This window comes from Flammeovirga sp. OC4, assembly GCF_000812565.1.
In the GTDB taxonomy this organism is placed as follows: Bacteria; Bacteroidota; Bacteroidia; order Cytophagales; family Flammeovirgaceae; genus Flammeovirga.
Window position 1 is genome coordinate 1 of sequence record NZ_JTAM01000004.1, and the last position, 57,671, is coordinate 57,671.

Below are 57,671 nucleotides of genomic sequence, written 5' to 3' on the forward strand. Positions count from 1 at the left end.
TTATTTTGTTTTATTTAGAAACTTAATTTTCATTGCTCCATTTTACTCTGACACAAAGAATTGTATCATCAAAAAAGTCTTCTTTTACATCATGTTTTTGTTGGCTTTCCGTTCAAAAGCGAGTGCAAAGGTAAGAGCTTGTTTTGAAAATGCAATACCTTATCCAATAAAATATCATCAACAAAAGTAAATACTATACTTTATCACTAATAATCAACATTTTAAAAAACAACTGGAAATTCATTTTTACTCTTGTTATTTCTTCATTCAATAAATAACTAAATTGAACTGTTTTTATAAATGATATTCTAAAGCATGAAAAAAGTCCTTTTTATCACTTATTATTTCCCTCCTTGTGGTGGAATTTCGATTATTAGACCTTTAAAATTAATCAAATATTTACGTTCGGTAGGATGGGAACCTGTATTAGTCACCCCAAAAGACGCCCATTACCCAACAATAGATAAAGGTTTGATCAACGATTTCCCTCAAGATATAGAAAGAATTGAAGTGCCAATTTGGGAGCCTTATAGCTTATACAAGAAATTTACGGCTCGACCTAAGGATGAAAATGTAATGAATGCGTTAGTGGTAAAAGATGAAAAAAGTAAAAGATGGAAAGATAGACTTTCTGTTTTTATTAGAAGTAACTTTTTTATACCTGATGCTCGTAAGTTCTGGGTTAAAAAAGCCGTCAATCAACTTTCAGAATATTTAGAGAATAATCATGTAGATGCTATTTTCACTGAAGGTCCTCCGCACTCAGTAACTTTAATTGGTGCTCGATTAAAAGAAAAATTTAATATACCTTGGCTTTCGGATTATCAAGATCCATGGACACAAATTGATTATTATAAAGAATTAATACTTACTCCTTGGGCAGATAAGTATCATCACAAATTAGAAAAGTTCTGTTTTGATCAAGCTGACGCCACTGTCATTGTCAGTAAAGCTTGGAAAAAAGACCTTGAAGATATTGGAGCGCACAACGTACATACGATTCCATGGGGATTTGACCCTAATGACTTTTCTGAAATTGAAAATATAGAAGCAAACAGTTCAAAGTTTGTCATTACCCACCTGGGATTAGCAGGACATGATAGGGTTCCAAATGAGCTAATGGAAGCTGTTGTTGAATTAGCAAAAGAATCAGAAGAATTCAAGGAAAAGTTCCAACTGCAATTTATTGGACAAATCGACAAAGAGATTTTAGATTGTTTTGAAGAGAACAAACCTCTAGGTGTATTCAAACATATTCCTCAGTTATCAAGAAACGAAGCTCTAAAGCATGGTAAGGAATCTTCTGTTCTATTATTACTATTAAATAAAGCGGATAATGCTTCGGGTAGAATACCTGGAAAACTATTTGAATACCTTGCTTTAGATCGAAATATTCTACTATTAGGCAATAAAAAAGGAAACTCAGCTGAAATTGTATTAGAAACAAATATGGGAACTTGTTTTGAATACAATGAAAAAGAAGAAACAAAGAAGTACTTGAAAGAAGCTTTTAATACTTGGACACAAGAAAGGAAGTTACCTTTGGATCGAAATGAAAAATATAAAAATTACACCTCAGAAAAATTAGTCGGTGACTTTGGGAGAATATTAGATGAAATATCTCAATCCTAAATAAATGATCGAATTCTTTTTTGATTGATTTCGAGTATATCCCACAAAAGTGGTTGGTTCTTTCTAAGCCTTCCACTTTTTTTATTTTCACCCCCTATTTCCTCATCAATAATACAACTTAAAAACACAAAAAGACAATACATCCTCCTCCTGTTTTGATGTTCTTTTTTTGTATATTTATAGACTTATATCAAAGAATTTTATGGATTTCAAATTAGTAGCAGATTTCACCCCTATGGGTGATCAACCGGAAGCCATCAGAAAACTATCTGAAGGAGTGGAGAATGGAGAAAAATCTCAAATTCTTCTTGGCGTTACAGGTTCAGGAAAGACTTTTAGCGTAGCTAATGTAATTAAAGAAACAGGGAGACCCACCCTGATTCTTTGCCATAACAAAACACTAGCAGCTCAATTGTATGGAGAATTCAAACAGTTTTTCCCGGAAAATGCTGTAGAATACTTTATCTCCTATTATGATTATTACCAGCCAGAAGCTTATATCCAAACCACTGATACATTTATCGAAAAGGACTTAATGATCAATGAGGAAATTGAGAAATTAAGACTTGCTTGTACTTCTGCATTGATGTCTGGAAGAAGAGACGTGATTGTCGTAGCTTCTGTATCTTGTATTTATGGTATTGGAAATCCTGAAGAATTTGAAAAAAGTGTTTTAAAGATTTCTGCAGGTGTTCAATATCCAAGACAGCAATTTTTAAGAGATTTAGTTGATATTCTCTATTCTAGAAATGAAGTTGAATTCAACCGTGGTAATTTCCGAGTCAAAGGTGATACTGTAGACATTTTCCCTGCTTATGCTGATTTTGCTTATAGAGTCATTTATTGGGATGATGAAATTGAAGAAATTCAGAGAATTGACCCTGAAACGGGACGAATGATTTCTAGGGAAACCAGTATTTCTCTTTTCCCTGCTAACTTATTCGTGACCGGAAAAGATGTAATTAATGATGCAATTATTGAAATCCAAGACGAATTAGTAGAACAAGTACAATTCTTTGAAAAAGATCACCGTTCTGCGGAAGCGAAAAGAATAAAGGAAAGAACCGAGTTTGACCTTGAAATGATCCGAGAATTAGGCTACTGTTCTGGTATTGAAAATTACTCAAGATATTTTGACAGAAGAAGAGCAGGGCAAAGACCTTTCTGTTTATTGGATTATTTCCCCGATGACTTCTTAATGGTAATTGATGAGAGTCATGTAACGCTTCCACAAATTAGAGCAATGTGGGGAGGTGATAGATCGAGGAAAGTTTCTTTAGTAGATAATGGTTTTAGATTACCCTCTGCTTTAGACAACAGACCGCTTACTTTTAATGAATTTGAAAATGTCACCAATCAAACGCTTTTTGTCAGTGCTACACCTGGTGATTATGAACTTTTACAAACGCAGGGTGAAATTACCGAACAGGTTATTCGCCCTACAGGTTTATTGGATCCAGAAATTGATGTTCGTCCAACTCTAAATCAAATTGATAATTTACTGGAGGAAGTTCAAGCTACTATTGATAAAGGTGAAAGAGTTTTGATTACCACTCTAACAAAAAGAATGGCGGAAGAACTGTCAAAATACCTTGATCAAATTGGCGTAAAATCAACTTACATTCACTCTGAAATCAAACCTTTGGATAGAGTTGAGATTTTAAGAGAACTACGTCTTGGGATTGTTGATGTATTAGTTGGGGTGAATTTACTAAGAGAAGGTCTTGATTTACCTGAGGTTTCTCTTGTCACAATTATGGATGCTGACAAGGAAGGTTTCTTAAGAAATGTCAGATCTTTAATTCAAACCATTGGTCGTGCAGCAAGAAATTCTAATGGACGAGTGATTATGTATGCAGATAAAATGACCGCATCAATGCAAAAAGCTATTGATGAGACAAAGAGAAGAAGACAAATTCAACATGAATATAATTTAGAGCACGGCATCACTCCTACTACAGTGAAGAAATCTCAGGATGCAATTTTAGAACAGACGCAAGTTGCTGATAGAAAAGCGATCGTCAAGAGCTACGAACTGGATGAAAGTGATACAGCAAAAGCAGCTGAGGCTATTTCGGAATATCAAACAAAAAATACTGATGATCTAGAAGCTAAGATTAAAGCGGTAAAACGTGATATGGAGAAAGCAGCGAAAGATCTTGATTTTGTAGAAGCAGCGAGATTGAGAGATATTATGTTTGAGATGGAAAAGTTGAAGAAGGAGTAGTCATAGTTTTATTACTTTCAAACGGTATTTCTACATATTTTCAAGATTACTCTTCCAAGCTACCGTCTTCTTCATTTTTGTCTTAACCCAAAAACGAGGCAAAAAAGTCAAGGCTTAGAAGTCAAAAGCTAAATTTCATTACTCTCGCTTAAATGATTTTAAACTCGCTTTGCTCAAACAAGAAAATCATTTTTAACGGCTCAATCCATGAAATTCTTAACGCTTTTCCCTTCAAGGCCAATAAAGAAAAAGCCATCCCATTGAAAAACGGGATGGCTTTTATATATAAAGAGGTCGTCAATTGCTTGACGACCTCCAAATATGTAAATCAGCTGACGCTGAAAATCGATTACTCGATGATTGTAGTTACTTGACCAGCACCTACTGTACGTCCACCTTCACGGATCGCGAAACGAAGACCTTCCTCCATTGCGATTTCTTTTTGAAGATCAACTGTGATAGTTACGTTATCACCTGGCATTACCATCTCAACACCGTCAGGTAAAGCGATAGTACCAGTTACGTCAGTTGTACGGAAGTAGAACTGAGGGTTGTAACCTTTAAAGAATGGAGTGTGACGACCACCTTCTTCTTTTGAAAGAACGTAGATCTCTGCTGTGAACTTCGAGTGTGGAGTTACAGAACCTGGCTTACAGATTACCATACCACGCTTGATTTGCTCTTTGTCGATACCTCTAAGAAGGATACCTACGTTATCACCAGCTTCACCTCTATCTAAGATCTTACGGAACATCTCAACACCAGTAATAGTTGATGTCATTTTGTCACCTAAACCTAAGATTTCAACAGCGTCACCTGTGTTAGCAACACCTTTCTCAATACGACCTGTAGCTACAGTACCACGACCTGTGATCGAGAATACGTCCTCTACTGGCATTAAGAAATCTTTCTCAACGTCACGAACTGGAAGTGGAATATGCTCATCTACATTTTCCATTAACTCCTCAACAGTTTTAACCCACTTGTCTTCACCGTTTAAAGCACCTAAAGCAGAACCTCTGATGATTGGAGCGTCGTCATATCCTTTGCTTTCTAATTCTTCAGCAACTTCCATTTCAACAAGCTCTAACATCTCCTCGTCGTCTACCATATCAGCTTTGTTTAAGAAAACAACGATTTTAGGTACACCAACCTGACGAGCTAAAAGGATGTGCTCTTTAGTTTGAGGCATAGCACCATCAGTAGCAGCTACTACTAAGATAGCACCGTCCATTTGTGCAGCACCAGTTACCATGTTTTTCACGTAATCGGCGTGACCTGGACAGTCAACGTGTGCATAGTGACGGTTCTCAGTTTGGTATTCAACGTGAGAAGTGTTGATCGTGATACCACGCTCTTTTTCTTCTGGTGCGTTGTCAATTTGAGAAAAGTCTCTTTGCTCAGCAAGACCTTTGTTTGCTAAAACTGATGAAATTGCCGCAGTTAAAGTAGTTTTACCGTGGTCAACGTGACCGATTGTACCAATGTTCAAATGGGGTTTCGAACGGTCAAATGTTTCCTTTGCCATCTTTCTTAAAAAGAATTATATACAATTAATAGATTTCAATCTTCAGATTTTAAAAAGTAAAATCGAGCTGCCGAGGAGATTTGAACTCCCGACCTCTTCCTTACCAAGGAAGTGCTCTACCCCTGAGCTACGGTAGCTTATCGCGGTAACCGCAATCTTCGAGGAAGATTTTCGATTTTCCTTTTATAGAGAATAGTTCATGATCTGAAGAAACATTCACTACACTCTTCTCAACAAATTGGTCTATATAAAAACAGCTTCATTTATTGATAGTGGGAGGGGCAGGATTCGAACCTGCGAAGCCGAAGCAACGGATTTACAGTCCGTCCCATTTGACCGCTCTGGAACCTTCCCAAAAACAGATTTGAGCACTGTAAAAAACAATTCCCGTATCTATTCGAGATGCAAAGGTAAATTGATTTTCAAAAACTTCAAACATCTATACCAAAAATAGATGAAAATAAGGATGAAATAATTCAACTTTTCATGATACACTACCCCCTAAGGGTACCTAATTACGCTATTAAAACATTAAAAACCAACATTTTACAAGCAAAATAAAACAAATTTAAATCTTTGTTAAGAGTGTGATAATAAACCTTACTAAAACATTAAAAATGAACTATTTTCATCAAAAACTACTCATTTATCAGTTTTGGCGAGAAAAATCTTGTATTAAAGTAAGACCAAACCTTCTCTTAACGATCCAGATGAAATGTGTATTTCTTTAACTTTCAGTAAGGTTAAAACATTGAACAATAATAGAGAAGCGGGCACAATCATATCCACTCTTTGAGGAATCAATCCTGGAATTTCAAAACGTTGTTCCCTTGTATACCCCACAAATTTTTGATGCATATTTTTATACTCTTCATAACTCACGTTTTTCACTGATGAAGGTTCGCAATCATGAATCGCTCCATAAACTTCTTGAATCGTCTGGAATGTTCCTGCCGCACCGATGAATTTCAAAGCAGAAAATTTCTCACTTTCTTCTAATAACGGACGTAGTTTTTCTTTAATATATGCACCTAATTTCTCACTATTTTCAAGACTAATGGGGTCTTCATGACAAAATTGATCGTAAAGTCGCTGTGCCCCTATTTCAAAACTTTGTTTCCAAAGCACTTTTTCAGCATCACCTATGATGAATTCTACGCTTCCACCTCCAATATCCATTATAATGGCTGTATCCTGAATAGCAGCATCCGTCTTGACTCCTTTATAAATAACTTCCGCTTCTTCCTCTCCAGAAAGAATATTGACTACAAATCCATACCTATTATATATGTCTAGAATAAAGGCTTCTCCATTGCTGGCAGATCGAACTGCACTAGTAGCCGCCACCTTTACTTCTTCTGCATTATTTTCTTTTATTACTTTATGAAATTTCTCTAATGCATCAAAAGCGCGCTGCATCGCTTCTTCCGTAATTTCTCCATTGGAAATTCCTCCCTTCCCTAATCGAACAAAAATATCCTGTGTGAAAACCGTTTCAACTTTATCTCCAATTATATCAGCTATTAATAATTGAAATGTATTTGTGCCCATATCTATAGAGGCCTTTCTTGTTAGTTCATTCATTTTTATAAAAAATAATATCTGTTTCTAAATTGTTGAAGATGCAAACTTTTTTGTTCGTTTACTTACCTTATCTTTGCCACAAATTATATTAAAGAATCAATGAAAGAAAAACTTTTTATCTTTTTAAAAGGTGTAGCCATGGGGGCTGCGGATGTTGTGCCGGGTGTATCAGGCGGAACAGTTGCCTTTATTACTGGTATTTATGAAAGACTTTTAAATGCTATTAACTCCATAGACCTAGAAGCATTAAAACTTTTATCCAAGTTCAAAATCAAAGAGCTTTGGGAGAAACTAGACCTTAACTTTTTGATCCCTTTATTTCTTGGTATTGGTACTGCATTATTTTCACTGGCAAAATTGATGAAATACCTTTTGGCTAATGAGCCAATTGGGTTGTGGTCTTTCTTTTTCGGGTTGATTATCGCTTCTACTTTATTGGTGAGCCGTCAAGTAAATAAATGGAATGTTGCTTCAATTATTGCATTAATTATAGGTACAGCTTTCTCTTATTATATTACAGTAGCCACTCCAAGTGAAGCTCCTGAAGGAGAAATTTATGTTTTTGTTGCAGGAATGATTGCTATTTGTGCGATGATATTACCAGGTATTTCAGGTTCTTTTATGCTCTTATTAATGGGGCAGTATAATTACATTCTGACTTCTCTTACGGAGTTAAATATCAAAGTAATTGCAATATTTGGAGCAGGTGCTGCGATTGGCATTACTAGCTTTTCAAGAGTATTATCTTTCTTATTGAAAAAATATCACGACTTTACGATTGCTTTATTATCAGGTGTGATGATTGGTTCTTTGAATAAGGTATGGCCTTGGAAAAAAGTAATGGAAACTTATGTTGATAGACATGGCGAAACAAAACCTTTAATAGAAAAGTCTATTTTACCTCAATATTTTGAAGGAGATAACCAATTAGTTTTGGCGATTGTCTTGGCTTTTGTTGGTTTCTTTTTAGTCTATGGAATTGAAAAGTTTGCTTCTAAGGAGGCTTAAATTATAGATCATTCTACAGAAAAAAAATGGATACCTTATATAATTATAATAGGGTATCCATTTTTTTATTTAACGAGAGCTTGATTTGATCAAACAACCAATTCATCTTGAAAATTCACTGCTTTCAATCGATCTACAACCACCTCTTTAATTAATGGCACTACTTCGTTCATAATAAATGGAGGGTAAGCATTTTTACCAGCTTCATTCATACGTTTCAATGCTTCTTGCATATAAGTGGTATGGACGATTGTACCGATATTAATTTTGCTCATCCCCATCGAAATGGATTTCTGAATATCTTGATCAGGAATTCCTGTTCCTCCGTGCAGTACTAACGGTGCTGGAATCGCATCTGCTATTTCTCCTAGTCTTCCAAAATGAATCTTTGGTTCTTGAGGCGTGAAACCATGTGCTGTTCCTATTCCAACAGCCACGATATCCGGGTTTGCCTCTTCATATAATTGTGTAACATCTGCTACGGATGCTAAAAAATCATCATCTGATTTCACTTCTACTCCCCTTCCTAAAATTTTTCCAATTTCAGCTTCAACGACGACATTGGCTGATTTTGCATACTCCACCACTTCCTTTGTCATTTTGATGTTTTCTTCCAAAGGTTGTTGAGAGCCATCAATCATTACCGAGTCGTACCCTGCATCAATAGCTGCTTTACATTGGTCTACAGAAGTACTGTGATCCAAATGAAGGAATACTTTATTGTGCGCATTCAGTCTTACACCTTCCACCATTTTAGCAAAAACCTGAGGAGTGATCAAATCCGCTACAGGTGGGTAAGTCATGACCATTACATGTGTATTCATTTCATTTGCAGCCTCTACTACAGCTTTTAGGTCATAATTGTCATTGACATTGAAAGCGGCTAAACATCTTTCTGATTTTCTATAGGCTTTAAAAAGCTCGTGCAATGATGAAAATTGTTCTGAAAATTTCTTTTCCATAATTATAAGATGATAAGTGGCCATGCTTTATTTAAGCATGACCATTTTTTTGATGAAATGAATTGTTCTACAGACTATGACCGTATAAGTGGTCAAGATTTTTGGGAATATCAATCTGACTTACATCCAGCCAGTGATTTAATGTTTCTAATTCTTTTAGGAAATGTCCTCTGCCAATGATCCAGTGATGATCACAACCATTATTCAATACAGCAGACAATACATCCTTCGCTTCATAAACTTCAGGCTTCACTTCTGCATAGCTACCTCTGAAGGCCATTTCTGAAGAAAGAATTTCCCCTTCGAAGTTAAATACTCTTGCTCCGTCAGGGTACTGGTATTTTGCGATGGTTACTGGACCTGTTTTCTGCAAAAACTCCAGTAACATTCCCATACTGCTTTCAATGCTATAATTTTCAAGGATACTGTGATTTCTCACTTCAAAACCCGTCTCCTCGTTGATTAATTTTGTAGGTGCTCCCCCACAATGCCAGAAACCTATTCTATCATTTCCATTATCTATCAATGATAAATCTACTAATGTAGGTATGCCTTCCATCAACGTCACTTGATTCATCACAACCATTGTCAATAAAGCGCCCATATCTGATTCATCGGCCACTGGGATTCCAATATCTTGAATCAACGCTCCTGCTCCATCACCAGCAATTCCATAATGATCAAATAATTCTGGCCAGTTTTTCAGACCTATCCCTATATAATTTTGTTGACGACTAAAATCTGCCACTGCTAATGACAAACGGATACATTTATTGATCTGCTCAGGTGTTACATTATTAAACTTGCAAAGCGGATGGAAAAGTAATGCTTCTCTAATTTCATCAATATCCTCTTCCTTAAACTTCTGTCCGTGCTTCCAAATCGTTTCAAAATCTACTCTATCTACAATCAAACCGTAGCGTTCCAACAATGCAATTTCATTCAATTCACAATCATAGAAACCTGGCACTCTAAACCCACCGATCATACCAATCATTCTTTGGTTCATCGATGCTTTAGCGTAAGCCGCTTTCGCAAATGGCATTACTCTTTCCGACAAACGATCTGACTCAGGATGTTCAAAAAGCCAAGAATATTTCACATTGCTAGAGCTTAAAATATTCAATAGGAAGTTCTGACCACACAAACGGTTATTGACTAACCTACCGCCTGTCGCTTCATCATGCGACCAGCTTAATACAGGAATAGCATGTTGTTTTAGCCATCTTGCTAATGTTGCCGCCAAGTCACCTGCGATATAAGAACCTTGATAAATAACCAATGCATCTATTCCTTCTTTTTCTACTGACTGCAACCAATCCAGCATTTCTTCCTTTGTTTGCAAAGGTCCTTTTGAGATTGAAAGTTGAAAGAAGTCTCCAGGTAAAGCTTTTTGAAGGTTTGTCTGTGCTACTTTATAATTCTTTTTGATAGAAGCCCAGTCAAAATGTTCTTCCAAGCCGATGCCCACCAATCCTACTTTGGCTACATACTGTGGTTTTGCAGGTTGGATTAGTTTTTCAAATAGATGACTTACAACGCCTTGTTCAACTGGGTTTGATGCTACTGTTTCCATTGATTTCTTTTGATTAAATGTGTTATTATTTAAGTACTAAGACACAAGCAATCGAACAATAATTACGTGCACCATGACTGAAGTCATGGGCAGGTTATACTGACTCCACCAACACTAAAGTGTTGCTTACGTTATCAATCTTCAAGACTTTAGCCTTGATTAGATTGTTATATCACTTGCCCATAGTTTTAACTATGGTGCACGAAACACTCGCTTACTTTTGTCATAGTACTTATAGAGTAATTGATAATGTGTTTACATTATGCTGTTGTTTCGATTAAAGGAAGATTTTCTTCCATGTCTTTTCGTGAAGGAAATGAAGTTCGGCCTCCAAATACTTTTGCCACTTGAGAAGCGAAGAAACTACCATAGTTCATTCTTTCTCTTAATGACATCCCTTGCAGTACTGCGGAAGCATACGCCGCATGAAAGGCATCCCCACAACCTGTTGTATCTACAACCTTTACCTTATAAGCTGGCTGATGTATAATCATTTCCTCTTCTAAAGCGTAAGAACCATTTGCTCCATCTGTCACGACTACCTGTCCTTCGGTTAACTTGGAGAGCACCTTAACGCAGTCTTCAATTTTCTCAGTCTTGGCTAGTTTTTGAGCACATGTAAGCGGTAAGATCGAATGTGTTGCTAACTCCAACATTTCTTTCATTGTCGCTTCCTCACCTGCTTCCATATCCAATACAGTTGTAATTCCTTTTTTCTTAGCAAGCTTTAATAGGTGAAGATTGATTTCAGTATCATATCCATCTACAAGAATCAGCTTTGTATCACTTAGCCATTCTTCTTTAAAATCTGCCGGGATGAAGGAAGAGTAATTGTCCATTGAATAAAGGACTGTACGTTCTCCTTTATCATCCACCTGAACAATAGCTATTGCAGGCGTTGCATTTTCCTTTGACACAAACAGCGTATCCACAACACCATGCCTTTTCAGTTCTGCTCTTGCTATATCACTCAGCGTATTCTCTCCAAAATATCCTAAAAAACCGATATCATGACCCAATGCTGCTATACCACTTGCTGCATTTCCTGCAGGAGCACCACCTTGCACAATGATTTTTTCACACTCTGTTTTTTCGCCGTAAGGAACCTCATTTGGTACGGCAACTAATAAATCGACTACATTTAGTCCACTACATATCACTTCCATACTTCTTTGCTTTAGTTTAAGACAAAATTATGGTGTGATTATTACGTTTAATAAATTCAATATTTTACGATTTGTGTACTATATTGTCCAATAACTACTAAATCACAAGAACAACTAACAACATAGCGGAAATGAGAGCAAAACTAGAGGTTATTCCTAAGCAACTAGATCATTCTATTCACACTTTCATTTATGATGATGAGAGGTTTAATTCCCCTTGGCATTATCATGAAGAACTAGAATTGACATATGTATTAAAAAGTAATGGGATACGATATATAGGCAATAGTATTCAACAATTTCAAGCAGGCGACCTTGTATTAATTGGCTCTTCATTACCTCATGCTTGGAAAAATGTTGAGAATTATCGTCAAGGGGCTTCATCTGTTTACGTACAATGGAAGGCGGAGCAATTCAATGCAAAGATTACGGGCATTAAAGAGTTCATGAAAGTTGGGAAAATGCTTGAAAAAGCGAGAGCTGGTATTGTATTTAAGAAATCAATGATGACCGAGAATGTTGGTCAGATGCTTTTAGCATTACATCAATCTACTGAAATGCCAAGAATGATCCTTTTCTTACAGATACTACATATCTTATCAGAATTAAAAGACTATCAAATCTTATCAGAACCTATCGAGACTTTTATTTCTCAAAAGACAGATAGCAGAGTCGATAAAATCATTCATCATATTGAAGATCATTACAACAGCCCCATACAAGTGATTGATGTTGCTGAACTGTGCTGTATGACAAAGTCTTCTTTTTGTAAATTCTTTAAGAAAAGGTTCAATAAAACATTCACTCAGTACTTAAATGAGTTTAGGATACATATAATATGTCAGGAATTGCAAGATAGTAATCAGCCAGTAACACAAATAGCAATGGATTGTGGATATGAAAACATGTCGTACTTCCACCGTCAGTTTAAACAAGTCATTGGGATGACTCCTGCTCAATACAGGAAAAAGATAATAGCTATCAGTGATGGGTAAACTTAATAATCGTCAACTTTTAATCTATACTTCTACAAGCTTTCTAGGTTCTTCTTTCAACCTTCCTTCTTCTTCATTTTTGTCTTAACACAAAAACGAAGCAAAAAAGTCAAGGCTTTGAAGTCAAAAGCTAAATTCCATTCCTCTCGCCTAAATGATTTTAAACTCGCTAAAGCTCAAACAAGAAAATCATTTTTTACGGCTCAATACATGAAATTCTTAACGCTTTTCCCTTCAAGGCCGAGAGAGCACTACCAAATTAATAGGGTAGAAAGCCCCCTTACACGAATGTTAAGCGTTCACGTAATTAGTTTTTAGATATCTTCAGAAATTTCCTAATTTCTAAATGTCCAAATATTCGAAAACTTGGTTACGATATAAAAGGTATAAAATGCAAAAAGGTCAACCATTTCTGATTGACCTTTGAGCGGATGACGAGGCTCGAACCCGCGACCTACAGCTTGGAAGGCTGTCGCTCTACCAACTGAGCTACATCCGCAATAATTATTTTGGTGACACAAATATAATCACCTGAAATTGGAAATTCCCAATAAAAACCAATATTTCCTTTGGTGAAATCTTTAACTGACTGTACTTCTAGGATTAAAAAACAATATACATTCAGCATAAATGAAATCAACACCTATAGAATAAGGTCACTCAAAAAGAGACAAAGGTTTTAAAACGCAAAAAGGTCAACCGTTTCCGATTGACCTTTGAGCGGATGACGAGGCTCGAACCCGCGACCTACAGCTTGGAAGGCTGTCGCTCTACCAACTGAGCTACATCCGCAAGATAAAATAAAAGTGTGGGAGGGGCAGGATTCGAACCTGCGAAGCCGAAGCAACGGATTTACAGTCCGTCCCATTTGACCGCTCTGGAACCTTCCCATTAAGTAATTCTGATTGTGGGAGGGGCAGGATTCGAACCTGCGAAGCCGAAGCAACGGATTTACAGTCCGTCCCATTTGACCGCTCTGGAACCTTCCCAGATGCCCTCAATTACTTAATTTTTACACTCTGTCTTATCTTTTTATCGTGACCGTTTGTCCCGATTGCGATGCAAAAGTAGAGGAAGTTTTTTTATCTGCAAAATAAAAAATGAACTTTTTCGGTAAACAATTGTAAACTATTTGACAGACAATATTTTAAAAGTTGAATTATTTTAAAATAAAATTTCGAACAAAGGTTCTATCCTTCAATTTTGCTCTGATGACATAATTTCCTTTTTCGAAAGTATCCAGGATATATTGCGTTTTTAACTCTCCATTTTTTAATTCAATGCTCGAATTATAGACATCTTCTGTATCATCTTCATTCTTAATTGATATTTCGACCAGCTTATCTTGAGCAAAAAAACCATCGATTTGTAAAGTATCACTTTCAACTTTCACATTGAAGTAAGGTCTTTTATAATCTGTACTATGATATATTTTGAGAATTGGTCCCTCTGATCTATTAAAAATCTCTCCATAGATTGCCTTTCCATCCAAAGCAAATTGAAAATGATAGGTACCCTTCGGTAAATTACTTAATGCATAATTACGTCTTAGTTCACCCTTCTCTCTGAACACTTCCCAAAACACGGTCTTTTTCGTAATCTTTTCAGACATCTGAAAAAAGGAGTCTTCACCAGAAGTAGCATGTGCTTTTATTGCAAGTATTCCATCTATCAATTTCAGCTGATCCGACAAACTACTAATATCTTGAGCTAATAGAAGAGGTGGTGAGAAAAAAAATACGATTAGATAGAAAAAAAATTTGATCATATCACTTTAATTAAAAACGGGGTAAAATGAGGTCTGATTAGCCAATTTTGCCTCAGTTTGTGGGGTGCAATATACAGAATAAGTCCTAAGTAGCTGTATATTAATATGAATTAAGAAAAAATTTCACTCACAAGTTTGTTATTTCTGTTCAGATATCTACCTTTGCATCTCGGAAATTCAAGGTACTTCTATAAAGTACTGAAAATTAACGAATAAACGGGTGTAGCTCAGCTGGTAGAGTTACGGTCTCCAAAACCGCAGGTCGTGGGTTCGAATCCTACCACCCGTGCAAATTCAAAAAGAACTGTTATATTTAGCCGTTCAACTGATTTTAAACATTTACATAAGCAAAAGTTGTTATAAACAAGGCAACTTTTTTTATGGATAAAATTCGAAAGAATTATGAATAAATTAATGCAATTTTTTAAAGAGTCATACACTGAGATGACAGACAACGTAACTTGGTTGTCATTCAAAGAAGCTCAAGATAGCTCTGTATTAGTTTTAGTGGCATCATTGGTGTTCGCTTTAGTAATCGGAGGTGTTGATTTCGGATTCAACGAATTATTAACACTATTCTATAACGCATTTTAATTAAGGCGTTGAAATTGTATTTTTTAGTTAAGAAACCTCAACAGATAAAACTAATTAGCGATGGGTGAGCTTAAATGGTATGTAGTTAGAGCTGTAAGTGGCCAAGAGAAGAAAGTAAAAGATTATCTATTAAAAGAATTAGAGAATCAAAATCTTCAGAACTTTATCACGGAAGTATTAGTACCAACTGAAAAAGTTTATCAGGCAAGAAAGCAGAGAGACGGTAAGGTTAAGAAAATTGCTGTCGAGAAAAACTTATTACCGGGGTATGTTATCGTACAAGCTGATTTATCCAATGGTGAGGTTCAACACACGATTAATAGCGTTCCGGGTGTTATAGGTTTTCTGAATGCGGATTCAAAAGATCCGTCAGTGCTTCCAAAACCTATGAGAGAATCTGAAATCAATCAGATCCTTGGCAAAGTCGATGAGTCTGACGAAGGCGAAGTTAAACATGATACGTCTTACTCTGTCGGCGAAACAGTACGCGTTATGGATGGTCCATTCTCTGGATTCTCCGGAAGCGTAGAGGAAGTCTTCGAAGAGAAGAAAAAACTCAATGTCATGGTGAAGATTTTTGGCAGAAATGCACCAGTGGAACTCGATTATAAACAAGTAGAAAAAGAAGAATAACATGGCAAAAGAAATCGAAGGTTTCCTGAAGCTTCAAATTAAAGGTGGAGCAGCCAATCCGTCGCCGCCAGTAGGTCCTGCGTTAGGTTCGAAGGGTTTGAACATTATGGATTTCTGTAAACAGTTCAACGCTCGTACTCAAGACAAAGGAGGGCAATTATTGCCTGTATTAATTACAATTTTCAAAGACAAGTCTTTTGATTTCGTAATTAAAACTCCTCCAGCGGCTAATTTGATCATGGATGCGGCAAAAATTAAAAAAGGTTCATCAGAGCCTAACCGTAAGAAAGTAGCGTCAGTTACTTGGGATCAATTAAGAACGATTGCAGAGACAAAATTACCAGACTTAAACTGTTCTACAGTTGAATCAGGTATGAAAATGGTTGCGGGTACAGCTCGTAGCATGGGTGTAACAGTAGAGGGAACAGCTCCTTGGGAAGCTTAATTTCTACAAGTAAAATAGTTTTTAATCATGGCAGTATCAAAGAAAATGAAAGAGGCTCTATCAAAATACGATAGAACTCAAGAATACACGCTGGAGAAAGCTACTGAGCTTGTGAAAGAAATCTCTTTCGAGAAGTTCGACGCTTCTGTAGACTTAGACGTGCGTTTAGGTGTTGACCCACGTAAAGCGGATCAAATGGTTCGTGGTGTGGTAAGCCTTCCTCACGGTGTAGGTAAAGAAGTAAGAGTTCTTGCTCTAGTTACTCCAGACAAAGAAGAAGAAGCAAAAGCAGCAGGTGCTGACTACGCAGGTTTAGACGAATTCATCAAGAAAATCGAAGGTGGATGGACTGATATCGACGTAATCATCACTATGCCAACTGTAATGGCTAAAGTAGGTCGTTTAGGTAGAGTTTTAGGTCCTCGTGGTCTAATGCCAAACCCTAAAGCGGGTACTGTAACATTAGAAGTAGGTAAAGCTGTAAAAGAAGTTAAGGCTGGTAAAATTGACTTTAAAGTTGACAAAGCTGGTATCATTCATACTTCAGTTGGTAAAGCATCATTTACTGCTGAGCAATTGAAAGAGAATGCTGCTGAGTTAATCGCAACTTTATCAAAGTTAAAGCCTTCTTCAGCAAAAGGTACATATTTTAAGAGCGTAACGATCTCTACAACTATGGGCCCTGGTGTCAAAGTTGAAAAGGGATCAATCGATAGCTAATTATGACAAAAGATCAAAAGGTACAACTCGTTGAGGAGTTAAGCCAAAAATTGGCAGCTTGTGATTACTTCTACATCGTAAACAGTGCTACTATGACTGTTGATGAAGTAAACAAGTTCCGTAAGGCTTGCTTTGCATCGGGTATCGAATATCAAGTAGTCAAGAACACGCTAATTGCGAAAGCTCTTGACAAATTAGAATCAGATACAGACTACGCTGAGCTTAAAGATAATGCTCTTAAGGGTATGTCAGGTATCATGTTCTCTCCAGAATCAGGTGCAGCTCCTGCGAAAGTTCTTAAGGACTATCAAAAGGATATGCCAAAAGATCGTAAAATCCCAGCATTGAAGGCAGCTTCAATCGACGGTGGTTTATACGTTGGTGAGCAACACTTAGAAGCTTTAACAGCTGTAAAATCGAAAGCAGAACTTATTGGAGATATCGTAGGATTACTTCAATCACCTGCTAAGAATGTTGTTAGTGCTTTACAATCTTCAGGTCAGACATTATCTGGTCTATTGAAGACATTAGAGGAGAAAGGAGAGTAATATACTCCTTCCTAACAAAACCTCTTGTAATGACAGCGTAAATACTACGCCCGATTGCAAAAACATATTATTATAATTTGATTTAAAAAACACGTTTTAATTTTATACAAAAATGGCAGATTTGAAAAAATTCGCAGAAGAGTTAGTTAACTTAACAGTTAAAGATGTACAAGAGCTTGCTGAGATCTTGAAAGAAGAGCATGGTATCGAGCCAGCTGCTGCTGCTGCTCCAGTAATGGTTGCAGGTGGTGCTGAAGGTGGTGCTGCTGCTGAAGAGAAAACTGAATTCGACGTGATCTTGAAATCAGCTGGTGCTGCTAAATTGAAAGTAGTTAAGGCTCTTAAGTCTGCTGCTGGTTTAGGTCTTAAAGAAGCTAAAGAATTAGCTGATTCAGCTCCTGCAGCTGTAAAAGAAGGTATCTCTAAAGAAGAAGCTGAAGCATTGAAAGAAGCTTTAACTGCTGAGGGTGCTGAAATCGAATTAAAATAATTTTAGTTTATAACTAAAGTTATCGATTATAGATAAGAAGAGTGAATCTTTCGGGATTCACTCTTTTTTTTTATTTCAATATTTTAAAGGAATACTTTTCTTTTCCATAAGAGATCAAAAGTATATTTATTCCTTTGGAGAAAAAATGATTTGGAATTAGATCTTTCGTCTCTTCTGTACAATCTATAACCTTTCCATCTGAATGCACTACAATGATTCGTTTACTATTGAACTTCTCATTCCTATACAAAACCTGAACACTCTCTCCTGAGCTTATTGAATTTGTACTAATCAAAACTTCAGGTAATGAAGATTGATACTGGGCTTCAAGAACTAATGTCTCAAAAACTTCCCTTGCCCCATCAAAATCTATTTGATGAAGTTGATAATAATTTCGTCCAGATTGATTTAGATTAGTATCTATCCATTGATACTGATGAGTGAAATAACTATTGCCCTGCCCTTCTACTTTTGCAATCAACTCCCATTTGACAAGATCTTTGGATCGGTAGATTTCAAATAATTTATTATTCTGTTCTGAAGCGGTACTCCACTTTATAACTGCATTTCCATGACTGTATGATACATTAAAAGCAGTAAGTGTTACAGGTAAATCTTCGTTGCAAAATGTTCCTGACTTGGTAGAACAGCTACCTTTTATACTGATGTAGGGAGTGTTGTATACATAAGGGGAATTATGTTGATCATCAAAATATCCTTCAACAGAAAATGAGGTAGCATTTCCTCCTATTTCAAATTGTCCGCTACCAATATCTGTTCTCAAAAAATTACCATTGATCATCAGATTACCTCCATCTTTCACAAATAAATTCCCGTTATCCAACTGAAAATCTCCTTCTATTTCCAAGTCCCCAAACACTTTCATTTCCACGTTGTTTTTATCCATAATTATACTTCCTAACACATACACGGCTCCTTGAGTACTGACTTGAAGAAAGCCGTCATCTTCAAAAGTGAAATATATATTCAGGTTATCACTCTTTAGATTATAATTCAGATTTAATTTGGCATTGGAAGAGAGGATGATTTCATCATTATTGGTTGGGGCACCACTACCCCCAGCTATTCGAACCCAGTTGTTTATATTTTGCCACTCTTCAAGCGTATTAATCGTGATTTCTCCGTTAGGTTTGTATTGTTCCGCCAATAGAGTATTTGAGAGTATTACCAAAAAGAATACATTTAGAATAGTAGTTATTTTCATCATTTAGATAGTTTACCTTTCATTCATTTCAAGTTCCTAAAGTTGAAAAAAACGAAGGTTAAAAGCGTTCCATTTGATAAAATTCCACTAGTACCAAAAAAAATGGCACTAAAAAAAGCAACACTTCATAGCGTTGCTTTCAATAAGTATCAGTTCTTTACCTTATTATTTAATCACATTGGCCTTTACCGTAATGATTGTAACAGGGTCAATAGGATCATTGGTAAAAAGGGTAAATGACCTTGTTTCTTTACCAGTACGAGGCGTTTCTAAATATCTTATATTAATATTGACTGTTTCGAAGGTTTGTACTTCTTCAGACTCTATACTTAATAATTCTAGACCGTGATTGGTTTCTACTTTTAATATTTTCAAGGGTACTTCTCCCGTGTTCATTACCGATAAAGTGACAATCTTCTTTCCGTCATTTTTCACATTACCTAGATTCATATAGGTACTTGACAATCCCATTTTAGGTTTTGGTCCATCACCTTCTGATTCTGGAAAATAAATTGAAGCAGAAACAATGCATTCGGATGATACAATTTCTTTTTTCTGATTGACCAAATCAAGTGAAAATGTATCTTGTGCGTAACCGTATTCCTCTCTCTCTTCAGGTTTAATAAATAGTGTAAATGAACCTTCAGATTGTGGTTCTATTTCAAACTCACTACTATCAATCAATACACCTAAATATGAAGGAGTAACCGGAGGCTTTTCAAAACGCAAAGTATCATCTGTCTCATTATAAAAGTATACTTTTTTAGACGCTAGACCTTGGGCAGTCAGTAAACCAAAACTCACTTTTTTATGAGGCCACTTAATGCCTGAGTCTCCATAAGGGTAGAGTTTCTCTTTAGAAAGTGAGGACGGGCGAATAAACCCTGCCAACTTTATAGTATACTCTTGGTTACTACCATTGAGTTTGACCGTAAATGATTTATTAAATGGACCGGGCTTGTACGGTACAAACTGTACTTCTAAAGTATTTTTTTGTCCTTTTTGTAATTCTTCGGTGGGATAAGAAGCCAACAGACATGAACAATCTGCTATTACTGTATCGATGCTTACAGCACTCGATAAGACTTTAAATGGAAAAGAATAGGAAACGGTGTCAGGATAATTGGGTAGTTTCCCCAAGAATACACTGTCTTTTTCAAACTCAAGGCTCTTTTGAGCTATTAATTCAGTAGAAAAAAGGATTACCAGCCCTATAAAAAACGAAAGCTTCTTAATCATGAGATAGGGTTATTTCATAAAAATTAGAAGCTCAAATATAATTGATAAATGGAAATTAGAAGATGAAAAAGGAAAGTTTCTACCCCAATATTTGAAAATTTATATAGCCAATAAAAAACCATACCGTCAACGACCATATTGACACTAAATAATAACTTTCTTTGGTGATTCTATAGCGTAAGAGAAATAATGTAGGCAACATTAAAATAATACCGCCAGACAACTCCAATGCATGTAACACCACGCTTGGTACTCTTGGTATAATTAATTTATAATCTAAAAAGACAATCACTAAACTGACTAAATTGATAAATAATAAATATGTTATGAAAATCCCCATCACTTCTATTTAACTTTAAAGAGCTACAAAACACATCAATGCATTTTTTGTCCTAGTACTTACGCTCTTGTAACTTGTTTAATTCCTTATTTGATTAAACTGTTTTTTAAATAGAAATGATGAGGATAAATGGTTTTGTTAGGTTAAAAAAACGAAAATAACTATACCTATCTTTAGTTTAAAAGTATTGATAAACAAACAATTAACAACCTATTACTTTTTCTTTGGATCCATGATATAGACCGTCTTTTCTTCTCCATTCCACTCTAGTGAAACATATAAGATATTGTTTTTCTTATCGTACCCCATGTCACATTTATCAGAAGGCTTGTTTTTCTTTCCTATTCCAACACCACTTGGAATTCCTGACATATTGTGTATTTCGAGTGTTATTTTTCTCATAGAAGGTGCTCCTTTGTAATCTCCTGTTTGAGATAAGGTTACTTCCATTCCTTTTTTCGAAAGTTTTGTTGTTACAGAAAGTAACTGGTATTGTTGATTATCAATAGAAGATCTTGACTTTCCGTCATCAGCAAACATTACTCGTTTATGCTCTTTCACTTCTGCATCTTTCCATATTTGGAATGTCAATTCCTCAGAAGTGTATTCATTGGTAGATTGAAGGTTTTTCGTTGCCAATGGAATAATACTTCCACCTTTGACAAAAACAGGAAGGCCTTTTAATGGAGCATCCACTGTTACCCAATTTCCTCCTTCATACTTTTCGTTGGTCCATAAGTGATACCAATTATGTCCTTTTGGTAAATAAAGTTTTCTTTCTCGACCGCCTTTTTCCGTAATAGGTGCGACCAAATAGGCGTCCCCCCACATATAAGTATCTGACAAGTTTTGTAAAGATGCATTGTTGGATTCTTCTACAAACAATGGTCTTAACAGTGGCATACCTGTCGTAGAGTTTTCAAAGGCTAAAGTATAATTGTAAGGCAACATTTTGTATCTGTATTCAATGTAACTTTTTACAATATCAAAAGTTTCTCCCGTGTAATGAATCACTTCTGATGGAATCATTTCTTGAGCATGTGGTCGGTATACAGGTTGGAACACACCGTACTGCAACCATCTCACATAAAGCTCTGTTACTTCCTCCTTTGTTCTTCCCCAATTCACAAAACCTCCTAAATCAGAGTGCATATACGGAATACCGCTCATCCCCATTGTCATGGCAATTTGTGACTGAGGTACAAGTCCTCCAAATGAACGACTCACATCACCTGACCAAGGCACTAAACCGTATCGTTGTGATCCTACGTATCCTGATCGCATCAATACGAAAGGTCTTACTTCTGGAAAATCCTTTCGGTAACCATCATGAATAATTTTTGCCCATTGATGTCCATAAACGTTGTGTACTTCATCTGCTGAACCATTGACATGCTGTAATTCTGATGGATGAACCTCAGGCTCTCCCAAGTCTCCCCACCATCCACTAACACCTTGTTCTATTAATCCTTTGTAGATATTCCAGAACCAATCTTGGGCTTCAGGTTTAAAAACATCTACCAAACCTGTTTCCCCAAAGAAAAATTCATAAACATAAGGTTTTCCAAATTGGTCCGTACCTAATACCTCTTTTTCTACAGCCTCTTCCCATTTAGAAGAAGAAGTGACAATAAAAGGCTCTGTGATTAGGATTGTATTGACATTCTCCTCTTTCAGCTTTTGCATCATTTGCTCTGGCTGAGGGAAAGCTTCTCTGTACCAATCAAGGTTACCCATTGTTCCTTTAATTTCTTTTCCGAACCAATATAAATCTAGGATAATGGCATCCAGAGGCACTTCCTTCTCTCTGAATTCTGCTACAGTCGTTTCAACTTCTTCTTGTGAATGGTATCCAAAACGAGAAGCAAAATTGCCAAACATCCAAAGTGGAGGTAAGGGCTGTTTACCTGTTAAATTGGTAAACTCATTCATAAGGTCTTTAAAGTCATTTCCTGCTACTACAACATAGCTTGATCGTCCACCGATGGTCTCAAAAGAAAGTTCATCCTTCTTTGTTTTTCCAACATCAATAAAACCAATAGGGGCATTGTCATAAAGAAGAGCATAGTTTTTTGATGAAATCATCAATGGCATTCCATAATTCATTTGAGGAGCGAACTCTTCATTGCCATAGGCCGCTTTATTGTAAAGTGGCAATCGGTGGCCTCTTCTATCCAAAGGTAAAGCTCTCTCTCCTGCTCCATATAATGCTTCTCCCTCTTGTATTTTGAATTTGAAACCTTTTAAAGTATCTGCATCAAAATAACCTCTGCTTTCTTCTAATAGTTTTTCTCCATTGTGATAATAGCTGATTTGAAGTGGCTTCTTATTCACTTTCACCGTCATTCCTCCTTCTACAGAAAAAGACACAAACGCACCTTCATCTTTAGCTTTTACCATTAGTTTATTGGGGGCCATAATTACCGCCTCTGATAATGGTAATGTTTCAACCCCTTTGGGGTAAAACTGTGTCTCTACTATTTGCTTATCAAAAGGCCTGACAATGATCTGCCCATCATTAGTATTGATTTCTAAATTTTGTCCGTCGATTTGATGCGAAATATAGTTTCTTTGTCCAAAAACGGTGATTGACCACAAGGACAAAATGAAAACTAAGGTGATTTGATTGATGATTTTTAATGGGCTTTTCATTATTGCTCCTAAATTTGATAGTGTGAAAATAGATAATTACAAAAGTAAAAGGAGATATTTACATAATAATAGGGATTATCATATTCTAACATAATATACGTTTAATAAATGTCTTATGACAAAAGTTTTAATCATAGATAAACTCCACGAATCAATTTTTTCAATCTTTGATTCCGCTAATATTGAATATACTTACACTCCTGACATTACACCCGCAGAAGTGCCTGATAAAATTAAAGATTATAATGGTCTTGTGCTTAGAAGTAAAATGAAAGTTGGATTGGATCTTTTAGATTTAGCTCCCAAACTTCGTTTTATTGCCCGTGCAGGAGCTGGCGTGGATGAAATCGATGAAGAGTATTTAAAAAGACGTCAAATCACTTTACTTAATGCCCCTGAAGGAAACATGGACGCTGTAGGTGAACATACTACTGCCATGTTGCTTTGTTTGATGAATTACCTTCATGTTGGTAACAATGAAGTTCGTCAGAAATTGTGGCAAAGAGAAGAAAACCGCGGTCACGAGTTATCCACAAGAACAGTGGGTATTATTGGCTACGGTCACATGGGACAAGCTTTTGCGAAACGTTTGATTGGTTTTGGTTGTAAAGTATTGGCTTATGATAATGGAAAAGAGAACTATGGTGATGAATACGCTCAGGAAGCTACTTTGGAGCAAATCCAAAATGAGGCCGATGTACTGAGTTTTCACATTCCATTGAATAAAGAAAATAAGCACTTGGTCTCTCAAGATTATTTAGGTGGATTCAAAAAGCCCATTTATCTAATCAACCTTGCAAGAGGTGAAGTGATTCCGTTCTCAACGATTGAATGGGGATTGGATAATGGTAAAATCCTTGCCGCTGGTTTAGATGTTTTAGAAAATGAAAAATTGAATACATTGACGCCTGAACAGGACCGTATTTTCAAGAAATTAAGCCAAGACAGCAGAGTACTTTTCACCCCTCACGTAGGCGGATGGTCTTTTGAATCGTATGAAAAGATCAGTACTGTATTAGGACGAAAAATTGTGAATTTATTGAATAAGTAAATTCAACAACGGCAGTTCAACCACAATCCCTTCATCATTAAGTCATTAAATGGTGAAGGGATTTTTGTATTTCTCATTTTTTTAGTAAGATTGTATTCCATAATCGAAATATATTCACCTTAAAACATATCTCACGATAAGAGCCATGTAGTTGTTTTCTCGATACCTTCCGTCAATTTTAGCTTTCTTCCTCAGAAGAAGGGCTTTTTGCTATGCAATAAAATTGACTCACAAAATCAGAGAAAACCTTGTTTGCCAAAACAAGAAATACAATTACTACAGATTAAAATCATGGCTTTTTCTAAAAAGTATAATAGGAGTCTGCATGCTCATAGTAGCAAGGGCACGACCTCCGACGATCGCTTTATGCCGAAAGGTTATGTACAAGCGTTTGCTTCATTACGTCAACTTGTACTGACCGAAAAACTAGATGGGCAAAATAACTGTCTCAGTGAATTAGGCGTATTTGCACGTTCGCATGCCGCTCCTTCTCAATTGCCTTGGGATAAACCATTAATCGAAAGATGGCAACTGATCAAAAATCAGCTCAAAGGTTTAGAAGTCTTTGGGGAAAATATGTACGGCGTTCATTCCATAGGCTATAAAAAACTGTCTTCTTTCTTTTATGTATTTGGTATAAGAGAAAAGGACCAATGGCTTTCATGGGAAGAAGTGAAATTCTATGCGGAAGTATTAGACTTTCCTACAGTTCCTGAGATTGAAATCAACAAACCTTTATCTGCTTTTACGTCAACTTATAAAAATGAGGAGGAGGCACTACAAGCATGGATCACTGATCAATTGGGTTGTTCATGGGAAGACTATGTGGATACCGCAGGACAATTGGGCGGTTATGACGTTCACTCACTTCAACCTTGTTGTGAAGGTTTTGTCATTAGAAATGCAGATTCCTTCCCTGCTAATTCTGGTTTAGTAGATGTTGCCAATAATGAATTCAGCGACCTCTTCAAGTTGGTTCGAGAAAATCATGTTAAAACGGATCAGCATTGGGTGAAAAACTGGCAACCGGCAACACTTCAAGATTATCAAACTTATCAATGGCATGCATATGAATACTATAAATAAAGAGTGGACAATTCCGGCTGTTCAGATTAAAACGCCAATGGATTGGGAAAGTGTAGAAAGAGAATTTGAATGGCTTTCAGAATTAAAAAATACTCCACAAGATTCGATTTGGCATCAAGAAGGCGATGTATTGACACACACCAAAATGGTGGTGGAAGCACTTTTAAAAATGGATGACTTTAAGGTTTTAGATCATAATGCTCAATACATTCTTTTTCTATCTGCTCTCTTTCATGATATTGAAAAAAGGTCGACAACGACTACTGAAATCATAGACGGGCAAGAAAGAATTATTTCACCTAATCACGCTAAAAAAGGAGCTCAAACTGTAAGATCTCTCCTATTCGAACAGTACAATACACCTTTTGAGATCAGAGAACACATTTCAAACCTTGTACGACTGCATGGTTTACCACTTTGGGCAATTGATAGAGAAGACCCGACAAAAGAAGTGATCAAGTCGAGTTTGATGACCAATAACAAATGGTTGAGTATGCTGGCAAGGTCGGACGTTTTGGGTAGAATTTGTGAAGACAAAGAGGAGATCCTTTACAAGATTTCGCTTTTTGAGGAATTGTGTAAAGAGCAACACTGCTGGGATGAGCCTTATGCTTTTGCTTCAAATTATGGAAGGTTCCTTTATCTCAATAAACCGGAGATTGCTCCTTTCTATCATCCTTTTGAAGATCTAAAGTTTGAAGTGATTCTCCTTGCGGGATTACCTGGAGTGGGAAAAGATACTTTTATCCAACATCACTTTGAAGATTATCTTATGGTTTCTTTGGATAACATTCGCAGAGAACATCAATTTGACCCTACGAATACCAAACACAATGGCAAAGTCATTCAATTAGCCAAAGAAGAAGTCAAAGTCTTGTTAAGGAAAAAGGAATCTTTTGTCTTCAACGCTACCAACCTTACTTCTGATTTAAGACAGAAATGGATCAGTCTGTTTCTTGATTATAAAGCAAAAGTGAGAATCATTTACCTTGAAAAACCACTGAAAGAAATTCTTCAGCAGAATAATCAGAGAAAATGGGTAGTACCTGAAAAAGCGATTTTAAAGCTCAGTAAAAAAATAGATATACCTCAGTATCATGAGGCACACGAAATAGATTACATAACACAATAAACAAATGGAATTTAAAAAAGAATTTGAAGCCAATAAGAAACAATGGAATGCCCGAGTGGAAGGGCATGTGGCTTCTAAAATGTACGATGTAGAAGGTTTCATGAAGGGTGAAACTTCTTTAAAAAAAGTGGAACTTGCCGGTATTGGTGATGTAACAGGAAAACGTATTCTTCATCTGCAATGTCACTTTGGGTTAGATACTTTGTCATTAGCTCGATTGGGAGCTGAGACAGTGGGGCTGGATATTTCTAATACTGCTATTGATAAGGCCAATGAGATTAGAGATGAATTGGGTCTGAATGCCTCTTTTGTCTGTTCTAACCTCTATGATATCAGAGATCATCTTTCTACAGAAGAAAAGTTTGATATGGTATTTGTCTCTTACGGTGCCGTATGCTGGTTGCCTGATTTAAAAGAATGGGGCAATATCATTGACGATTACCTTGTAGAAGGCGGTGAGTTTTATATGGTGGAAATGCACCCTTACATCTATACTCTAAACTGGGATACCTTCAAACCTGAATACAATTACTTCAACAAAGAAGTGTATCAGGAAATGGTAGAAACAAGTTATGATGGTGAAACTCCTCTTAACCTGCCGGAATATTTCTGGATTCATTCCTTACAGGAAATGATGGCTCCTTTCCTTTCTAAAGGCTATCAATTGAAGACCTTCCAAGAGCATAATTATCAAACGTATGACTGTTTTGATGATATGGTTGAAAAAGAAGAAGGAGAATATACTTTCAGAAAGCTTGAAGTGGATATTCCTTATATGATTGAATTAAAGTTCAAAAAATAAGAAGTAATAGATGAGTCGAGAAGTAGTAATTTGTCATTTACTAAGAATAAATTAAACTTTATTTACATAATTAACGTTAGATAATGGAAACGCACTTCCACGTTCAGCATTTAAACTTAAAAAATGACAAAACTTGCTACTTCTCCTACTTCCAACACTTCATCTATTAAATGGAATGAAGTCATTAGTCTCACTGCTCTAAACGTCGCAATTCTTATCAGCTGGATTGCTTATCAAGAATACCAACCGCATCTCCTTCATAAATTTGGCTTGGAACACTTAAGTGGCGTTTTGGTTTATGCCAAAGCCATTATTGTTGTCGTTATACCTATTGTAGCAGGGTTTATTGCAGATAAATTAATTGCTAAAAAAAATAATCACTTTTTTGTATACATGATCGGTGTGAGTGCCACATCCATGATTTTTATGATCGTGGCCACTATTATTGGCTTGGGCCCTGAATCATCATTTGCTTTATTCCTTCCTGTAATGATTATTTTGTGGTTGATCACAATGAATATTTTTATCAGCCCAGCAGCCTCTTACATTGAGATGTTTGCCCCTATCAATAAGTTGCCTCTTGTAATGGGTGTGATTGTTTTAGTGATGAATATAGTCAACAGTTTAGAACCTATTGTTGTGGCTTTAATTAACTTCTTTGGTGATACACTTACCTTTGTTGTTGGAGCGGTTTTGATTTCCTCTACTGGTTTTATTTTCAAAAAGGTAATGACTAAAGAAGTTTTGACTAAAGAAGAAAATCATCATCTATCCACCACAAACAACTATACTATTATTATTGTTTCTGCTCTTTTATTAGGACTTTGCAAAGCATTTCTTTCTGAATTTATTCCACAAACAGATACTTTATCAAAGATTTCAGGCAGCAACTTCGCCTTTTTAATGCTTTCCGTTTCTGCACTAATGGCTTTTATATTTTGCTTTGTAATAAACATTAACCAATACAAAACATTTATCCTTTTGAGTGCATTTTTCTTGACTATAGGTGCTATTTCTTTATTATTCTTTAATGAATATTCGGCCCTACTTATTTTCGGAAGTGTGGTTATCTCATTTGGATACAGTATACTACAAGTTCTAGGCTTACCACTTACTATTATGTATTCTCAAAAAAGGCATCTTACATTTAATGTAGGATTGTTCATTGGTGTAAGTGAAATTGGAGATGGCCTATTTGAAATTTTACTCTAAAAAGTTCAAATATCTTCTAGACTCTAATTGGAGAAGTGTTGAATTATAAAAAAGATGAGATACTTTCACGTCCTATTTATATCCTTTATCTTTAAGTATCAGTCAATTCAGAATTTATTCATAAATATAATTTCATGTCAACTCATCTTCATTCGAAATAATGAAAAAAACACTTCTACTTTTCTTTTTTTCATTAATTACAAGCTTTAGTTTCTCACAAGATCTTATTGTTACAATAGGTCATGATTCTATTGAATGTAAAATTGATGAAATATATAACAATCACATTTATTTTAACATCAATTCGAAAGGGCAAATAAAGTCTAGTTTGCTACCGCTAAATAGAATTGAATATTATGAATATGGTTTTTATAATCCAAGAGATGCAAGTTCATATCATCCCACTCCCAAAAAATTATCAAAACTTCGCTTTAGTTTGAATGGTGGAATTTCCTACAGAAGTATTCCAGTCGATAATAGATTACCTAGTCAAATTGTAAATCACATAAAGGCTCTAAGGTTAGGTTTTACATTGGGTGGTAGTGCCACCTACTTTTTTAATGATTATGTCGGTGTAAGCGTAAAATATATGTTTAATCGTTCTGAAAATGAAGAAACCTTTCCCTTTGATATTACTTTAAAAGAGACTATCACGATGAATTTTGTTGGTCCGGGTATCCTTGTGAGGTTAAAAAGTAAGTCTCAGAAAGGTGCACTGGTGTTAGGAGGAAGGTTTGGTTATTTAGACTATAAAAATAATTCAAGTCTAACTGGATATTACCCTATCAAAATTACAGGAGATACTTATGGTATCAACTTCTCAGTAGGATATGATTTTAATGTCTCGTCTGTTGCCTGTTTGAATCTACAGTTTGATATTATCCTTGGAAGTCTAACAGAATTTCAGGTTGAAGAAAATGGTACGGTGAATACAGTACGACTTCCGAGTGGATCAGAGGAGGGTTTGAACCGAATTGATTTGACTTTGGCATTGGTCATTAACCCTTAATACAAATAGACATTGTTATTTTTATAACAGCTGTTAATAAAGATCGATAACTCTTAAATTCTTCCGTATTGTTGTAAATAAGTACCATTATTGTATGGTTCTAAAAATAATGAGAAGATATTTTTCACATAGCGGCATCATCAAAAGCTTAGTGCTGTTAATGGCATTTCACTTATTTAACGTAAGTGTAAATGTGAATGACAGACTATTGCCTAAACATATGTCCAATGAGATTGAAAGTATCTTTGAGTTGGTATCCATGCATCTATTTGGTGAAGATGCTGCATTACCTGATAACCCTAATGGAGAAGATGAAGGGCAGGTGATTGTAGGTCAAATCAATATTACTTGGTTCCTCAGTAACCCAAGCATCATAACCCCAGCGTCCCAAGTTGATATTGATGAATTGCCAACTGACGAGAAACTCCCAATCGCTCGTCCATTATTTTATACTTCTCCTTCCTACCCTACAGATACTCCCCCGCCGAAAATGGCATAGTATTATTTTACCGTAATGGCTTTTAAGTAGCTTATAATCAATTTATAGCTTCTTTCTTAACACGCCTCTATTTACGGTTTTTTATGTCTTTTCAGAAGACATTCCCTATTCAATATTTTATGTTTATCAACTTGCTACAGATATGTTCTGTTGGTAAGTCATGATACCTTATTCATTATTATTATTTAGGTATAATACTATGTACAAGTATTTTATTGGTTTAATGTTATGCATTTTAAGCCTTACTGCCTCTGCACAAAAAGCGGAAGAAGAAGCCTTAAAAATGCAGTTAACAATACCACAAGCGGAGGAAATCTTCCTTCAAAATAACTTAACTCTAATCGCTGAAAAGCAAAATATAGAAATATCAAAAGCAGAAGTCATTCAAGCAAAAGCGTGGCCTAATCCTGAGGTTGGAATAGAGATCGCTATGTATGACAATGAGGATAATATCTGGTTCAGAACAGATAGAGAAGCTCAAAGGGTTTTCGAAATCTCGCAGATGATCGAAACTGCGGGTAAAAGAAAAAAGAGAACCAATGTAGCCAAGATTGAGGCTGAAATCTCAGAGTATGAATTTTACAATACATTGAGAGAACTTCGTACGGAACTTCGTTCAGAGTTAGTTGAGTTACATTATGCACAAGAGAAAGCGAGTAGCTATTTAGTGGCCATTGAGCCCGTTGAAAAGTTAGTCGCTGTTTATAAAGAACAATCACAAAAGGGAAATGTATCTAAATCAGAAGTGGTGCGTTTGAAAGCACTTCTGTTGGATGCCAGAAAAGGTTGGCTAGACTTGGTTCAAGAAGCCGCTGATATTGAAGCGAACATTAAAATGCTCTTAAACGTGCAGGCTAATGTTAGTTTAACTATCACGATTCCTGAATTCAAGCCAAGTGAATCTTTACCCGATCCGACGCTTTGGGCAACACTAGCACAAGATCATAGGTTCGATTTCAAAATCGAAAATATTCGTATGAAACAATCTGCGGAGAGTCTTGCGCTAGCCAAAGCTGAGGCGGTACCGGATCTACATTTAGGAACAATGTATGACCGTAGAGGTGCTCACCAAGCAGATTATTGGGCTATCCAAATTGCCTTTGATTTACCAGTTTGGGATAGAAATAAAGGGGGAATTCAAGCCGCTAAAATTCAGCAAGAACAACAACAAGTTCGCTTAAATGAAGCAGAGAAAAACCTTCAGATTGACATCTACACTGCCGCTCAAAAGTTGAATCAAGTAAGATCACTTTATGAGCAGTTAGACCCTGAATTGTCTGCGGAAATGGAAGAAGTAATGGGTGCTGTAACCAAAAGTTACCAACACAAACAGTTAAGCCTTTTGGAGTTCATTGACTTCTTTGAAAGCTACCGCGACAACCTTGGACAATGGTACGACACTGAAATGTCGCTATTCCAAGCACAAGAAAATGTCAACTACACGGTTGGCAAAGACATCTATCCTATTCAATAATTCTTAATTCGAAATCACATGAAATCTTTATATAAATTAGTTGCAGGTCTAGTATTCGCTGGAACAATCAGTCTTTCTTTTCATTCATGCTCTACATCAACAGCTAAAACTGAAAACAAAAAAGAAACTACTACTGAGCTAAGCTCAAGTATGAAAAAAATTGTAGCTACTGAAGCAGTTACATCTTCTACACTTTCCAATAAAATCCGATTAACAGGTACTGTTGAGGCATTACCAAACAAACAAATCCGTATTCCTGCTATCGTTTCTGGTAGAGTAACCAATGTGATGGTGGCGATCGGTGATGAAGTCAAAAAAGGACAAGTCTTGGCAAAAATTTACTCTGCAGATATGGCGGAAGTAAAGCAAGAATGGATTGAAGCAAAAGCGAATGTTGACCGTGAAGAAAAAGAGTTTGAAGTAGCGAACTCTTTATTTGATGCTGGTTTAAGCTCTGCTTTGGAATTACAACAAGCGAAAAGTGAGTTGGAAGCGGCAAAAGCTCAATTAGATAAAGTAAATCAAACATTGAAATTGATGGGTGAGTCAAGCAATGCAACTCACATTGTAAGAGCTCCAATGAGCGGTACAATCATCGAAAAGAACATTAATGCCAATATGTTATTGCGTGATGATTTTGAAGAGTCAATGTTCACAATTGTCAATTTGAGTGATGTTTGGGTGAAAATCAATGTATTCGAATCGGACTTAAGCAAAGTACAGTTAGGTGCTAAAGTGGAAGCAAAAGCAATGGCGTATCCTAATGAAACTTTCACTGGTAAGATCGAAAAAATGAGTAAAATGATTGACCCTGAAACGAAAGTTTTGAGTGCTAGAGTGGCAATGCGTAATGAAAACAAAAAGCTACTTCCAAACATGGCAATGAACGTAGTAGTTTATCAAGACTTCGATGAGGAAGTATTGGAAGTGCCAGACAACGCTATCGTATTCCACAACAACAAAGATTATGTTGTAAAGAAAGTGGGGCAAGAATTTAAAGTAGTTCCTGTTCAAGTAAAAGGGAACAATGACAATAAAGTTTTCATTTCGGGGGATTTAAAAAGTAATGATCGTGTTGTATCAGAAAAGGCTCTATTGTTATTCAATGAGCTAGTAGAACAACAAAAAATCGCAAAAAACTAATAAAATCCACCTGCTAAAAATTTGTAGAAGAAATGAAAAACTTTGTTCAAAATATCATTAGCTTCTCTCTGAGAAACCGATTCTTTGTGTTCTTTATGACACTAATCCTGATCGTTTCCGGAGTGATTAGCTATCAAAATACGCCTATCGAGGCATTTCCTGACGTTACCAACCCTAGAGTAAGAATTATCTCACAATGGCCTGGTAAGAGTGCAGAAGAATTGGAGAAATTTGTGACCCTGCCGATTGAGGTAGAGGTGAATTCAACACCAGGTAAAACAGAAGTCCGTTCAATTTCGCTGTTCGGTTTGTCCGTAGTCACTATCGCTTTTGGTGATGATGTGGATGAATTCAGAGCCCGTCAATTGGTGGCGAACAGAATCATGAACGTGGATCTTCCTGATGGTGTTGATTCTGAAATGGAACCTTCTTCTGGCCCTACCGGTGAGATTTTTAGATATACATTAAAATCAGATCATCAATCCGTAAGAGAGTTAAAAACACTTCAAGACTGGACGATTGAAAGACAACTGAGAGCCGTACCTGGTATTGCTGATGTAGTCAGTTTTGGAGGTGAAGTAAAAATCTTTGAAGTAAGTGCTGACCCGCATTTGATGTCACAATATGATATTACTGCATTGGAGCTTTATGAGGCTTTAGAAAGAAGTAATGTCAATGTGGGTGGTGATGTGATTGAGAAAAGAAATCAAGCTTATGTTGTAAGAGGTATTGGACTTCTGAACAACAAAGAGGAGATCGAAAACGTGATCATTGAGCGCAACGGTAATACAACTGTTTTGGTCAAAAATGTAGCGAAAGTACAAGAAACTTTTGCTCCTAAATTGGGTATTGTTGGTTTGAATGATGACCCTGATTTGGTACAAGGTATTGTGGTGATGCGTCGTGGTGAAAACCCAAGTGAAGTAATCGAAAGACTTCAAGTAAAAATTGAAGACTTAAACGAGAGAGTACTTCCTGAAGGTACACAAATCGAACCTTTTTATGATAGAGCCGAGCTGATCGATTACACTACTGACACGGTAATGAAGAACTTAGCAGAAGGTATTTTCTTCGTAGTCATTTTTGTATTACTCTTTATGGCAGATTGGAGAACGACCTTTATTGTCTCCATTATTATCCCGCTTTCACTCCTGTTTGCATTAGTCTGTATGAGGATGAAAGGCATGTCTGCCAACCTACTTTCACTAGGAGCAATTGACTTTGGTATTATCATCGATGGTGCCGTCGTAATGGTGGAAGGACTCTTTGTAGTGCTTGATAAACGAGCAAGAGAGCTTGGTATGGAGAAATTCAACAAGCTATCTAAATTAGGTTTGATCAAGTCTGCAGGTTCTAAATTGGGAGCCAACTTATTCTCCTCTCAGTTAATCACAATCCTTGCCTTAGTGCCAATTTTCGCATTCCAGAAAGTGGAAGGGAAAATGTTCTCTCCATTAGCTTATACTTTTGGATTTGCATTACTAGGCGCCTTGATTATGTCACTTACATTGGTACCTGTTTTGGTAAGTGTTCTTTTAAAGAAAAATGTAAGAGAGAAAGAGAATTTCTTTACTCGTTTCATGCAGAAAATGTTCTACGGTGCATTCTCTTGGGCATACAAACGTAAAAGATTAACAGTACTATTATCAGGTGCTGTATTATCAGTTGGTTTATTCTTTGGATCAAGATTGGGTACTGAATTCTTACCTCAACTAAATGAAGGAGCGATTTATATCAGGGCCTTTATGCCAATCAGTTCCAGCTTGAGTGAGTCGTATGATATGACACAAAAGCTCAGAAAGACAATTCGTGAAACCCCTGAAGTTCGAGGAGTATTGTCACAAACGGGTAGACCGAATGATGGAACGGATCCAACGGGATTCTTTAATATAGAATTCCACGTAGACCTTTATCCTCAAGATGAATGGGAACGAGGACTATCCAAACAGGAAATCATTTCAGAACTCGAAGATAAATTAAACGATTACCAAGGTGTTTCTTTCAACTTCTCACAGCCTATCATGGATAATGTGGAAGAAGCCGTAACCGGTGTGAAAGGTGCTTTAGCCTTGAAAATCTATGGCAATGATTTATTCCAATTGGAAGATCTAGCCAATGAGGCTAAAAACATCATGGAAGGCGTAGACGGTATCACCGACCTTAACGTCATCAAATTAATCGGTCAACCTGAATTACGTATCGACCTGAATCAGGAGAAAATGGCCCTTTATGGTGTGGCTACTGCTGATGCTCAATCCGTAATCGAAATGGCAATTGGTGGTAAAGCTGCCACTCAATTGTATGAAGACGAAAGACGATTTGATATCCGTGTCCGTTACCAAGAAGAACATAGACAAGATGCTGATATGATTGGTCACATCAAAGTGCCGACATTAGACGGAGGAATGGTTCAATTGGGTGAGATCGCTGATATTACGACTAAAACAGGCCCTGCCTTTGTCTACAGAAGTGGTGGTGAAAGATTTGTTGCCATTACTTTCTCCGTAAGAGGAAGAGACTTGGGTAGTGCAGTAGCTGAAGCACAAGAAAAAGTGGAAGGCACACTAAACATCAGCAAAGGAATGCACTTCTCTTGGGATGGTGAGTTTGAAAATATGGAACGTGCTCAAAACCGTCTGATGCAAGTGGTTCCAGTCGTGATGGTCATGATCTTCTTGGTATTATTGACCACCTTCAATAATGTGAAAGACGCAAGTATCGTGATGATGAACGTACCATTTGCCTTGATTGGTGGTATTCTTGGTTTGACGTTCTTCACCATGAACTTCGGTATCTCTGCCGGTGTAGGATTTATCGCCTTGTTTGGTATTTGTGTACAGAACGGTGTACTACTCGTCTCCAAGTTCAAGAGTAATCTACAAGAAGGAATGGGATTGGATGATGCTGTTCACAATGGGGTAAAATCAAGAATTCGTCCGGTATTGATGACGGCAGTAACTGACTTTGTAGGTTTATTACCGGCTTCAATGTCAACAGGAATTGGATCGGAATCTCAGAAGCCTTTAGCGGTCGTGATTGTTTGGGGTATTCTTACTGCGACAGTCTTAACGTTGATCGTATTCCCGGTATTCTTTAGTATTTTCTATAGTCGTAAAAAGGCTTAGTGCTTAAACATAAAAAAATTAATTCTAGAGGTACGTTCAGTAGCTTGTCGTACCCTAGTATTAATTTATTCATTTTATAAATTTAATTATGATGGTGTAGCCTTTAAACACTTTAAAGCTATTACTTAAGCTACAGACTTCTCCTTTGAGTTAGTTTGTAGCTTTTTCTCTTATTTCTTTAGGAAAAATACTCCACAAGTTCGGAATAGTGATTTTGAATTTTGTTCCTTCATTAAGAATGGATTCTACTGCAATTTCACCTCCCAAACGTTTGACAGCCTCTTTTACAATATACAATCCCAAACCAGAACCATTATTCACATCCGTAGCTCTGTAGAACATATCAAATATCTTGGTGATATGATCATTTTTAATTCCAATACCATTGTCTTCAATCACCAAAATCAAATCATTGGGTGTTACATTAACCTCCACCTTTATTTCAGGATTGGGCACCAATGTTGTAAATTTATAGGCATTAGAAATTAAATTATTAAGAATAACAGCTAATCTAGATTCATCACAATAGAGGTGGTTTTCCACATTAATTTCTTTCGTGATTTTCACCAATTTATAATTACTGATAAACTTATATTGCTCTAAAGTCACCTCAATCAAATCCTGAATATCCACCCTAGTAGGCTTCAATTCCATTCTATTGTTTCTAGAGTAATTCAAAATATCACGAATAAAATCATCCAGCTTCATTAAAGACCTTTGCTGTAGTTTCAAGTATTCGTATACTTCCTCCAAAGAGGCTTCCATACTCAATTCAATTAAGCCTAACGCAGAGGTAATTGGAGCTCTTAAATCATGAGATACTCTGTAAACGAAGTTATCTAATTCTTTATTGGCCTTACTTAACTCCTCATTTCTATTCATCAAGGTTTCTTCATATTCTTTACGATGAGTGATATCTTTGATAATCCCCAAATAACCAATTGGATCTCCATAAACATCTTCTAAGACACTTGTTCTTATTTCAATCCAAATAAATTCACCGTCCCTTCTTTCAATTTGAAGTTCAATATTGTTCTCATCTTTCAAGAAATCACTAATATCAACATCCAATGACTTACTTTGATCAACCCTTTTTAGAATAATATCTAAGGACCTCCCAATTAAATAATTTTTTGGATATCCTGTCAATGAAATAACAGCATCGTTGATATACGATATTTTACCATTGAGGTCTATTACTAAAATACTGTCTTGAACAGCCTTTAAAATTGTGGATTGAAAGAATAACTTTTCGTGATTTTCATGCTGGCTAGTAATGTCTTTTGCTACAGCATAAACCACTCGTCTATCTTCATCTAAAGTGGCATCCCACTCCAAGTATTTATAATCACCCCATTTCGTTCTATATCTATTGATAAACGACCTAACCACTTTTCCATCACAAACATCTTGAAATACTTTTATTGTTTCATTAATATCATCGGGGTGAACCCAATTTGAAAAGTTGTAGGCTTTCAATTCTTCAATAGAATACCCCAGTGTTCTTTCCCATGATTGATTCATAAATAAATAATCACCGGAATCTGAATCAGTAATACAGCAAAGGTTATAAGAATCCGTAAAAAAAGGTTTGAAAGATAAGTTGAATGAATTATTGACAGGAACCTCGATTTTTGTGCTACTCTTCTGCTGTAGAATATCTAATAAGCTTTCGCCTATAATAACTACTTGCTCCATTGCAAAGTAATCGTATTCTATGTCCTTGTGCAATACGAAAGATAACACACCCAATACTTTTTGGTGAGAAGATTTGATAGGCAAACAAACGACCTCATAGGCATCAATTTGTTCGATTACAACCTCTTTCCCCTCTACTACATTTGTAATAGTTTGTTCCAAAGAAGGTAATTTCACTTTTTTTCCCTGGTCGTATCTCGAAACACAATGATATACATCTCCATAAGTCCCCACTTTGCAAATCACACAATAAATAGGCTCTAGGTATTCTTGTGCAAAATACAAGAGTGACTCCATACAATCTTTAATGTTGCTGTCGGATAATGAGCGTTGTATACGTATTAGGTTATGATAAAATTGATCCTTTTTTGTCATTGGAATAGAAAAAAACTAACCTTAAAAGCAATATTATTAGTTAGGTATTATAGATTAATGATTCAGTACAATACATAAGGTACGTAGCATTTTATTGATTAACAAACATTCACACCTTTTTACTTAAACAATTTCTAAGGTGTGTTGGGTTCATTTTTTTAAAAGAATTTGGAGTCATCCCTGTCGCTTGTTTGAATTTGCTTGACAAATACTGTGTACTGTTAAACCCAAGTAAATCAGCGATTTCCTTTACACTTAACTCATCATAAATCAAAAACTCTTTTACTTTTTCAATTTTCTGTTGATTAAGGTACTTTTCTATGGTCACTCCTTCAGTAGAAGAAAATAAATGACTAATAGTAGAATAATCTTTCTTTAGCTGTTCTTCTAATTCAGATGAAAAAGTCTTATTCCATTGTTGTTTTTCAAGGTTTTGAAACTTATCATGGATTAAATTTTTTACTTTTTCTACTAAAATTGTCTGTTTGTCGTCAAGAATTTCAAACCCGAGATTTTCTAAATCTTTTGTAACAATATCTCTTTGTTCTGGTTGTAAAGGAAGTTGTAAATAAGCGACACCTAGTTCAACACGGTCAACCATTACATCGTTTTGGTCCAAAATATTCCAAACAGCTTGTACACATCTTGGACAAACCATGTTTTTGATTCTTAGGGTCAATAGGTCTTTCATTTGTGAATAATTATTGATTTACGAATAGTTTTCCATACTATTACGTTGATTATCATAGGATAAAGGTAAGCTATTTTACGAAAAAAATTGATTAACGATGATTTTCGTCGTATTTTTGCAAACCGAATTTTAAAATAAACATAAAGTGGAGCATAAATTTAAAAAACCTGCAACAAAACGTCCAGTAGAATTAATGGCACCTGCAGGCGGATTTGACTCAATGATGGCCGCCATCCAAGGTGGTGCTGACTCTATATATTTTGGGGTAGAACAGCTCAATATGAGAGCTCGTGCCTCTATGAACTTCACTCTTGATGACCTTGAGGAAGTGGCTCGCATCTGTAATGAGAACGGCGTAAGATCTTATTTGACGCTTAACACAATTATCTATGAGCATGATTTATCAATTATGCGTAGAGTTGTTGATCGTGTAAAAGAGTCTGGTATTACTGCCATCATCGCTTCTGATCAAGCTGTTATTGCTTATGCATTCAGAATCGGTGTTGAAGTACATATCTCAACGCAAGTGAATATCACAAATGCGGAGACAGTACGTTTCTACTCTACATTTGCAGATGTAATGGTACTTTCAAGAGAACTTTCTATGGTTCAAATGAAGACCATCTGTGATACGATCAAAAACGAGAACATCACGGGTCCTTCAGGTGAATTGGTAGAAGTGGAAGTATTTGCACACGGTGCATTGTGTATGGCGGTTTCTGGTAAGTGTTACTTATCATTACATACACAAAACTCTTCTGCAAACAGAGGTGCTTGTGTTCAAAACTGTCGTAGAAAATATAAGGTAATCGATATCGAAGACGGTCACGAATTAGAAATCGACAATGAGTACATCATGTCGCCGGAAGATTTATGTACAATCGACTTCCTAGATCAATTATTGGACACTGGTGTGAAAGTATTGAAAATTGAAGGTCGTGGTAAAGGTCCTGAATACGTGAAGACTGTTGCTCAATGCTACAGAGAAGCAATTGACAGCTACTTCGAAGGTACTTACACAAAAGAGAAAGGTGAGCAGTGGAAAGAGCGTATGACTGAAGTTTACAACCGTGGATTCTGGGGTGGTTACTACCTTGGTCAAGAAATGGGTAAATGGACAGATCAACACGGTTCAAAAGCCAAAACTAGAAAAGTATTCTTGGGTAACGGTCGTCGTTATTTCAAAAATATTCAAGTGGCGGAATTCCAGCTAGAGACTCAAAAAGTAAAAGTAGGTGATAAACTTCTCATCACAGGTCCTACTACTGGTGTGGTAGAAACTGTAGTGGAAGAGCTTCACGTAAACGATGAAGGAAAGAAAGAAATGGCGGTAAAAGGCGATACGTTCAGTATCAAATTGGATACGCAGATTCGTCCTTCAGATAAATTGTATAAATTAGTGGATGCAGAAACTGTAGAAGCTTAATTCGTCAAAAACGATTATGAGTAAAATTACAATTACGCATCAACGAAATAAATGCATCGGATGTAACTACTGTGTGGAGTTTGCTCCCGACAGATGGGTGATGTCCAAAAGAGATGGGAAAGCTACTTTGGTAGGTGGAGTCAACAAAAAAGGCTTTTATACTACTAAGGTGAGTCCTATTGAACTAGATGAAAACGTAAAGGCGGCGGAAGCTTGCCCTGTCAAAATCATAAAAGTCAAAGAATTTTAATTAAGGATTTGACAAAATGTAAAGAGGTTGATACTTTGATGGTATCAACCTCTTTTTTATTCTCCATAATCTCACTGGTAACCTAAGTTTTCATCAACTTCCAATCAGCACTTCTACTTACCTTTTTTGATCTACTTTCAAGCTTCCTTCTTCTTCATTTTTCCATTGATGAAAAACGAAGCAAAAAATCTAGGCTTAGAAGTCAAAAGCTAAATTCCATTCCTCTCGCCTAAATGATTTTAAACTCGCTAAAGCTCAAACAAGAAAATCATTTTTAACGGCTCAATACATGAAATTCTTAACGCTTTTCCCTTCAATGCCGGGAATCGTACTACAAAACTAAAATGGTAGTCAATCCAATGGTGCGAATGCTAAACGATAGCATCATTCGTGTCCTGCAAATCATCAGAAATCTCCTGATTTCTAAAAACCACAAATAGCCGAAAACTTGCTTTACAATGTCCTTATTATTTTATAAATCGATTGGTTTCAAGTTGAAGCACACTCGCTTCAGAACCAAAATAATCTCTAATGTTTAAATGAATTTGATCTAATGGCTGTCCCAATTGTAATTCATTGAGAAGTTTCAAATCCTTTTTCTCCTTCTGATCAGAAACTGTTGCTTGTTCTAAACCCATCAAATCTTTTTTCAATAAATCTATTGATTCCATACTTCTCCAATCATTATGGTCGAATCCATTAATTGAATTAGAAAAACAAATATCTTTCACCAATTTAGATACATGATGATGACTTGTTTCTAAGGAAATTTCTTTGACTAATGTCTTATCTTTTGAAGGAAAAATACCTTGTGCATTGATATTGAAAATATTGACAGAAACTAACAATGAGAAGAATAGCTTTTTCATTTTTATGAGATAATTAGATTGAAAATTTATATTCTTTTGCTCTAAGAGCATGTTACAAATATCATTGTTCTCACTCTCAATTATTTACATAAAACTGTCAAGGATTTGTATATTCTTGTCTAAAGTCAATTGATATTAAAAATCAAACTTGGTCATAAACTGAAATCTGTTGGCTGTACCTAAATTGCCATTCACTGTTCTTTGTGAACCTCTCATGTATTCTATACCTGTTGAGAAATACTTCAATGGTTGCCAAACTAGGTTTACGTGACCAATCCCTCCTTTTCTCAATGCGAAAGGATCTCTTGCGTCTGGAATATCCGACAGCCATCCATAAGCATAAGAAAGGTTCGAAGACCATTTCTCATTCCAATGATGTGTATATCCTACTAAAGCTGAAAATGATTTCATGGCTACTAACTCTCCTTCTTGTGTTAATACTGCATTGGCATTACTTCCGATAAAGGCTAAAATATTTTCACCTGATCCTATTCCATAATTCAAATTAAAGGACACTGAATTTTTTCTATCAATTTGTTTTCTACCTCCAACGATCACATCTAGCTGAGGAGTTGAGGCATCTTTCCCTTCTGGTCCTCCCGTCCAATGCAATTGGGCTATACTTGAACCGAAAAATAGTTTCGTATCATTTTTATGGTAGACAAACTTGAGGGAAAATAAAGGCAATTGAGCTTGACCTATTCCATTTAGTGCCTCAGGATTTTCTATCCCCATATTAGATAAGTATTCAATACTGGCTCCGAACATCCAATTTTTATGAATATCTTTCTCATATCTTATTTGATTGGATCTTCCACCAAACAACGCATCGCCAGCGGCAAAATCAATAATAAAAGGCAGTGTTTCTAAGAACGTAAGGTTGGTCCATGTTTGCCCGAAAGTAAATCCACCTACTTTAATATAAGCATGTCTCATTCTAAACTGATTTCCCGTAGTAGAGAAGAAATCTCCTTCAAAAAACATCTGTACAGGCGTATTATTGACTTTACTTCTTACATCTAGGTTAAGCCTTGTTTCTTTAGAGAAAAAACTCACATAACCTGTACTTCCATAATCTGCCTCCCCTTGTACAGGAATGGTCGACATTAAAAATTGGGTTTTGTCTCTTGTACCATTGACATCATAGACAAAATCATTTTTCATATACCCCCCGATTTTCATTCTTACATTTCCTTTTCCGAACATAGGCCAGGACCCTATAAATGTAGAATCTTCAAGGGCTATTCCTTCTTTATCATTCTTTTTGGTGATTTGTTCAGAAATAAAACCTTGAGCAAATAAATCCCCTGCCACTAACAAGAAAGCAAGGATGAATAGTTGAATAGTTTTCATAAAATAGCATTCAAAATATTTTTTGGTATTAAGTTGAAGTGATTAAAAAAATGAAAATAGTATTGTTCACTCATCAAATCACTTTACAAAAGTATTGGGAATACCCTCCAATGATTTGCATGGTTTCATTTAAGAATTACACAAAAAGGTCAATTCGATTCCATTCAAGATAAGAATCAAATTCACCTCTGTTATTCTGTGAGTAATAGTTTAGATTTTGGTTTTCAACTTAACTTAATTCAAAAGATTTGAATGCTAACTGATCTTCTGATATTTCAAAATTAACTCATTCTTATTAGTATGATTTACAAGATATCGGCAAGCAGTTATGAATTATCGGCAACTAAGTACTATGACAAAAGTAATCGGACATTAATGGTATTAAGAAATCGGGAGATTTATGATGATCTGTTAGGACACGAATGACGCTGACGCTTAACATTCGCGCCAGTAGTATCTTTCCTAGCGCAAGAGTTAAGCGATAGCGTCTCTTGTGCTTTATAGATCTTTAGAAGTCTCTGACTTCTAGTAAAAACATCCCTTTTCTTCTTTCCTAGTACTTAAGCTTTTTCACAAAAAAAGAGGCATTACCTTATTACAAGACAATACCTCTGTAGAGTTGGTTTTAGCTTAAATGTAAAATGATTATTCCACTAAGTTCTTAAAGATCTTTCCGTCTTTCATGATCAAATGAAGGTTGTTTTCTGGGTCTTGAAGTATTTTCAAATCCTCAATTGGGTTACCGTCAATCAATAAAATATCAGCAAGTGCACCTTCTTCAATTACACCAATTTTACCAGGGCTGAAACGGTGAGACAATCCCAATAATTCACCTGATTTTGATGTGGCTTGTTGCAAAATTTCTGCATTTGTAAACCAGTCTTGTCTAAAGATAAACTCATCATTCAATGTGTCTATTTTTTTGGGATCGGTGATAATGTCTGTACCAAAAGTAATCTTATCAAAACCTATCTTCTTTGCCGCTTTAAACATATTGTCGATACCTGCATAAGCTTATCTGTGCTTGTTGGCTTGGTCCTTTGTGTAACCATGAGGAATGAATGTGTAAACACCAACTTGAGCAGATAACCATACATCATTATCTTTCATTAATTGTAAGGTAGGTTCGTCTACTAAATTTGCATGTTCAATACTTTTCACCCCACATTCAACTGCTCTTCTTATACCTTCATTATTATAAACGTGAGCCATCACGTAGGTCTGATAATCTGACGCTGCATTTACCGCTGCCTTGATTTCATCTTTTGTAAATTCAACTACATCTAACGGATCTGAATACGAACCAGTACCTCCACCTACGGCAATTTTAATTTGGGTAGCACCAAAACGCAATTGTTCTCTTGCTGCCTCTAATACTCTTGGTACTCCATTCACTACAGCCATATCGCCATACTCCACCAAAATATCATGATCATCACTTGCTACTGACGAATGATTCATATCCAAACAGTGATCGGCATGACCTCCTGATTGCGAGATCATAGCACCAGAAGGATAGATTCTAGGTCCCTCAATAATTCCTCTATCGATAGATTTTTTTTAAAGAAAATGTATTTCCAGCGGCATCTCTTACTGAAGTCCAACCACTATATAAATATTTCTTTGCTGTAGTTGTCGCAACATAAGCAAAGTACCTAGAATCTGAGGTTAAAAGTTCAGGTGCTGACATCTGAAACATTAAGTGTTCGTGTGTCCCGATAAAACCTGGAGTAAGGGTTCTTCCCCACAGCATCTATCACTTGTGTTCCTTTAGAGGGCTTTATTTTCTTATCAATTTTTTCAATTTTATTTCCCTTGACAAGTACAGACATATCCATCGCTAGAGTATCTGCAGTTCCATCAAATATATTGGCATGCTGGATTAATATTGTTTTTTCATCTTGTGCATAAATTTGAAAGATAGTTGAACAAAACAATAGTGTCATTAATAGAAATTTTTTCATTAGTATTTTGATTTAATATTTTAGATTGAATTATTATATCGCAAAATTACTAGGCCATACGGGGAGTTATTTACACAACATCGCAAGATATTTGCACAAAAAATTCAAACTGAAAAGAGGCTTCATTCTAATACAAATACTAGAATGAAAACCTCTTATGAGTACATATTTCAATGTTAAAATGAAATACTTAAATCACCACAACCTTATTTTATTTTACTTCTTTAAACAATCCTGAATCACACCATATCGCAAGTGTTAAGCCGATAGGCGCCACTTGTGATGACACTTTGGCGAAGTCTCCTGACTTCGAAATGAATGAATGTGTGGCTTTTATATTCGAAGTCGGGAGACTTCGCCAATAGAAAGTTCCAAGTGACGCTCACGCTTAACACTTGAAACATGGTAATTTTCTTTCCATAATCATAGTTTTGCAACAGCCTCGGCAAGTCATAATGCACAAAAAACGCCTCACCCCGAGGGGCAAGACGTTAAAAATTATAATTAATCGTTCTCTCAATTATTCAAACAATCCTGAATCAGCTACTTTACGCACAAAACGGTGTAAAGAGTGATCTTGAACGGCAGTTGACATATATACAATCACTAAGTCTTTAGATGGTGAAACATACAATCCTTGTGTTTGCATTCCACCTTTCCACATATCACCATCAGGCCATACTACATCCCACTGACGAGAATTTCCTGCGAAAGTTGGGTGACCTGCTTCTAACCAATCTGCGAATACAGGACCATCTTCACCCGCCATTAAAAACTCATGGCTTCTCATATCATTATGAATACGGTCTAACGTTTCTTGTGTCACCACTTGTTCTTCGGCAATTTTATCCCAGCTTGGTGTATAAAGCATTCCAAAACGTGCCATATCACGCATTCTACTGCCAATTACACCGTGTGCAAGTGCTACACCATCAACGGTAGTCTGTACCTGCAATGGACCTTCAACACCCATTTTTGACCATACTTTTTTATCAAATACTTGACTCCAACGTTCGCCTGTAACTGCTTCTACTAAGAATACCAATGCTTCTGTATGTGCCGAAGTATAAACAAATTTCTTCCCAGAACCTTCACCTGGCTGAGCGCTTGCCATTACATCAATAAATTTCTCCTTCTTTCCTTTATAAGGTTGATTAAATTCTGATAAATAATAACGGTGAGCAAAAGCTTCAGGATTCGCACGAGTTTCTGCTGTTTCATCTATATCAAGACCTGAGTCCATGTGTAAAATCTGATGGATAGTAACATGTTCCCAAGCAGTCCCCTTAAATTCTTTTACATAATGTGAAATAGGAAGACTATCATCTATTTTACCTTCATTGATTAATAACTCTACCAATAAACCGGCAGTTGGTTTTGCACAAGACATCCAAGCATGAGAATCAGAAGGTCGCATCCCTGGGTATGATTCATAAACCACTTTTCCTTTATGGATAACCAAATAACCTTGGGCTCTAAACTCTGGATCTGCCAGGAACTCATCTAGTGATTTTTTCCCTGAAAAGATGGTTTCAGCTTCAATCGCTCCAATTTCAGGTCTTATATTTTCTTCTAATTCCATTGTAGGAATTCTTCTTGGTACTATCGATGTTGGAAGAAATTCAGAAGTCTTCATTTGAAAATACAACGATTCATCTCCACCTTCTAGCCATGTATTGAATGAAGTTGAAATCGCATGTTCTGCATAGTCTTTTGGAAAACCATTGACCACCTCTTTTATAGGTGTCTTCTTTTTCTTTTCTATTTCATGAATGTTTTCTCCTTGGGCATGTACTTGTAACAAACTTGCACCTACTAACAATGATGATAATAATAGCTTTTTCATTTTGATTTAATATGTTTTTGATTGATTTATTCTGAGCCTTATTGCTCTTTGTTGATGTTACAAATGTCGTATGTTTCATCTCAAACTATTTACACAAAAGAATAAGCTATTGACACATTCTGATCAATTAGAGGAAATCCCCCTTTTTTGCGTTAGCATCCACTTTGGGACGTGTAATTTCCAATAAATAGCGGCAGCACGGATAAAGAAAGTGAGTGTAGCACACAATGTTCCCATCAATTTTACTTTCTCAGGAAGCACCTGAATCAATATTAAGTAAAGAATTACTCCAAAAGTCAAAGGCAGTGCATAAAGTTCCTTCTTCAATAAAAGCGTAGTATTCCCTGCCAATACATCTCTGGTAATACCTCCTCCAATCGCTGTAATCAAACCTAACAACACGGGTCCTACAGGCAATGCAAAGTCCAAAGCCAATGCTTTATCGGCTCCTTGAATCACAAACATTGCCACACCTATACCATCTAGATATAACATTAAAGAATATATATATTTTCTCGACATTAATTGATTACCATAAAAAGCAACAATACTCGATACGATAGCCACCCATATATAATTAAGGTCCGATGCCCAAAAAACAGGAACTCCTAAAATCATATCTCTAATGGTTCCACCCCCAACAGCGGTTACAATACCCATGACGATTGCTCCAAATAAATCAATTTGCTTGGGTAGCACTGCTAATACTGCCGTCACTGCAAATGCAACAGTCCCAAGCATACCTAGTGTATAATAAATATCTAAATTGTTCATAGTTTTTCTTGATGAGATTGATTGATATACAAAGATCAATTATTCATAAGGAGATTATTTGCAAGAAAAATGCATGTGGTTGTATGATTTGATTAAAATGATAAAAGCCCATCTGCATCAGTCCGTAGACCTCAACCGATGAGCTAATTACTATCCTATTTATTAAATCTATATTTTACTTACCTGCTAATTTTTTAGCGACAGCACGCATATATCCTGGGTTATGATCTGTTCTCTCATTTGGGCATAATGAAAATACAAATGCACAAAAGTCTCTTTCAGGATCTACATAAATGCCTTGGTGCATATTACCGTGTTTGAACATGGCACCATCAGCCCATAAGAGATCCCATTGTGCAGAGTTTCTTTCCCCAAGGTCACCTGTCCATTCTACACTGTAACCTTCCTCAGTACTGCCTTTGTAAGCCGCAGGGTCACCCAATGTTCTGATTCTTTTTAATATTTCTGGAGTAATTACTTGTTCATCTGAAACCACATTCCAACTAGGTGTATACATCATTGCATATTTTAAGGCATCCTCAATCGTAGTGTAAATTAAACCACCTGCACCTGCATTTCCGTCAGGTGATAAACCGACCATAAACGGGTTTTTCACACCTACTTTAGACCAAACTCTTTCATCAAATGCTTCTGTAAATGCATTGCCTGCTGCTCTTTGACTTGCTAAAACTAAAGCCTCGGTAATCGCTGTTGAATAACGGAAACGTTCTCCTGGTTTTTCATTTTCTAGTGGCTGAACGGCTTTCATTACTTCAATCCATTCACTTCCCTCTCCTTCAAAAGCTTTCGCAAAATATTGTTCGATCCAGCTATTAGGATCTTGAAAAGCCGCAGTAGTTTCTTCTAAGTCTAAGCCTGTCGCCATATTCAGCGCATTTTTTACTGAAACATTGTCCCATGCTGTTCCTGCTAACTCAGTCGCGTAATAGGTGATTGGTTTTTCAAGATCCATCTTACCTTCTTTTTCAAGTAAAATACAAAGCGTACCTACTGTTGTTTTTGAAGCAGACATCCAAACATGATAATCTTCTGGGTTCATACCAGGATAAGATTCATAAACCACTTTTCCTTTATGAGCCATAATGATTCCTTGTACTCTATTGTAATCATCAGCAAGGTATTGATCGAGTGTTACTGTTTCTTCTCCATCTCCTTGTGTAAAAGTGATGTTCCCTAAATCTTTATTGATCGTTCTTTCAAGATTGACCACTTCATGCGTTGGTGTAGCCATATCTACATTAAAGAACTCAGGAATATTCATATTGATATATACAGACTGATCGCCACCTGCTTGCCAATTTGCTGTACTGAAATTACGATGTGTTTCCTGTACAAATTCCAATGGGAAAGGTTCTTTGACTTTTGACATTGGAGTAGTGATTTCTGTAATTTTACTCACATATTTTTCTGTTTTTGGTACGTTTACTTCATGTTCTTCTTGGGCGTTTGAAGTTGTACAACCTGTATTTAACATCATACTGATAGGTAATAAAACGGATGAAAATTTAAGGATTTGTTTTTTAGCTGTTGAGAAACGTTTTGTTTGATTTTTCATTTTCTTATTGATTGATTTTGTAAAAACTTTTTCTTTGAGTTGATGATACAAATATCATAGTATTGAAATTGAATGATTTACAAGAAATGGGAATGTAGTTACAAGAAATCGGAAATCGTTTTCAATATCATTTTGTAGTGTAAACTAAATAGCCGTGACGATCTGCAAGTCTTTACTATTATACTTTCAAACTTTCTTCTTCTTCATTTTTGTCTTAACACAAAAACGAAGCAAAAAAGTCAAGGCTTAGAAGTCAAAAGCTAAATTTCATTACTCTCGCCTAAATGATTTTAAACTCGCTAAAGCTCAAACAAAAAAATCATTTTCAACGGCTCGTTTCATGAAATTTTTCACGCTTTTCCCTTCAAGGCCGAAGGGGATACTACCAAATTAAAATTGTAGTCTTTCCACTGTCTAGAATTTAAAATGATAGCGTCATTCGTGCCTAAAAGATCCCAGAAATCTCCTGATGTCTAAATGGTATAAACATTCGAAAATTAGTTTACATTACATTTATTTGTATCGACTATATTCTTTAAGGAATTCTGAACCTTGTCATAAACTGAAGACGATTCGCTTGCCCATATCTACCGTCTTTCACTACATGTACACCATGCATATACTCCACACCAAATGATACATTATCATAAGGCATCCACACTAAGTTTGCATGAAAAGTACCTCCTTGTTGGGTTGTTTCGTCCAGTTGATAATCCACTGTATTCAATTTGGCATAATAGGCCGCAACAGTTGTATTTAAACTTTTGGTCCAATAATGATTGTAACCAATATAAGCTTGATGGGCATTCAATAATTCCAGTTGATTATCTGAGATCACCCCATCACTTGGAGAAAACTCTAAGAATATTATTCTATGACCAGATCCTTTACCCGTAGAGGCGCCAAACATCAATGAATTACGGTGTTTTTGATCCAATACAAATCGTCCTGTTAGGTTAATACCATAGCCATACGCCTTCTTAGTGGGACCATATTGACCACCTTGCCAATGATGTTGGAACACATCAGCACCTAACTGCATGTGGGAGAATTTATTCACTTCCCATCTTACATTACCTGCAAAAGTGGGCATGGTTGAACGAGCGACACCATCTAACTCATAAGGGTTATCGATGCTACTTTTCGGGCCTTCCATACCTACTGTATAGGTCAAGTTCTTTGTGATTTTATCTGTCCAACGAATTTGAACCACACGGTCACCATAGGTGCCATCGCCACCACTAAAATCAATAATTCCTGGCAATGCACTCAAATCTGCATTAATAGACCAAGTTTGACCGGCAAGGATATTACCAAATACACCATAAGCATGACGTAAACGAGGTTGGCGAAATAAAGAAGGGTTGTCTTCGAAAAAGTCAAATTCGATAAAGATTTGAAGTGGCACCTCTTTACCCGATCGTGTTCCTTTTACTATTGTTCTAAAGTCAACATTGAATCGTGTCTCTTTTGCATGAAACATGGATTGACCTTTAAGGTATGAATCGGGAGTTCCTTTTATTGGAATTGTGGCACTTTCGAACTCATAAGCAGAACCTATATAATTGAAATCTTGGATGTAATCCATTTTCACATAACCACCAAACTTAATTCGTGATTTTGATCCAAAAATGGGAATGGAATTAGGAAAAGCATCATCGATTAATTCTTGTCCTACTAATTGTCTAGCGTTCATCTGTAATGGATTAATTGCACCTTTAACACCCACTAGATCTTCTTTCTTTTCTTGTGCTAGAGCTTGAAAAGAAAGTAAACAGCAATTGATAATAATAAAGTATTGAGACAAACGCCTCCACTTCATAAAACTTGTAATCTTATTCATTATAGAAATTGAAATAGTTTGAAAACAGTAATTTTTGAGTCAAAACGAATAGATGAATAAATACTCATTTCTATTACATTCCGATCACATTACAAAGATCAGTGACTATTTCATGAAAGATTTACAAGATTACGGCAAGCGTCTACAAGATATCGGCAAAACGGCTTGAGGGAAGAATTTTCAGGTAAGAGGGAAGAGATGGTTTGTGGTTTGTAATCTCACCTCTTCCCTCTTACCTCTACTGAAGTGTTCCTCTTATTGAGGATGGTGCGTAACCAAAATGTTTTTTGAAAGTTCTACTCAAATGCCCTACATGACTATATCCTAGATCATCGGCTATTTCGGTGAGACTTTTATCTGAATACTTTACTTGTCTGTAAGTTTCTTCGGTTCTATGTTGATTGAAGTATTGAAGAATGGGTAATTGATAAACAGCTTTGAAGTTTCTATTCAGTTTGGAAATACTCATTCCAAGTTCAAAGCTTAAATCGTTAAGGTTGGGAGGTTCAGTAAAGTTTGCTAATATTTTATCCTTAAGTAAAACCATACTACTAAAATCTTCGGGATGTATTTTAATATTAGATTTCGTCATTTGTCCCTTTTCCATTTTCTCTTTTAGAGCACCCAAAATATCTAACGCTCTAGCAAAAAAAGAAAACTTCCTTTTGGTTTTATTCGTGCTTGCTTTCACCAACTCGTTGACATATCCTTCTATTTTAGGAGTCAACGTAAAATAATGAAACCAATCTCCTTTCACACTTAGCAACTCCTTGAGTTTAGAGTTTCCATCTTCATCAAAAAAATCAAATGCTTCTAATGGAAAACGAATAGTAATCCACTGACAACTGATCTGAAATGGGTATTCTATATTAAATAATTGATTGGCATTATAAAGAAAAATACCATCATGATTAAACCTTCTAAATTTATCTTTTTTTGAATAGGCTCCCGAATAACCAATACGCAATATCACAAAGTTTCTATCCTTATTAGGAACATTAGAGTAAATGATCTGAGTATTGCTATTCATTTTTAAATGCCCTACATACATCTCATTCATATATTCAAAAGACGTAATTTGTAATTTCAGGTCATCATTGTCTATCATCATTTCAGTCCCATCCCAAGATCCATCAAAATCTTCTGCTATTCTCTGATAGCTATCATGCGGATGATCCTCATTGGATTTGATTGTGTATTTCTTCATTCAATAAAAGTAGTTGAGTCATTCTTCGGTTTTCAAGCTAATAAAATGAAATTATTGAGAAAAAATATTTTAGAAATTTATATCGTAGCTTATTCTGATTTTTTACAATATGACCATTTTGTGCAAATGTTTTACGAAATAATGTAATTCCATATATGTAAAAAATAAGACATTTGTAGCGTAACAAATAACAGAAAGTAAAGCATAATTAAGTCTTTTAGCATGTAAAGGTTAATTTTCATATCAATTTTATTAGGTATAAACTCTTTTAGTCTTTAAAAGCTCTAACTTCTCCTTTTGCAACGCAAAGGGAAAAAAAAGAGTCATCTTCTAAATAGAAGATGACTCTTTCGTTTTATATGAATTCAGATTTTAATTAACCTGCTACTGCTGTTTTCTTTCCTACAGTAGTTGTTTTTTTATCTGAGTTTTGCTTCAATTTTATTACTCCAACCTTATCTAATACAACAATGATAAGATAAGTAGGATCAATCTCATGCCAACGAATACCTCCAAAATTTGCTCTTGAACCTCTTGCGTGATGGTTGTTGTGATAAGACTCACCCATCATTAAAAAGTCAAAAGGTAAGAAGTTGGTCGATGTATCACTTACTTCAAAATTTCTATACCCATAAATATGTGCAAACCAATTGATAATAGCTCCATGAACAGGAGACATCAAAAAGTGAATTGGTAATAACAAAAAGATAAATGGTGATAAATCATATGTTGTGTAACAATAGATATATACAGCAGAATAAAATAATCCCCATCCTATTCTACTTACCCAGCTACTTGCGAACTTGTCAAATGAATGCCACTCTGGCACATTCTTCGTAAACTTAGGATCTACGACTACTCTACCTTTACAGATATCTGTGTAAATATTTTTCGTTTGCCACATCATAGCAAACAAAGTGGGAGAATACTTTGGAGAATGTGGATCCTCTTCAGTATCAGCAAAAGCGTGATGCATACGGTGCATAATTCCGTATCCATAAGCACTTAAATAATTTGATCCTTGAAAGATATAGGTTAAAACAAAGAATACTTTTTCAGTTGTTTTAGACATCGTAAACATGGCATGTGCCGCGTAACGATGCAGGAAAAAAGTTTGGAAGAACAGCGAACTGTACCAATGCAATATAAAAAATGCTATAATAATATACATATAGAAAGATAATTGAAGTCAAAATAAGTTACCCAATCTGCACCTAAAACAATTCATGTAAATGATTTGTGACAGATTTATCAAATATTTTCTAATCATCAACACAAATCACTGAAATTCAAACAAATAAAAATCCACACCTATAAAAATAAGTGTGGATTTTTTTAAAATACCTGCAAATGAATTGATCAATTGCATTTTATTAAGGATAATGGAAACTATCTCGTTCCCATCATATTTTCATACGCTGAACTAAATGCCTCTCTTGACTGAATTGCATCTGCTTGGAAAATTTGCTGCAATTCTTTCAACTGTTCCGTTGAAAGATTTTTATAGAACAACTCTGAAGTAACATGTTCTGAATAAGATGGAACTTCATTGATGACTTGTCCAGTTAATGGATCCACCTCTTCTTTTTCACGTTCACTCAACCTAGCATTTACTAATTTTAAGTTCGATTCAAAAATCTGAGCCAACTGCTGTAAGACAATCAAGCTTCTACGGGCAACACTTTCAGTGCCTTTGCCTGTATTTGCATAGTAGTTTACATTTTCTTGACTTCTTCTTACAAGAATATCAAAGATTTCATTTGCCTCTTTTGTGGCTCCCAATTTATAGTATAGCTCCATATATTTAGGAGAGTAGAAGCTGTAAGGAATTGTTGTATCAGGAATCATTGAAAGAATCCAGTCTAGCTTCTCTTTCGAAAGCTTCAACTTCGCGTCATCTTCTTTCGCTAAACCATCAACATACAATTTTTCAGAAAGTCTGTAAATATTATTACGAGTATTGGCTCCAAATTTTCTGTATTCATCATCGTAATAAACCTTCTCATCTTGCATACCTCTAAAAGCAAACTTCTCAATGTTTTTCAACATCACCTCTGTATTTACTTCACCCACTTCACCAAATGTATTGGCTTGGATAGGAAGTAATCTATACGTCATACCTTCCAAGAATAAGTAACTTCTTAGATCCATATTGATCGTATTAGCAGATGTGTTATTGAAATAAATTGGACGTTCCCAATTGTTGGTTGCGATTAAGTCCAATAATGCCAATTCGTTTTTGAAGATATACGTCTTATCATTCTTTAATCTCCAAGCCATTTTAGGTTTGATTCTACCTTCCATGCCTTTTGGAATGATACCACTCTTTACTACTGCTGCACTATCTACATCCAAAATAAAGATTCTTGAAAGTAATTTCGCCGTAGTTTGACCACCTTGTAATCCTACTTGTGTTACAGGGTTATTCGCTTCTACAGAGGCTAAGTAAGCTTTAAGATTTACTCCATTTTGAGCTCTTTCGTCTTCTACTAATGGAATGTAATCGTTTTTACCTTCTCTGTAATTATGACTACTGATCGATAATGGAAGTGGCTCAGACTCATATTGCTTTTGCTTCATCTGATCCAAATACCATCCCGTACTGAAGTAACTTAATACAGCTACACGAACATCAGTTCTAAATTCTTCCACATTTTGAACATACCAAAGCGGGAATGTATCGTTATCTCCACCTGTAAATAAAATGGCATTCGGTGCACAACTTGCTAAAGTATTTCTTGCTTGGTCTACCGAATGGAACCTATTCGAACGATTATGTCCTGCCCATCCATTTGCACCCATCAATACTGGCACAACCATACTCAATGCAATACCGACTACTGCTCCGTTTTTACCCATTTTTTCAGAGAAAAACTCAGCCAATGCCAATGCACCAAAGCCAATCCAGATAGCAAAGGCATAGAAGGAGGCCGCATAAATATAGTCACGCTCTCTTGGTTCTACAGGAGGTGAGTTCAGGTAAACTACTAAAGCCACACCCAACGTCAGGAACATAATCATTACAACCCAAAAGTTTTTCTGGTCACGCTTGTAATGGAAGAATACTCCTAATAAACCTAATATTAATGGCAAGAAATAGAAGTTTGTTCTTGCTTTATTCTCTGCTAACAACTCAGGAAGTTCATCTAAATCATCCCAAGGTTTTAAATAACCGGCATCTTTTTCATCACTTTCTCTACCTGCAAAGTTCCACATGAAATAACGTAAGTACATGTGGCCAATTTGGTAGCGGATGAAATAATAAATATTGTTACCAAACGTAGGTTTTTGTCCTGATTCTATCCCTGCCCACTCTCTATACAATTGTGGATGAGGACCCGTTTTAGAATATAAACGAGGGAACAGCATCATATCTTTTGATGCATATTCTGCTTTCGTTTTGTGATCATATACTTCATAATAGTCTTTTCCATTACGAGTAGCTTCACGGTATTTATCACCATCTTCTTTTGTTCCTACGTGCTGTGCATCATAAGTTGGACCGTATAAAAGAGGACGATCACCATATTGCTCACGTTTCAAGTAAGACACATATCCTAGAAGATCATCAGGAGCATTTTCATTAATAGGTGTGTGCTGATTTGAACGAACTAATACCAATGTGTAACTCATGTAACCTACCAGGATAAATGCTACACCTAATAATACGTTGTTCAACGTCACCATTGCCTTTTGCTGAGTGAAGTAAATTCCGTACACCAAACTTGCTACTAATGCAAATGAGAAGAATAAACCACCTGTTCCGAACGATGTTCCGAATGTGTTTACAAATATCTTATCAAATACAAATGCGATAGAAGGAAGACCAGGGATCACAATAATGATTACTCCCAAGATGATGGCACCACCAATACCCATTGCTATAATTGTCCCTTTTAATGTGATATTATTAGGATACTTTTTATAGTAATAGATCATGGCTAATGCTGGTAAACAAAGTAAGTTTTCCAGATGGACACCAATTGATAAACCAATAATATAAGCAATCATAATCAGCCATCTATTGGATGCTGAATGATCTTCGATATATTCCCATTTTAAAATTGCCCAGAATACCAATGCTGTAATCGCTGAAGACATTGCATAAACCTCTGCTTCTACAGCTGAGAACCAAAAAGTATCTGAGAAAGTATAAGCTAATGCTCCTACTGCTGAAGAGCCAAATAATAAAATCTTATCTTTTAAACCATATCCTTCTTTTGAAGGTTTGATGATTTTCATACCTAACATGACAATCGTCCAATACAGGAACAAGATTGTTAGTGCACTCATAAATGCCGATTGGAAGTTAATCCACCAAGCTACTTTAAGTACATCACCAAAAGCTAGGAAAGAAAAAAGTCTATTAATTAATAAGAAAAATGGTGCTCCCGGAGGGTGCGGAACCATCAGTTTGTATGATACGGCAATGAATTCACCACAGTCCCAAAAACTGGCGGTTTCTTCCATTGATATAGTGTAGACGGCAAGCGATATTAAAAAAAGTGCCCACCCCACTAGATTGTTGATTCTCTTAAACTCGTTCATTTCGTTATGTTTTCCAATTGGCGAAATTAGGGTAAAATCTTTCTTATAGAATGAAAAGATTTAGTAACCGACTTTATTTCACCAATTATTGGTCTAGTTTTATATTTTTTAACATTAATTATTAATAAATACCTTCTGACTTCAAAAATCCAATAACATTTAGGTCTTCCAAATGATGAGCATGTAACCCTGCTTGTTTTGCACCTTCCACATGTTGAATAGAATCATCAATAAAAAGCGTAGTAGCCTTGTCTAAATTGTTTTTCGCTACGACAGTTTCAAAAATACTCGGATGAGGTTTTCGATCTCCCATTTCAAAAGAGTAGTAAGCTTTTTCAAAAAGCTGCTTAAAATCTCCAAAATCATCTCCCAACGTGTTAGTTACAATCTGGTTAAAAGCATCAATGTGAATTTCATTTGTATTAGAAAGTAAGAATATTCTGTACTTCTCTTTTAATTCCTTCAGCATCTCAATCCTTTCAACTGGCAAGTCTAATAACATTGCATTCCAAGCCAAATCAATTTGCTCGTCAGTAATCGGCTCATCCAATAACTCTCTAATTCCCAAACGAAATTCCTGAGATGTAATATTTCCTTTTTCATAATCGTCGAACAATGATGTTTGCTGTTTTTTAGTATAGAAGGGTTCGACTGGTTTATTTAAAATTTCAGCGAATTTTTCTAAAGTATTTTCGTATCTTAAGTTGAGAATAACACCTCCTAAGTCAAAAATTATTGCTTTGTATTCCATTTGTTGTTGTCTAAAAAACTAAGTCAATTTAAAAATCCAATCAATATACTATTGTTTCTTAAAAATGAGTAAAATATTATTACCCTTATTATTAATAATTTTAATCTTCCCCTCCACACCTCTTTTTGCACAAGAAGAGGAAGAAGAAATACGCCTAGAAAGTTACCCTAACGATCGTGACTTCTATAGTTTTTTTATCTATGATTCTGTAGAATATTCTCAAAGTACTCCCTACCACGCTTTACATACACATCTTGATTTTTTGGATGAACAAAATTACCATCCTAAAACCGCTGCAAGAGTGATTCCGACTAGTGTGGGGAACCTTGATACACGTGTAGAGTTAGCAGAAGAGTTAAAATTGATTTATGCCGGAAAGGGAATTTATTTAAATCAATTGGACCTCCCACTACAGAAAGATTATGTAGAAAAAAACACAGGTAAAAAAAGGTTTATTATCCATGAGAAACTTCCCGAAATTTACCTCATTAAAGTTGGAGAAAGGTGGAGGTATTCAAGTTATTCGGCACTTAAGATCAATGAAATATTTAAAGAAACATTCCCCCCTTACTCTAGGGACATCATTAAGTTTGTTTCAAAAATTGAAAAAGGGAATCAGTATATTTTAGGACTTA

Annotated in this window: 47 protein-coding genes, 7 tRNA genes and 1 pseudogene (1 of these 55 running past the window's edge); 25 read left to right on the forward strand and 30 right to left on the reverse strand. The window is 35.9% G+C overall.

Going from position 1 to position 57,671, the window contains the following annotated elements; all coding sequences use genetic code 11:
* The 3 genes from PL77_RS32275 to uvrB form a co-directional block, all read left to right on the forward strand.
* Positions 1–190 (forward strand): hypothetical protein (locus tag PL77_RS32275; protein ID WP_044202157.1); only part of this gene is annotated, 190 nt, incomplete at its 5' end.
* A 125-nt stretch (positions 191–315) separates the two neighbouring features.
* A complete protein-coding gene (locus PL77_RS04250) occupies positions 316–1,632 on the forward strand; it encodes a glycosyltransferase (protein ID WP_052444158.1) in 1,317 nt (438 codons plus the stop codon).
* Positions 1,633–1,834: 202 nt separating this feature from the next.
* Positions 1,835–3,859 (forward strand): excinuclease ABC subunit UvrB, encoded by a 2,025-nt coding sequence (gene uvrB, locus PL77_RS04255; RefSeq protein ID WP_044202158.1) that lies wholly within the window; start codon positions 1,835–1,837, stop codon positions 3,857–3,859.
* A 349-nt stretch (positions 3,860–4,208) separates the two neighbouring features.
* Here the strand turns inward: uvrB and tuf are convergent, their stop codons facing one another.
* From tuf to PL77_RS04275, 4 genes are all read right to left on the reverse strand, one after another.
* Entirely contained in the window at positions 4,209–5,387 is a 1,179-nt protein-coding gene (gene tuf, locus PL77_RS04260) for an elongation factor Tu (RefSeq protein ID WP_044202159.1), read from the reverse strand.
* A gap of 65 nt (positions 5,388–5,452) precedes the next feature.
* Positions 5,453–5,524: transfer RNA gene (locus PL77_RS04265), tRNA-Thr, on the reverse strand.
* Positions 5,525–5,660: 136 nt separating this feature from the next.
* Positions 5,661–5,741: transfer RNA gene (locus tag PL77_RS04270), tRNA-Tyr, on the reverse strand.
* Between the two features lie 321 nt (positions 5,742–6,062).
* Positions 6,063–6,971 carry a Ppx/GppA phosphatase family protein gene (locus tag PL77_RS04275; RefSeq protein ID WP_044202160.1) on the reverse strand — a complete coding sequence of 303 codons (909 nt, stop codon included), beginning with the start codon at positions 6,969–6,971 and terminating at the stop codon, positions 6,063–6,065.
* Positions 6,972–7,070: 99 nt separating this feature from the next.
* On the opposite strand from PL77_RS04275, the gene PL77_RS04280 reads away from it, so the two are divergent.
* A complete protein-coding gene (locus PL77_RS04280) occupies positions 7,071–7,979 on the forward strand; it encodes a DUF368 domain-containing protein (protein ID WP_044202161.1) in 909 nt (302 codons plus the stop codon).
* Between the two features lie 89 nt (positions 7,980–8,068).
* Here the strand turns inward: PL77_RS04280 and PL77_RS04285 are convergent, their stop codons facing one another.
* The 3 genes from PL77_RS04285 to PL77_RS04295 all read right to left on the reverse strand — a co-directional run bounded on the left by PL77_RS04285 (position 8,069) and on the right by PL77_RS04295 (position 11,683).
* The gene (locus PL77_RS04285) at positions 8,069–8,941 is read right to left on the reverse strand and encodes a class II fructose-bisphosphate aldolase (RefSeq protein WP_052444159.1); all 873 of its coding nucleotides are present in this window, start codon (positions 8,939–8,941) and stop codon (positions 8,069–8,071) included.
* Between the two features lie 67 nt (positions 8,942–9,008).
* On the reverse strand, positions 9,009–10,517 hold the full coding sequence (locus PL77_RS04290) for an L-fucose/L-arabinose isomerase family protein (protein WP_044202162.1): 1,509 nt from the start codon (positions 10,515–10,517) through the stop codon (positions 9,009–9,011).
* A 260-nt stretch (positions 10,518–10,777) separates the two neighbouring features.
* Positions 10,778–11,683, reverse strand: coding sequence for a carbohydrate kinase family protein (locus tag PL77_RS04295; protein ID WP_044202163.1), 906 nt, complete (start codon positions 11,681–11,683; stop codon positions 10,778–10,780).
* Between the two features lie 131 nt (positions 11,684–11,814).
* Between PL77_RS04295 and PL77_RS30205 the strand changes: the two genes are divergently transcribed.
* A complete protein-coding gene (locus PL77_RS30205) occupies positions 11,815–12,678 on the forward strand; it encodes an AraC family transcriptional regulator (RefSeq protein ID WP_052444160.1) in 864 nt (287 codons plus the stop codon).
* 426 nt (positions 12,679–13,104) lie between these two features.
* On the opposite strand, the gene PL77_RS04305 is transcribed toward PL77_RS30205, so the two are convergent.
* The 5 genes from PL77_RS04305 to PL77_RS04325 form a co-directional block, all read right to left on the reverse strand.
* Positions 13,105–13,177 (reverse strand) — tRNA-Gly (locus PL77_RS04305).
* 220 nt (positions 13,178–13,397) lie between these two features.
* Positions 13,398–13,470 (reverse strand) — tRNA-Gly (locus PL77_RS04310).
* Positions 13,471–13,487: 17 nt separating this feature from the next.
* Positions 13,488–13,568: transfer RNA gene (locus tag PL77_RS04315), tRNA-Tyr, on the reverse strand.
* Between the two features lie 18 nt (positions 13,569–13,586).
* Positions 13,587–13,667, reverse strand: a tRNA-Tyr gene (locus PL77_RS04320).
* A gap of 170 nt (positions 13,668–13,837) precedes the next feature.
* Positions 13,838–14,446, reverse strand: a complete 609-nt coding sequence (locus PL77_RS04325) for a hypothetical protein (protein ID WP_044202164.1) — start codon at positions 14,444–14,446, stop codon at positions 13,838–13,840.
* 216 nt (positions 14,447–14,662) lie between these two features.
* Here PL77_RS04325 and PL77_RS04330 point away from each other — a divergent pair.
* The 7 genes from PL77_RS04330 (at position 14,663) to rplL (ending at position 17,876) form a co-directional block, all read left to right on the forward strand.
* Positions 14,663–14,735 (forward strand) — tRNA-Trp (locus PL77_RS04330).
* A gap of 113 nt (positions 14,736–14,848) precedes the next feature.
* On the forward strand, positions 14,849–15,040 hold the full coding sequence (gene secE / locus PL77_RS04335) for a preprotein translocase subunit SecE (RefSeq protein WP_044202165.1): 192 nt from the start codon (positions 14,849–14,851) through the stop codon (positions 15,038–15,040).
* Positions 15,041–15,100: 60 nt separating this feature from the next.
* Positions 15,101–15,673: a transcription termination/antitermination protein NusG gene (gene nusG / locus PL77_RS04340; RefSeq protein WP_044202166.1), complete on the forward strand. Its 573-nt coding sequence runs from the start codon at positions 15,101–15,103 to the stop codon at positions 15,671–15,673.
* 1 nt (position 15,674) lies between these two features.
* Complete coding sequence (gene rplK, locus PL77_RS04345; protein WP_044202167.1) at positions 15,675–16,118, forward strand: 50S ribosomal protein L11; 444 nt, start codon at positions 15,675–15,677, stop codon at positions 16,116–16,118.
* Between the two features lie 27 nt (positions 16,119–16,145).
* The gene (gene rplA / locus PL77_RS04350; protein WP_044202168.1) at positions 16,146–16,838 is read left to right on the forward strand and encodes a 50S ribosomal protein L1; all 693 of its coding nucleotides are present in this window, start codon (positions 16,146–16,148) and stop codon (positions 16,836–16,838) included.
* A 2-nt stretch (positions 16,839–16,840) separates the two neighbouring features.
* Complete coding sequence (gene rplJ, locus PL77_RS04355) at positions 16,841–17,386, forward strand: 50S ribosomal protein L10 (RefSeq protein WP_044202169.1); 546 nt, start codon at positions 16,841–16,843, stop codon at positions 17,384–17,386.
* A gap of 112 nt (positions 17,387–17,498) precedes the next feature.
* Positions 17,499–17,876 (forward strand): 50S ribosomal protein L7/L12, encoded by a 378-nt coding sequence (gene rplL / locus PL77_RS04360; protein ID WP_044202170.1) that lies wholly within the window; start codon positions 17,499–17,501, stop codon positions 17,874–17,876.
* 70 nt (positions 17,877–17,946) lie between these two features.
* On the opposite strand, the gene PL77_RS30210 is transcribed toward rplL, so the two are convergent.
* From PL77_RS30210 to PL77_RS04375, 3 genes are all read right to left on the reverse strand, one after another.
* Positions 17,947–19,104 (reverse strand): hypothetical protein, encoded by a 1,158-nt coding sequence (locus PL77_RS30210; RefSeq protein ID WP_052444161.1) that lies wholly within the window; start codon positions 19,102–19,104, stop codon positions 17,947–17,949.
* A 162-nt stretch (positions 19,105–19,266) separates the two neighbouring features.
* On the reverse strand, positions 19,267–20,340 hold the full coding sequence (locus tag PL77_RS04370) for a DUF1573 domain-containing protein (RefSeq protein ID WP_044202171.1): 1,074 nt from the start codon (positions 20,338–20,340) through the stop codon (positions 19,267–19,269).
* A gap of 553 nt (positions 20,341–20,893) precedes the next feature.
* Positions 20,894–23,332: a TIM-barrel domain-containing protein gene (locus PL77_RS04375; protein ID WP_044202172.1), complete on the reverse strand. Its 2,439-nt coding sequence runs from the start codon at positions 23,330–23,332 to the stop codon at positions 20,894–20,896.
* A 115-nt stretch (positions 23,333–23,447) separates the two neighbouring features.
* On the opposite strand from PL77_RS04375, the gene PL77_RS04380 reads away from it, so the two are divergent.
* The 10 genes from PL77_RS04380 (at position 23,448) to PL77_RS04425 (ending at position 35,865) form a co-directional block, all read left to right on the forward strand.
* A complete protein-coding gene (locus PL77_RS04380; protein ID WP_044202173.1) occupies positions 23,448–24,383 on the forward strand; it encodes an NAD(P)-dependent oxidoreductase in 936 nt (311 codons plus the stop codon).
* Between the two features lie 291 nt (positions 24,384–24,674).
* On the forward strand, positions 24,675–25,469 hold the full coding sequence (locus tag PL77_RS04385; RefSeq protein ID WP_044202174.1) for an RNA ligase family protein: 795 nt from the start codon (positions 24,675–24,677) through the stop codon (positions 25,467–25,469).
* Positions 25,453–26,601, forward strand: a complete 1,149-nt coding sequence (locus tag PL77_RS04390) for an AAA family ATPase (RefSeq protein WP_253273961.1) — start codon at positions 25,453–25,455, stop codon at positions 26,599–26,601. Before PL77_RS04385 ends, PL77_RS04390 begins: the two co-directional genes overlap by 17 nt.
* Before the next feature lie 4 nt (positions 26,602–26,605).
* Entirely contained in the window at positions 26,606–27,403 is a 798-nt protein-coding gene (locus PL77_RS04395) for a bifunctional 2-polyprenyl-6-hydroxyphenol methylase/3-demethylubiquinol 3-O-methyltransferase UbiG (RefSeq protein ID WP_044202176.1), read from the forward strand.
* 123 nt (positions 27,404–27,526) lie between these two features.
* Positions 27,527–28,615, forward strand: a complete 1,089-nt coding sequence (locus PL77_RS04400; protein ID WP_044202177.1) for a hypothetical protein — start codon at positions 27,527–27,529, stop codon at positions 28,613–28,615.
* 160 nt (positions 28,616–28,775) lie between these two features.
* Positions 28,776–29,624, forward strand: coding sequence for an outer membrane beta-barrel protein (locus tag PL77_RS04405; RefSeq protein WP_044202179.1), 849 nt, complete (start codon positions 28,776–28,778; stop codon positions 29,622–29,624).
* A 109-nt stretch (positions 29,625–29,733) separates the two neighbouring features.
* The gene (locus tag PL77_RS04410; protein WP_156152236.1) at positions 29,734–30,123 is read left to right on the forward strand and encodes a hypothetical protein; all 390 of its coding nucleotides are present in this window, start codon (positions 29,734–29,736) and stop codon (positions 30,121–30,123) included.
* Between the two features lie 199 nt (positions 30,124–30,322).
* Positions 30,323–31,597 carry a TolC family protein gene (locus tag PL77_RS04415; RefSeq protein WP_044202182.1) on the forward strand — a complete coding sequence of 425 codons (1,275 nt, stop codon included), beginning with the start codon at positions 30,323–30,325 and terminating at the stop codon, positions 31,595–31,597.
* A gap of 18 nt (positions 31,598–31,615) precedes the next feature.
* Positions 31,616–32,740: an efflux RND transporter periplasmic adaptor subunit gene (locus tag PL77_RS04420; protein WP_044202183.1), complete on the forward strand. Its 1,125-nt coding sequence runs from the start codon at positions 31,616–31,618 to the stop codon at positions 32,738–32,740.
* A 32-nt stretch (positions 32,741–32,772) separates the two neighbouring features.
* Positions 32,773–35,865 (forward strand): efflux RND transporter permease subunit, encoded by a 3,093-nt coding sequence (locus PL77_RS04425; RefSeq protein ID WP_044202186.1) that lies wholly within the window; start codon positions 32,773–32,775, stop codon positions 35,863–35,865.
* A 150-nt stretch (positions 35,866–36,015) separates the two neighbouring features.
* Here the strand turns inward: PL77_RS04425 and PL77_RS30215 are convergent, their stop codons facing one another.
* The gene (locus PL77_RS30215; protein ID WP_052444162.1) at positions 36,016–37,860 is read right to left on the reverse strand and encodes a PAS domain-containing sensor histidine kinase; all 1,845 of its coding nucleotides are present in this window, start codon (positions 37,858–37,860) and stop codon (positions 36,016–36,018) included.
* A 187-nt stretch (positions 37,861–38,047) separates the two neighbouring features.
* Positions 38,048–38,629, reverse strand: a complete 582-nt coding sequence (locus PL77_RS04435) for an AraC family transcriptional regulator (protein ID WP_044202190.1) — start codon at positions 38,627–38,629, stop codon at positions 38,048–38,050.
* A 145-nt stretch (positions 38,630–38,774) separates the two neighbouring features.
* Here PL77_RS04435 and PL77_RS04440 point away from each other — a divergent pair, with 145 nt between their 5' ends.
* Both PL77_RS04440 and PL77_RS04445 read left to right on the forward strand, forming a co-directional pair.
* On the forward strand, positions 38,775–40,055 hold the full coding sequence (locus PL77_RS04440; protein ID WP_253273962.1) for a peptidase U32 family protein: 1,281 nt from the start codon (positions 38,775–38,777) through the stop codon (positions 40,053–40,055).
* A 16-nt stretch (positions 40,056–40,071) separates the two neighbouring features.
* Positions 40,072–40,305, forward strand: a complete 234-nt coding sequence (locus PL77_RS04445; protein WP_044202192.1) for a ferredoxin — start codon at positions 40,072–40,074, stop codon at positions 40,303–40,305.
* Between the two features lie 467 nt (positions 40,306–40,772).
* On the opposite strand, the gene PL77_RS04450 is transcribed toward PL77_RS04445, so the two are convergent.
* The 13 genes and pseudogenes from PL77_RS04450 to PL77_RS04505 form a co-directional block, all read right to left on the reverse strand.
* A complete protein-coding gene (locus PL77_RS04450; protein ID WP_044202194.1) occupies positions 40,773–41,174 on the reverse strand; it encodes a hypothetical protein in 402 nt (133 codons plus the stop codon).
* 135 nt (positions 41,175–41,309) lie between these two features.
* The gene (locus PL77_RS04455; RefSeq protein ID WP_044202195.1) at positions 41,310–42,527 is read right to left on the reverse strand and encodes a DcaP family trimeric outer membrane transporter; all 1,218 of its coding nucleotides are present in this window, start codon (positions 42,525–42,527) and stop codon (positions 41,310–41,312) included.
* A gap of 645 nt (positions 42,528–43,172) precedes the next feature.
* Positions 43,173–44,078, reverse strand: a pseudogene (locus PL77_RS32375) (amidohydrolase family protein).
* Positions 44,071–44,217 carry a hypothetical protein gene (locus PL77_RS31700; protein WP_253273963.1) on the reverse strand — a complete coding sequence of 49 codons (147 nt, stop codon included), beginning with the start codon at positions 44,215–44,217 and terminating at the stop codon, positions 44,071–44,073. The pseudogene PL77_RS32375 and the gene PL77_RS31700 overlap by 8 nt, the downstream one beginning before the upstream one ends.
* Positions 44,204–44,491, reverse strand: a complete 288-nt coding sequence (locus PL77_RS31990; RefSeq protein ID WP_052444165.1) for a hypothetical protein — start codon at positions 44,489–44,491, stop codon at positions 44,204–44,206. The genes PL77_RS31700 and PL77_RS31990 overlap by 14 nt, the downstream gene beginning before the upstream one ends.
* Before the next feature lie 520 nt (positions 44,492–45,011).
* Positions 45,012–46,337: a serine hydrolase gene (locus tag PL77_RS04465; RefSeq protein WP_052444166.1), complete on the reverse strand. Its 1,326-nt coding sequence runs from the start codon at positions 46,335–46,337 to the stop codon at positions 45,012–45,014.
* A 123-nt stretch (positions 46,338–46,460) separates the two neighbouring features.
* Positions 46,461–47,111 carry a trimeric intracellular cation channel family protein gene (locus PL77_RS04470; protein WP_044202196.1) on the reverse strand — a complete coding sequence of 217 codons (651 nt, stop codon included), beginning with the start codon at positions 47,109–47,111 and terminating at the stop codon, positions 46,461–46,463.
* A 175-nt stretch (positions 47,112–47,286) separates the two neighbouring features.
* The gene (locus tag PL77_RS04475) at positions 47,287–48,687 is read right to left on the reverse strand and encodes a serine hydrolase (protein WP_156152238.1); all 1,401 of its coding nucleotides are present in this window, start codon (positions 48,685–48,687) and stop codon (positions 47,287–47,289) included.
* A 535-nt stretch (positions 48,688–49,222) separates the two neighbouring features.
* Complete coding sequence (locus tag PL77_RS04480; protein ID WP_044202197.1) at positions 49,223–50,530, reverse strand: DcaP family trimeric outer membrane transporter; 1,308 nt, start codon at positions 50,528–50,530, stop codon at positions 49,223–49,225.
* Positions 50,531–50,768: 238 nt separating this feature from the next.
* Positions 50,769–51,737, reverse strand: coding sequence for an AraC family transcriptional regulator (locus tag PL77_RS04485; protein ID WP_044202198.1), 969 nt, complete (start codon positions 51,735–51,737; stop codon positions 50,769–50,771).
* A gap of 376 nt (positions 51,738–52,113) precedes the next feature.
* Positions 52,114–52,908 carry an acyl-CoA desaturase gene (locus tag PL77_RS04495; protein ID WP_044202200.1) on the reverse strand — a complete coding sequence of 265 codons (795 nt, stop codon included), beginning with the start codon at positions 52,906–52,908 and terminating at the stop codon, positions 52,114–52,116.
* A gap of 218 nt (positions 52,909–53,126) precedes the next feature.
* Positions 53,127–56,285, reverse strand: coding sequence for a DUF2723 domain-containing protein (locus tag PL77_RS04500; protein ID WP_044202202.1), 3,159 nt, complete (start codon positions 56,283–56,285; stop codon positions 53,127–53,129).
* Positions 56,286–56,406: 121 nt separating this feature from the next.
* Positions 56,407–57,036 (reverse strand): HAD family phosphatase, encoded by a 630-nt coding sequence (locus tag PL77_RS04505; protein WP_044202204.1) that lies wholly within the window; start codon positions 57,034–57,036, stop codon positions 56,407–56,409.
* Between the two features lie 64 nt (positions 57,037–57,100).
* Between PL77_RS04505 and PL77_RS04510 the strand changes: the two genes are divergently transcribed.
* A protein-coding gene (locus tag PL77_RS04510) for a mechanosensitive ion channel family protein (RefSeq protein ID WP_044202207.1) crosses the window boundary here: on the forward strand, positions 57,101–57,671 show its beginning. The gene runs 1,040 nt beyond the window's last position; only the first 571 of its 1,611 coding nucleotides appear in the window; it begins with the start codon at positions 57,101–57,103; the stop codon falls past the right edge of the window.

What these genes read in the sequence shown, in the direction of transcription:
- PL77_RS04250 (WP_052444158.1), top strand. Translation starts at nt 316, where the DNA reads ATGAAAAAAGTCCTTTTTATCACTTATTATTTCCCTCCTTGTGGTGGA.
- uvrB (WP_044202158.1), top strand. Translation starts at nt 1,835, where the DNA reads ATGGATTTCAAATTAGTAGCAGATTTCACCCCTATGGGTGATCAACCG.
- tuf (WP_044202159.1), bottom strand. Translation starts at nt 5,387, where the DNA reads ATGGCAAAGGAAACATTTGACCGTTCGAAACCCCATTTGAACATTGGT.
- PL77_RS04275 (WP_044202160.1), bottom strand. Translation starts at nt 6,971, where the DNA reads ATGAATGAACTAACAAGAAAGGCCTCTATAGATATGGGCACAAATACA.
- PL77_RS04280 (WP_044202161.1), top strand. Translation starts at nt 7,071, where the DNA reads ATGAAAGAAAAACTTTTTATCTTTTTAAAAGGTGTAGCCATGGGGGCT.
- PL77_RS04285 (WP_052444159.1), bottom strand. Translation starts at nt 8,941, where the DNA reads ATGGAAAAGAAATTTTCAGAACAATTTTCATCATTGCACGAGCTTTTT.
- PL77_RS04290 (WP_044202162.1), bottom strand. Translation starts at nt 10,517, where the DNA reads ATGGAAACAGTAGCATCAAACCCAGTTGAACAAGGCGTTGTAAGTCAT.
- PL77_RS04295 (WP_044202163.1), bottom strand. Translation starts at nt 11,683, where the DNA reads ATGGAAGTGATATGTAGTGGACTAAATGTAGTCGATTTATTAGTTGCC.
- PL77_RS30205 (WP_052444160.1), top strand. Translation starts at nt 11,815, where the DNA reads ATGAGAGCAAAACTAGAGGTTATTCCTAAGCAACTAGATCATTCTATT.
- PL77_RS04325 (WP_044202164.1), bottom strand. Translation starts at nt 14,446, where the DNA reads ATGATCAAATTTTTTTTCTATCTAATCGTATTTTTTTTCTCACCACCT.
- secE (WP_044202165.1), top strand. Translation starts at nt 14,849, where the DNA reads ATGAATAAATTAATGCAATTTTTTAAAGAGTCATACACTGAGATGACA.
- nusG (WP_044202166.1), top strand. Translation starts at nt 15,101, where the DNA reads ATGGGTGAGCTTAAATGGTATGTAGTTAGAGCTGTAAGTGGCCAAGAG.
- rplK (WP_044202167.1), top strand. Translation starts at nt 15,675, where the DNA reads ATGGCAAAAGAAATCGAAGGTTTCCTGAAGCTTCAAATTAAAGGTGGA.
- rplA (WP_044202168.1), top strand. Translation starts at nt 16,146, where the DNA reads ATGGCAGTATCAAAGAAAATGAAAGAGGCTCTATCAAAATACGATAGA.
- rplJ (WP_044202169.1), top strand. Translation starts at nt 16,841, where the DNA reads ATGACAAAAGATCAAAAGGTACAACTCGTTGAGGAGTTAAGCCAAAAA.
- rplL (WP_044202170.1), top strand. Translation starts at nt 17,499, where the DNA reads ATGGCAGATTTGAAAAAATTCGCAGAAGAGTTAGTTAACTTAACAGTT.
- PL77_RS30210 (WP_052444161.1), bottom strand. Translation starts at nt 19,104, where the DNA reads ATGATGAAAATAACTACTATTCTAAATGTATTCTTTTTGGTAATACTC.
- PL77_RS04370 (WP_044202171.1), bottom strand. Translation starts at nt 20,340, where the DNA reads ATGATTAAGAAGCTTTCGTTTTTTATAGGGCTGGTAATCCTTTTTTCT.
- PL77_RS04375 (WP_044202172.1), bottom strand. Translation starts at nt 23,332, where the DNA reads ATGAAAAGCCCATTAAAAATCATCAATCAAATCACCTTAGTTTTCATT.
- PL77_RS04380 (WP_044202173.1), top strand. Translation starts at nt 23,448, where the DNA reads ATGACAAAAGTTTTAATCATAGATAAACTCCACGAATCAATTTTTTCA.
- PL77_RS04385 (WP_044202174.1), top strand. Translation starts at nt 24,675, where the DNA reads ATGGCTTTTTCTAAAAAGTATAATAGGAGTCTGCATGCTCATAGTAGC.
- PL77_RS04390 (WP_253273961.1), top strand. Translation starts at nt 25,453, where the DNA reads ATGAATACTATAAATAAAGAGTGGACAATTCCGGCTGTTCAGATTAAA.
- PL77_RS04395 (WP_044202176.1), top strand. Translation starts at nt 26,606, where the DNA reads ATGGAATTTAAAAAAGAATTTGAAGCCAATAAGAAACAATGGAATGCC.
- PL77_RS04400 (WP_044202177.1), top strand. Translation starts at nt 27,527, where the DNA reads ATGACAAAACTTGCTACTTCTCCTACTTCCAACACTTCATCTATTAAA.
- PL77_RS04405 (WP_044202179.1), top strand. Translation starts at nt 28,776, where the DNA reads ATGAAAAAAACACTTCTACTTTTCTTTTTTTCATTAATTACAAGCTTT.
- PL77_RS04410 (WP_156152236.1), top strand. Translation starts at nt 29,734, where the DNA reads ATGAGAAGATATTTTTCACATAGCGGCATCATCAAAAGCTTAGTGCTG.
- PL77_RS04415 (WP_044202182.1), top strand. Translation starts at nt 30,323, where the DNA reads ATGTACAAGTATTTTATTGGTTTAATGTTATGCATTTTAAGCCTTACT.
- PL77_RS04420 (WP_044202183.1), top strand. Translation starts at nt 31,616, where the DNA reads ATGAAATCTTTATATAAATTAGTTGCAGGTCTAGTATTCGCTGGAACA.
- PL77_RS04425 (WP_044202186.1), top strand. Translation starts at nt 32,773, where the DNA reads ATGAAAAACTTTGTTCAAAATATCATTAGCTTCTCTCTGAGAAACCGA.
- PL77_RS30215 (WP_052444162.1), bottom strand. Translation starts at nt 37,860, where the DNA reads ATGGAGTCACTCTTGTATTTTGCACAAGAATACCTAGAGCCTATTTAT.
- PL77_RS04435 (WP_044202190.1), bottom strand. Translation starts at nt 38,629, where the DNA reads ATGAAAGACCTATTGACCCTAAGAATCAAAAACATGGTTTGTCCAAGA.
- PL77_RS04445 (WP_044202192.1), top strand. Translation starts at nt 40,072, where the DNA reads ATGAGTAAAATTACAATTACGCATCAACGAAATAAATGCATCGGATGT.
- PL77_RS04450 (WP_044202194.1), bottom strand. Translation starts at nt 41,174, where the DNA reads ATGAAAAAGCTATTCTTCTCATTGTTAGTTTCTGTCAATATTTTCAAT.
- PL77_RS04455 (WP_044202195.1), bottom strand. Translation starts at nt 42,527, where the DNA reads ATGAAAACTATTCAACTATTCATCCTTGCTTTCTTGTTAGTGGCAGGG.
- PL77_RS31700 (WP_253273963.1), bottom strand. Translation starts at nt 44,217, where the DNA reads ATGTCAGCACCTGAACTTTTAACCTCAGATTCTAGGTACTTTGCTTAT.
- PL77_RS31990 (WP_052444165.1), bottom strand. Translation starts at nt 44,491, where the DNA reads ATGAAAAAATTTCTATTAATGACACTATTGTTTTGTTCAACTATCTTT.
- PL77_RS04465 (WP_052444166.1), bottom strand. Translation starts at nt 46,337, where the DNA reads ATGAAAAAGCTATTATTATCATCATTGTTAGTAGGTGCAAGTTTGTTA.
- PL77_RS04470 (WP_044202196.1), bottom strand. Translation starts at nt 47,111, where the DNA reads ATGAACAATTTAGATATTTATTATACACTAGGTATGCTTGGGACTGTT.
- PL77_RS04475 (WP_156152238.1), bottom strand. Translation starts at nt 48,687, where the DNA reads ATGAAAAATCAAACAAAACGTTTCTCAACAGCTAAAAAACAAATCCTT.
- PL77_RS04480 (WP_044202197.1), bottom strand. Translation starts at nt 50,530, where the DNA reads ATGAATAAGATTACAAGTTTTATGAAGTGGAGGCGTTTGTCTCAATAC.
- PL77_RS04485 (WP_044202198.1), bottom strand. Translation starts at nt 51,737, where the DNA reads ATGAAGAAATACACAATCAAATCCAATGAGGATCATCCGCATGATAGC.
- PL77_RS04495 (WP_044202200.1), bottom strand. Translation starts at nt 52,908, where the DNA reads ATGTATATTATTATAGCATTTTTTATATTGCATTGGTACAGTTCGCTG.
- PL77_RS04500 (WP_044202202.1), bottom strand. Translation starts at nt 56,285, where the DNA reads ATGAACGAGTTTAAGAGAATCAACAATCTAGTGGGGTGGGCACTTTTT.
- PL77_RS04505 (WP_044202204.1), bottom strand. Translation starts at nt 57,036, where the DNA reads ATGGAATACAAAGCAATAATTTTTGACTTAGGAGGTGTTATTCTCAAC.